General features: G+C 39.9%; 39 protein-coding genes, 1 tRNA gene, 1 riboswitch and 2 other annotated features. Of the genes, 3 read left to right on the forward strand and 37 right to left on the reverse strand.

Annotated features, from left to right (window positions below; genetic code table 11):
• Positions 1–3: 3 nt before the first annotated feature.
• Positions 4–239: a binding site (T-box leader), on the reverse strand.
• 210 nt (positions 240–449) lie between these two features.
• Positions 450–641: a hypothetical protein gene (locus BGM26_RS21530; RefSeq protein WP_254119231.1), complete on the forward strand. Its 192-nt coding sequence runs from the start codon at positions 450–452 to the stop codon at positions 639–641.
• A gap of 16 nt (positions 642–657) precedes the next feature.
• On the opposite strand, the gene ysxE is transcribed toward BGM26_RS21530, so the two are convergent.
• The 8 genes from ysxE to hemA all read right to left on the reverse strand — a co-directional run bounded on the left by ysxE (position 658) and on the right by hemA (position 10142).
• The gene (gene ysxE, locus BGM26_RS11345; protein WP_217039921.1) at positions 658–1716 is read right to left on the reverse strand and encodes a spore coat protein YsxE; all 1059 of its coding nucleotides are present in this window, start codon (positions 1714–1716) and stop codon (positions 658–660) included.
• Positions 1717–1951: 235 nt separating this feature from the next.
• A complete protein-coding gene (gene spoVID, locus BGM26_RS11350) occupies positions 1952–3292 on the reverse strand; it encodes a stage VI sporulation protein D (protein ID WP_217039922.1) in 1341 nt (446 codons plus the stop codon).
• 414 nt (positions 3293–3706) lie between these two features.
• Entirely contained in the window at positions 3707–4996 is a 1290-nt protein-coding gene (gene hemL, locus BGM26_RS11355) for a glutamate-1-semialdehyde 2,1-aminomutase (protein ID WP_217039923.1), read from the reverse strand.
• Positions 4997–5042: 46 nt separating this feature from the next.
• On the reverse strand, positions 5043–6020 hold the full coding sequence (gene hemB / locus BGM26_RS11360) for a porphobilinogen synthase (RefSeq protein ID WP_217039924.1): 978 nt from the start codon (positions 6018–6020) through the stop codon (positions 5043–5045).
• Positions 6021–6177: 157 nt separating this feature from the next.
• On the reverse strand, positions 6178–6960 hold the full coding sequence (locus tag BGM26_RS11365) for a uroporphyrinogen-III synthase (RefSeq protein ID WP_217039925.1): 783 nt from the start codon (positions 6958–6960) through the stop codon (positions 6178–6180).
• Positions 6957–7892, reverse strand: coding sequence for a hydroxymethylbilane synthase (hemC, locus tag BGM26_RS11370; protein ID WP_217039926.1), 936 nt, complete (start codon positions 7890–7892; stop codon positions 6957–6959). The genes BGM26_RS11365 and hemC overlap by 4 nt, the downstream gene beginning before the upstream one ends.
• A gap of 55 nt (positions 7893–7947) precedes the next feature.
• Entirely contained in the window at positions 7948–8781 is an 834-nt protein-coding gene (locus BGM26_RS11375; RefSeq protein ID WP_217039927.1) for a cytochrome c biogenesis protein, read from the reverse strand.
• Between the two features lie 14 nt (positions 8782–8795).
• Complete coding sequence (gene hemA, locus BGM26_RS11380; RefSeq protein WP_217039928.1) at positions 8796–10142, reverse strand: glutamyl-tRNA reductase; 1347 nt, start codon at positions 10140–10142, stop codon at positions 8796–8798.
• 285 nt (positions 10143–10427) lie between these two features.
• Between hemA and BGM26_RS11385 the strand changes: the two genes are divergently transcribed.
• Positions 10428–10910 (forward strand): LiaI-LiaF-like domain-containing protein, encoded by a 483-nt coding sequence (locus tag BGM26_RS11385; protein ID WP_217039929.1) that lies wholly within the window; start codon positions 10428–10430, stop codon positions 10908–10910.
• Positions 10911–10982: 72 nt separating this feature from the next.
• Here the strand turns inward: BGM26_RS11385 and yihA are convergent, their stop codons facing one another.
• The 27 genes from yihA to BGM26_RS11520 form a co-directional block, all read right to left on the reverse strand.
• Positions 10983–11564, reverse strand: coding sequence for a ribosome biogenesis GTP-binding protein YihA/YsxC (gene yihA / locus BGM26_RS11390; RefSeq protein ID WP_217039930.1), 582 nt, complete (start codon positions 11562–11564; stop codon positions 10983–10985).
• Positions 11561–13888 carry an endopeptidase La gene (gene lon, locus BGM26_RS11395; RefSeq protein ID WP_217039931.1) on the reverse strand — a complete coding sequence of 776 codons (2328 nt, stop codon included), beginning with the start codon at positions 13886–13888 and terminating at the stop codon, positions 11561–11563. Before lon ends, yihA begins: the two co-directional genes overlap by 4 nt.
• A gap of 443 nt (positions 13889–14331) precedes the next feature.
• Entirely contained in the window at positions 14332–15999 is a 1668-nt protein-coding gene (gene lonB, locus BGM26_RS11400; protein WP_217039932.1) for an ATP-dependent protease LonB, read from the reverse strand.
• A gap of 404 nt (positions 16000–16403) precedes the next feature.
• Positions 16404–17669, reverse strand: a complete 1266-nt coding sequence (gene clpX / locus BGM26_RS11405; RefSeq protein WP_217039933.1) for an ATP-dependent protease ATP-binding subunit ClpX — start codon at positions 17667–17669, stop codon at positions 16404–16406.
• Positions 17670–18030: 361 nt separating this feature from the next.
• Positions 18031–19317 carry a trigger factor gene (gene tig / locus BGM26_RS11410; protein ID WP_217039934.1) on the reverse strand — a complete coding sequence of 429 codons (1287 nt, stop codon included), beginning with the start codon at positions 19315–19317 and terminating at the stop codon, positions 18031–18033.
• Between the two features lie 286 nt (positions 19318–19603).
• On the reverse strand, positions 19604–20632 hold the full coding sequence (locus BGM26_RS11415) for a tetratricopeptide repeat protein (protein ID WP_217039935.1): 1029 nt from the start codon (positions 20630–20632) through the stop codon (positions 19604–19606).
• 375 nt (positions 20633–21007) lie between these two features.
• The gene (leuD, locus tag BGM26_RS11420; protein WP_217039936.1) at positions 21008–21601 is read right to left on the reverse strand and encodes a 3-isopropylmalate dehydratase small subunit; all 594 of its coding nucleotides are present in this window, start codon (positions 21599–21601) and stop codon (positions 21008–21010) included.
• A gap of 53 nt (positions 21602–21654) precedes the next feature.
• Complete coding sequence (gene leuC / locus BGM26_RS11425) at positions 21655–23070, reverse strand: 3-isopropylmalate dehydratase large subunit (RefSeq protein ID WP_217039937.1); 1416 nt, start codon at positions 23068–23070, stop codon at positions 21655–21657.
• 189 nt (positions 23071–23259) lie between these two features.
• Entirely contained in the window at positions 23260–24372 is a 1113-nt protein-coding gene (leuB, locus tag BGM26_RS11430) for a 3-isopropylmalate dehydrogenase (protein ID WP_217039938.1), read from the reverse strand.
• A 120-nt stretch (positions 24373–24492) separates the two neighbouring features.
• Positions 24493–26031, reverse strand: coding sequence for a 2-isopropylmalate synthase (locus tag BGM26_RS11435; protein ID WP_217039939.1), 1539 nt, complete (start codon positions 26029–26031; stop codon positions 24493–24495).
• Positions 26018–27046, reverse strand: coding sequence for a ketol-acid reductoisomerase (gene ilvC, locus BGM26_RS11440; protein ID WP_217039940.1), 1029 nt, complete (start codon positions 27044–27046; stop codon positions 26018–26020). The genes BGM26_RS11435 and ilvC overlap by 14 nt, the downstream gene beginning before the upstream one ends.
• Positions 27047–27127: 81 nt before the next feature.
• Complete coding sequence (gene ilvN / locus BGM26_RS11445; RefSeq protein ID WP_217039941.1) at positions 27128–27646, reverse strand: acetolactate synthase small subunit; 519 nt, start codon at positions 27644–27646, stop codon at positions 27128–27130.
• Positions 27643–29358: an acetolactate synthase large subunit gene (ilvB, locus tag BGM26_RS11450; protein ID WP_217039942.1), complete on the reverse strand. Its 1716-nt coding sequence runs from the start codon at positions 29356–29358 to the stop codon at positions 27643–27645. Before ilvB ends, ilvN begins: the two co-directional genes overlap by 4 nt.
• 80 nt (positions 29359–29438) lie before the next feature.
• Positions 29439–29694, reverse strand: a binding site (T-box leader).
• Positions 29695–30242: 548 nt separating this feature from the next.
• Positions 30243–30316 (reverse strand) — tRNA-Arg (locus BGM26_RS11455).
• 101 nt (positions 30317–30417) lie between these two features.
• A complete protein-coding gene (locus tag BGM26_RS11460) occupies positions 30418–30957 on the reverse strand; it encodes a metallophosphoesterase (protein WP_217039943.1) in 540 nt (179 codons plus the stop codon).
• Positions 30954–31565 carry an XTP/dITP diphosphatase gene (locus tag BGM26_RS11465; RefSeq protein WP_217039944.1) on the reverse strand — a complete coding sequence of 204 codons (612 nt, stop codon included), beginning with the start codon at positions 31563–31565 and terminating at the stop codon, positions 30954–30956. Before BGM26_RS11465 ends, BGM26_RS11460 begins: the two co-directional genes overlap by 4 nt.
• A gap of 1 nt (position 31566) precedes the next feature.
• Positions 31567–32337, reverse strand: coding sequence for a ribonuclease PH (gene rph, locus BGM26_RS11470; RefSeq protein WP_217039945.1), 771 nt, complete (start codon positions 32335–32337; stop codon positions 31567–31569).
• 298 nt (positions 32338–32635) lie between these two features.
• A complete protein-coding gene (locus BGM26_RS11475; protein WP_217039946.1) occupies positions 32636–33706 on the reverse strand; it encodes a GerMN domain-containing protein in 1071 nt (356 codons plus the stop codon).
• 102 nt (positions 33707–33808) lie between these two features.
• Entirely contained in the window at positions 33809–35962 is a 2154-nt protein-coding gene (gene recQ, locus BGM26_RS11480) for a DNA helicase RecQ (RefSeq protein WP_254119236.1), read from the reverse strand.
• A 161-nt stretch (positions 35963–36123) separates the two neighbouring features.
• On the reverse strand, positions 36124–36918 hold the full coding sequence (gene racE / locus BGM26_RS11485; RefSeq protein WP_217039948.1) for a glutamate racemase: 795 nt from the start codon (positions 36916–36918) through the stop codon (positions 36124–36126).
• A gap of 10 nt (positions 36919–36928) precedes the next feature.
• Entirely contained in the window at positions 36929–37387 is a 459-nt protein-coding gene (locus tag BGM26_RS11490; protein WP_217039949.1) for a MarR family winged helix-turn-helix transcriptional regulator, read from the reverse strand.
• Between the two features lie 551 nt (positions 37388–37938).
• Positions 37939–38163 (reverse strand): helix-turn-helix domain-containing protein, encoded by a 225-nt coding sequence (locus tag BGM26_RS11495; protein ID WP_217039950.1) that lies wholly within the window; start codon positions 38161–38163, stop codon positions 37939–37941.
• Between the two features lie 371 nt (positions 38164–38534).
• Positions 38535–38999, reverse strand: a complete 465-nt coding sequence (locus BGM26_RS11500; RefSeq protein ID WP_217039951.1) for an acyl-CoA thioesterase — start codon at positions 38997–38999, stop codon at positions 38535–38537.
• A gap of 160 nt (positions 39000–39159) precedes the next feature.
• Positions 39160–41481 carry a DUF6359 domain-containing protein gene (locus tag BGM26_RS11505; protein ID WP_217039952.1) on the reverse strand — a complete coding sequence of 774 codons (2322 nt, stop codon included), beginning with the start codon at positions 41479–41481 and terminating at the stop codon, positions 39160–39162.
• A gap of 291 nt (positions 41482–41772) precedes the next feature.
• Entirely contained in the window at positions 41773–42534 is a 762-nt protein-coding gene (gene sdhB / locus BGM26_RS11510) for a succinate dehydrogenase iron-sulfur subunit (protein ID WP_217039953.1), read from the reverse strand.
• 3 nt (positions 42535–42537) lie between these two features.
• A complete protein-coding gene (gene sdhA / locus BGM26_RS11515) occupies positions 42538–44301 on the reverse strand; it encodes a succinate dehydrogenase flavoprotein subunit (RefSeq protein ID WP_217039954.1) in 1764 nt (587 codons plus the stop codon).
• Positions 44302–44368: 67 nt separating this feature from the next.
• Complete coding sequence (locus BGM26_RS11520; protein WP_217039955.1) at positions 44369–44977, reverse strand: succinate dehydrogenase cytochrome b558 subunit; 609 nt, start codon at positions 44975–44977, stop codon at positions 44369–44371.
• A 391-nt stretch (positions 44978–45368) separates the two neighbouring features.
• Here BGM26_RS11520 and BGM26_RS11525 point away from each other — a divergent pair, with 391 nt between their 5' ends.
• Complete coding sequence (locus BGM26_RS11525) at positions 45369–45824, forward strand: YslB family protein (RefSeq protein ID WP_254119238.1); 456 nt, start codon at positions 45369–45371, stop codon at positions 45822–45824.
• 256 nt (positions 45825–46080) lie between these two features.
• Here the strand turns inward: BGM26_RS11525 and BGM26_RS11530 are convergent, their stop codons facing one another.
• Positions 46081–47310 carry an aspartate kinase gene (locus BGM26_RS11530; protein ID WP_217039957.1) on the reverse strand — a complete coding sequence of 410 codons (1230 nt, stop codon included), beginning with the start codon at positions 47308–47310 and terminating at the stop codon, positions 46081–46083.
• Between the two features lie 418 nt (positions 47311–47728).
• A riboswitch (Lysine riboswitch) is annotated at positions 47729–47910 on the reverse strand.
• Positions 47911–47979: 69 nt separating this feature from the next.
• On the reverse strand, positions 47980–49725 hold the full coding sequence (gene uvrC / locus BGM26_RS11535; protein WP_254119526.1) for an excinuclease ABC subunit UvrC: 1746 nt from the start codon (positions 49723–49725) through the stop codon (positions 47980–47982).
• Positions 49726–49888: the final 163 nt, after the last annotated feature.

Below are 49888 nucleotides of genomic sequence, written 5' to 3' on the forward strand. Positions count from 1 at the left end.
CCATAAAAGGACGAATGGAGTATGCTTCGCGGTACCACCTTTTTTTCAATCATAATAAAAATATGATTGACTCTTAAACAGATAACGGATTTCCCGTCTTTTACTACTTGGAATCAACCTTTCGCAAAAGAAGCTCAAGGGCGACCTTCCAACAGTTTCGCATAGAAAACCTTTCAGCTAGTGGTTTTCCTCTCTAAAAAGCAAATGGCCATTGTACTTTTCCCTATCCTCGCATTTATATGTAATTATAATTATTATACTACCGAAAAAAGAGGATTCTCGTCAATCATTATAACCGATTTCATACTATTTTATACGTTTGAGTACAAGAATGTGTGCTTTTTTTGGAAAAAGGGAAGCTGAACCTAGGATATTCGAACTTATAGGCACGATAGGAGGAGATGTGACATAGAATAGTAAAAAAGATTGTATGGGAAGGGGCATGTTCATTGAGAAGAAGGTATAGTCCTCATACACTGCCGCCGTGGTTAAAAACAATTAGAGGTGCTTGCGCACAATTTGTTATTCCATTTTGCTGTTTTCAAGGAATACGGGTGATCATATTTCCAACCACATTTGATGTCCTGTTTCTTGCGATTTTAATTTTTATTGCTGTAGCCTTACGCCTGGAATTTCTTTAGGAGCCCAATTGAGCATTCAATTTTGGGCTCCTTCTTGCGCTTGGGCCTCCGCCTGCGCTTTTGCCTGTGCTTTTTGCTTTTCAATTTCATCCATTCTCATCACTACATATTCCGTATTCTTAAGAAGCCAGTATTGTCTTTGAAAATGCAGAACCGCCTTCCGTTCCCCTTTTTTATTCTGCTTTTTATAATACTTTTCAGCCGATCTGATAGCAGCTCCAGGATGAGCAAAATAACTAAAAAAAAGTAATTGTTCATCCTCACGGAAAGGGAAATATTTCAAGTAGGTATAGATCCATTCAATGCATTCTTCCGATCGTTTCGGCATAGTTTTCAACGTTCGCGATAAAAAGGGCAATAGATCATGCAGTGGCGAGCCTTGTTTGGCTTTTTCGAAATTCGTAAAATAGCCATAGCCCCTGTCATCGTATAAGAAGTGTTCAGTGGAGACTTTCCCGTGAACAATCACAGTACGTGCCTTATCGCTATCCTTTGTTTTTTCATACCACTCATTTAATTTAGTGGTCGAGAATCGTAAAGCCTCAGTGATATCGTGATAACAAAGGGAAAAGTTCAATTCAAAAGGGGACATGTATTCCTTTTGTTCACACGCTTCAATAAATCCATCTAAAAATTCCTTTTCTTTCTCCCATTCCAGTAACGTGCTTTCATAATGTTCCGTTCTTTCCTCTTTACTAATCGTTATTTCCTTTGATGACAAGGTATGAAGCCTGGCCAGCTCACGGAACAGCTGTTGATGACGTTCAAATCGATTTTCCCTTTCTTCATTGGCTAGCCATGGCATCAAATAATATAGCGCATTTTCATGCAAAATCGCATAGCGGCCATCAACAGTAGGAAAAATGGGCACAATCCGGTTATAGCCTTTTTGGAATAAAGTCTGTACATGCCGAATGAAATCCCCGCCATGGTGTGGGCTAATCCTTTTCAAAGCATAAACACCTTTATTCGTATAAATCTTTTGCACACGTCCCATTTCCTCAACAAAATGCGGTTCAAGCGAATACTGTTTTAAAATCGGAGCAACCTTTAGTAATCGATTCTTCTCATTCATAAGAATCCACTCTCTTTCTTAAGAAAGCCATTTTTACCTATTATCGAAGCTAGTATTTCAATTTATCGGCCAAGTTTGATAGTTTATCGGCCAAATTCGGTGGTTTATCAGCCAAATTTCATGCTTTATCGGCCAAATTTGGCAGTTTATCAGCCAGCACCCGATGATGTAAAAACAAAAGAAAACAGATGAGCAGGTTTTTCAACTACCTGCCCAGCCTGTTTCTTCTTTTTTCCTACCGGGCCACGGCAACCGGGATATAGAGGACTTGCCCCTCGTAAATGTCTTGATTGATTTCCAGTTGGTTAACCCGAAGCAATTGCTGAACTGCTATGTCATATCTTTCTGCAATGATATCGACGGTATCGCCATTTTGAACGATACAAACTTTTAGTTTAGCAACTTCATCTTCTGCCTTTCGGGCGAAGAATTCGGTTAAAGACATACTTTTCTTTTTCGCTTGCTTTTTCTGTTTCATCTCCTTATCTGAGCTTTCTTCTTTTTTGATTTTTTTATGTTTCTCTTCATGTTCCGAGCTTTCTTCTTCGTGATACACTTTTTCTTCGACTTTTACCTCTACTTCGACTTTCACTTCTTGAACTGGACTTTCTTCACTTTCACTCATTTCGGCCATTTTATAAATTTCTTTTGCGGAAGGCTGTTTTTTTTCATTTCTTTGTGCAGAGAATGAAATCTCGGGTTCAAAATGAACATCGAATTTATCAGGCTGTTTTTCCTGATTCTCTACTTCTGCTTCAGGCCGTTTTCTCGCCACCGCTTCAAACGGAACATAAATCTCTTCTCGATCCTCCACATCGTCTTGCGCTTCCAAAGTTGGCGATTCTATTTTGGCTTCTTCGACGATCGACTCAAAGAATGGTGATTCCGTTCTTGTTTCTGCGAAAACCGATTCAATGGATGGTGATTCCGTTCTTGCTTCTGCGAAAACAGGTTCAATGGATGGTGATTCCGTTCTACTTTCTCTAACAGGCGCTTCAAACGAAGCAGATTCCGTATTGTTTTCAAATTCACCTGACTCTTCATCGTCATATAGCTGTTCATCTTGCTCATATTCAAAATCGACAGCTTGTGTAGCCTGTTCTAATTCCCGATCATCATATACTTCAAATGATGGAATATGCTGCTGTTCTCCGTATAACCCAGAGATCGTTAAATGGGCTGTTAATCTCATACAGCTTTTTTCGGGAAAAACATAATCAAATGATTCCACTGCCACATCAATGTCATGGATACTCTGGATTCGATTATTCGGAATCGTTATATCCACTGGGAAATAGTGCGTAAATTCACAGGTTCCTTCTTCTCTTTCTTCAATTACTTGAATAAATTTTGGCGCGGTAAATGTTCTCTCATCATCCGATGTTCCTATCTCAGTTCGCTTATATTCGCCCGTGAGCTCAAGTGAGCCTTGAATCGTTACATATTGATCATTTTCCTGAATCATTATATCGGGATCAAGCGAGATTGAAATCAGTTCAGATACTTCCTGTCCTTTTTGAAACCAAACCGATTCTTCTAAAGAAAATCGTAAGCACGATGGACTTTCCTGGGACAAAGCGACTCCTCCTTTCATAACTTTCACGTTTAATCACCATGTCATTATCACTCTATGAGTAAATTAAATTTTTTATGATTAGAAAAATAAAGCTAAGGGCAAAATCAGTTTTTTTCTAAAATTTAAGTCAAAAAAAAGCTCTTTTCTCATAGTTTGTTGGTTTTGGCTTTAAAAGTTTGCCCATTGATTTCCGCTGCGGGCACTTGCTTTCCGCGAGGAGGGACGGAAGCCTCCTCGGCGTACCGCCTGCGGGGTCTCTCGCTTCCCTCTATTCCCCGCTGGAGTCAAGTGCCCTCCGCTCCAATCAACTCAGATTTATATATATAAAATCACACTAATAAAGCAACAAAGTTTACGAAAACAGCAAAAAAAACACCCATCTAATTAGAAATAGATGAGTGTTTTTGAAAGTTATTATCCTTTAAGCTTCGAGAAGGCATTTTCTGTAGCTTGGATTGTTTTTTCGATATCTTCATCACTATGGGCTGTCGATAGGAATAATCCTTCAAATTGGGAAGGTGGAAGGAATACGCCCTGGTTCGCCATCTCACGGTAATAAGAAGCAAAATAGTCTAAATTTGAAGTTTTTGCTTTTTCATAATTAATCACGTGTTCATTTGTAAAAAAGAACCCAATCATTGAACCGGCACGATTAAAGGTATTCGGAATCTCATACTTTTCAGCAGCTGCTTTAATCCCCGCCTCAAGCATGTCGCCTTTTCGTTGGAATTCCTTATATGTCTCCGGAGTTAGCTGGCTCAATGTTTCATATCCTGCCGTCATGGCTAACGGATTTCCTGATAGTGTTCCAGCTTGATAAATTGGTCCACTCGGTGCAATTTGTTCCATTATTTCAGCTTTGCCGCCATACGCGCCAACAGGAAGTCCGCCGCCGATTACTTTTCCGAGGCATGTAATATCAGGCGTAACATTGAAATGCCCTTGTGCACAATGATATGCAACACGGAAGCCAGTCATGACTTCATCAAAAATCAATAATGATCCGTATTGAGTCGTAATGTCTCTCAAGCCTTCTAAAAATCCTGGCAGCGGAGGGACAACGCCCATATTACCGGCAACCGGTTCAACGATGATGCCTGCAATATCTTCACCGAATTGTTCAAAGGCATATTTAACACTTTCAAGGTCATTGTATGGGACAGTGATTGTATTTTTTGCTACACCTTCTGGCACTCCGGGACTATCTGGTAAACCAAGTGTTGCGACACCGGAGCCAGCTTTAATAAGGAGGGAATCACCATGCCCATGATAACAGCCTTCAAACTTCATAATTTTATTCCGGCCAGTATAGCCGCGCGCAAGTCTCAGTGCACTCATCGTCGCTTCTGTACCAGAAGAAACCATGCGAACAATCTCGATTGATGGGACTCTTTCTTTTACTAGCTTTGCCAGTTCATTTTCGGTTACAGTTGGTGCACCGAAGCTTGTACCCATTTCAGCAACCTTTTTAATTGCTTCAACAACACGGTCATTGGAATGCCCCAAAATTAGGGGACCCCAAGACAAAACATAATCAATATATTCATTGCCATCTATATCATAAATTTTCGATCCTTTTCCTCTTTCCATAAAAATAGGATCCATTTTAACGGATTTAAATGCACGAACAGGGGAGTTTACCCCTCCAGGCATTAATGTGCTAGCTTCTTTAAAAGCCTCAATGGATTTATCGTAAGAGCGCATATGATCCTCCCTCTAGGGTGAAAGAAAACACCCTAATTTTATCGAATTATTGTTCTTTCAACCATCTAGCTGCATCTTTCGCATGATACGTAATAATTAAGTCACAGCCAGCACGCTTCATGCCGGTCAGCATTTCCATAACAATTCTTTCCTCATCGATCCAGCCATTTTGAGCCGCAGCCTTTACCATCGAATATTCGCCGCTTACATTATAAATAACGAGCGGAAGATTGATATTATTTTTCACGTCGCGAACGATATCAAGGTATGGCATGCCCGGTTTGACAATTAAGAAATCTGCACCTTCCATCAAATCGGATTCTGCTTCACGAATTGCTTCCATCCGGTTAGCAGGGTCCATTTGATAGGCTTTTCGATCGCCAAATTGCGGTGTGCTGTCAGCAGCCTCTCGGAATGGACCGTAAAAAGCGGACGCATACTTCACCGCATAGGACATGATCGGAATATTTTCAAAACCGGCTTCATCTAAACCAGCACGAATCGCAGCTACGAACCCATCCATCATATTAGAAGGAGCAATAATATCCGCCCCTGCTTTAGCTTGACTGACAGCCGTTTGCACTAATAATTCAAGCGAAGGATCGTTTGATACATCGCCATTTTCAATCACACCGCAGTGCCCATGGCTTGTAAATTCACAAAGGCAAGTATCAGCAATGACAATGACATCGGGATATTTCGATTTGATTAAGCGCGTTGCTTCCTGGACAATTCCATGGTCATGATAGGCTTGTTTGCCGCATTCATCTTTTTCAATCGGAATTCCGAATAACAGCACAGATTTAATGCCTAATGAAACGACTTCATTCATTTCTTCCTCAAGATGATCTAACGATAAATTATAAATTCCAGGCATTGATGAAATTTCTCTTTTAATATCATTTCCTTCTGCAACAAAAATCGGGTAAATGAAATCATCTGTACGCAAATGATTCTCACGGACTAATGCCCTCATGTTTGCGCTTTGACGAAGCCGTCTATGGCGTGTGAATTGTAAATCCATATTAAGATTCCCTCCACTAATTAGTTTCTATATGGCGCTATTAAACAATATTGCTGCTATAACCGCGGGTTCGATTTACCTTCCGAGAGGCGGGTTTTGCATTCGCAAAAAAGGCTCTCTCCAGGCAAAATCGCCCCGCTAACAAACATTTTCAACATCATTCAATAACAATGCCTTCTAAATAAGCAATAATATTTTCTAACATATGAGGGACCGTATACACATCGGGAGCGGTATGTACGGTAAGCCCGTAAGACTCGACCTTTGCTCTCGTTACTGGTCCAATGCACCCAATGACAGAGTTATCAAGCATATGAAAAAGATTATTTTTCTTAACTTCTCCCATAAAATGATCGACAGTTGATGGACTAGTAAAGGTCAGGATATCCAAAACCCCAGCCTTTTCCTTTATTAGCTGTCTGCTTTCTTCAGGAAAATAAGTTTCATACATGATTAATTCATCAACATGGGACCCTTTTTCAGACAAGGCAGTATAAATATAATTACGTGCTAAGTTTCCTTTAGGGATTAAAATCTTCATTCCCTTTTTAACGAACGGCAAAAATTCTTTCACAAATCCTTCTGCCACATATTCACTAGGCATAAAATCGACTTGAAGCCCAAAACGATGCAGGCAACTTCTTGTTTTCTCGCCAATGGCGGCAATTTTCGGAAAATCCTTTTGCTGATGAAGGTTAACATAAGATAAAAATGTCTCTACTGCAATATTGCTTGTGAAGATTATCCAGTCAAACGTATGTAATTGCGCGATTTTCGCAAGGGCTTCTTCTGTGATCTCAACGGGCCGAAAAGCAATCAGAGGGATTTCCACTGGATTTCCTCCATAGCTTGCTACTAGATCTGAAAAAGATTTCGCCTGTTTCTTTCCCCTCGGAACTAAAACATTCTTCCCGATAAAAGGAAGGGAGGAGGCGGTCATTCCGCTTCCAGCTCCTCTTTTACCTGATCGATTAATGCCTTTGCTCCTTGCTTGATTAAGCGATTTGCCGCTTCGATGCCAATTTCTTCTGGATTCGTGCCTTTTACCTGCTCTTTGTAAATGATTTTACCGTCTGGAGAACCAACAAGGCATGTCAACACAATTTCATCCTTTGCATTGATTTCTGCATAGCCGGCGATCGGTACTTGGCAGCCGCCTTCCATTTTGTGAAGGAATGCTCGCTCAGCCCTTACCGTTGCATTTGTTTCATCACAAGTGAATTTCTTTAACAAAGACAGAAGCTCTTCATCACTTCCGCGGCACTCAATCGAAAGCGCCCCCTGACCAATAGCCGGCAAGCAAACATCAGGATCCAAAAGCTCCGTAACAACATCAGAGGCCCAGCCTAATCTTGTTAATCCGGCGGCAGCTAATAGAATCGCATCATATTCTTCTGTTTCTAATTTCTCTAGTCTTGTATCAATATTCCCTCTAATCCATTTGATTTCCAAGTCTGGACGGCGGGCTAAAAGCTGCGCCCCTCTCCGTAAACTGCTTGTTCCGATAACTGAACCAGGCTTAAGCTCATTTAACGGAATATGGCCTTTCGAAATTAGCGCATCGCGATGATCTTCTCTTTCTGGGATACAACCGATAACAAGGCCTTCCGGTAGAACGGCCGGCATATCTTTCATGCTATGAACAGCCATATCAATTTCTTTATCAAGCATCGCCTGCTCGATTTCTTTCACAAACAGTCCTTTTCCGCCGACTTTCGAAAGTGTCACATCCAAAATCCGGTCCCCTTTTGTAACGATTTCCTTTACTTCAAAATCAAAAGAAGGATCAAGGGCTTTTAATTGATCAATAACCCAATTTGTTTGTGTCAATGCTAGTTTACTTCTTCTTGAACCAACAATAATTTTTCTCATGACAGCCTCCTATTTCCATGTTACGGGGAATACACTCACAACTGGAAATTTCTTTTTAAGAATACCAGAAATGGAATGATGATAATTTTCCAAACAGAAAGAAATTAATTAATACGATTAGAAAAGATGCTACATTCCAATAAGCTAATTTCTTTCCAGTCAGCCCTTTACTGACTTTTAAATAAAGATAGATGCTGTACACAGCAAGAACAATGAAAGAGCCGATTACCTTCGGATCATACCAAATCATTTGCGGAACTTTAATATAGGCCCACTGTGTGCCTAGAATTAAACTTATGATCAACATTGGAACACCGATCACATTTAAGACGTATGACATTTGCTGCAGCTTTGATAAATCAGCAAGCCGCAATAACCTCTTGCCCCACTTCTTTCTCTTTAATAGATCATACTGAATTAAGTATAATGCCGAAAAAACAAACGAAAGTGAAAAAGCCCCATACGATAAGATCGCAACTGTAATATGGATGAGCAGAAGTTCAGAAATAAGCTGTTGGGCCATCACATTTGACTCATATTGCACAGGAGCAAATGTATGTATGGCCATAATGATAAACCCTAGAACATTCGTAAAAAAGACGATAAAATCTACTCTTAGTAAGCGATTTATTCCTAATGATAGGGTAATTAATACCCAAGCATAAAAATAGAGTCCCTCAAAAATAGTTAGGACTGGGAATCTGCCCGTTTTAATCATGTATAAAAAGAGAAATACGGTTTGTAATCCCCATACAAATGCAAGTAACCAGAAGGCAGTTCGGTTTGCCTTCCGGTTAGTCGTCAGAAAATCTACAAAATATAGTAGGATACATAAGGCATATAGAACAACCGTAAATTCATGCAGCCGTGTCATATAGATGTCAAGCATAGACAGTACTCCTCTTATGATTGAAAGGAAGCCTGCGGTAAATGAGCGATAGAGTGTTTTGATTCAACTGCCTTCACGTCCTGGCGCTCAGAAACAAGTTCTTCTATATTAAAGATTTTTACAAATAATTCTAAAGAACGGTCGGCATCTTTGCTTCCTGCCAATTCCTTAGCTTGTAAAATAGGATCTTTTAATAGTTGATTAATAATGCTTTTGGTGTGCTTGTTTAACACTTTTATATCTCGATCACTCAAGTTCGGCAGCTTTCTTTCAATACTTGTCATTGTTTCAGCCTGAATAGCAAGTGCTTTTTCTCGTAGAGCGGAAATAACCGGCACAACCCCAAGCAAATTCAACCATTGTTTGAATTCAACAATTTCCTCTTCGATCATGAGCTGAATGATATTTGCTGCCTTTTTACGTTCCTGAAGGTTTGCTTCAACAATTCCCTCGAGATCATCAATATCGTATAGAAAAACGCTATCTAACTCAGCAAGCTTTGGATCTAGATCACGTGGCACAGCGATGTCTACCATGAACAAAGGTCTGCCTTTCCGCATTTTTTCTACATTAACCATATTCTCTTTCGTTACGACAAAATCCTTTGCTCCCGTAGAACTAATCAAAATATCAGCATCAATGAGAGCGCACTGCAGCTCTTTTAATTCTTTTGCAACACCTTCATAGCGGCTAGCCAAATCCTGCGCTTTTTCAAAGGTGCGATTAATAACCGTTACTTTGCTTGCGCCATTTGCATGGAGATTTTGAATGGCGAGCTCGCCCATTTTGCCGGCACCTAGAATTAGGACATGTTTATTCTCTAATGAACCAAATATTTTCTTCGCTAGTTCGACTGCAGCATAACTGACGGAAACAGCATTAGCGCCAATATCCGTTTCAGAATGAGCCCGTTTCGCAAGTGTAACCGCCTGCTTAAATAATTGATTGAACACAGTTCCAATTGTATTCTCTTCCTGTGCATCCAAAAAGCTTGAGCGAACTTGTCCAAGAATTTGTGTTTCTCCAAGAATCATGGAATTCAAACCGCATGCCACATTAAATAAATGGTCCATCGCACCATCTTGCTCATGGATAAACAAATAAGGAGAAAACTCTTCTTTTTCTATATTAAACCACTCTGACAAAAATTCTTTAATATAATAACGGCCTGTATGCAGCTGGTCTACAACCGCGTAAATTTCAGTCCGATTACATGTAGACAGAATAACGTTCTCAAGGATGCTTTTTTTATTCTTTAATCGATGCATGGCATCCTTTAGCTGAGACGGGTTAAATGTCAAACGTTCTCGAATTTCGACAGGGGCTGTTTTATAGTTTAGACCAACAACCACTATATGCATTTTAAATTGACACCCCCAACTAAATTGCACTTTTCACTATGATAATTGTATCACTTCTATTATTCCATTTGATGCGAAAATGTGAACACATCGTGAACTCATATGGTAAAATAGTTATGTTAGTTTTCGAATGTTTTGTTATTTATATGATGATTTTTACTTTTTATTTGAATTGCTGCTTTAGCAAAGTTTCTCAATCCAGCTACATTCGACAGATACCTACCTATGTACAGTAACAAAAAAACACGGCAGATTCAAGTAAGCCTTATTGGAAGCGGTGAAAACATGAAAAATCAACGAATTTTTCCAGGGATTGTTCTTATTGGCTTTGGTGCCTACTTCTTTCTTCAGCAATTTAATATAGCCATTCTCCAGCCTTATTTTGTATGGCCCACTTTATTGATGATTGTCGGAATAGCTTTTTTATTTCAAGGCTATCGTTCAAAGGACAATCAGGCCATTCTTCCCGGCGTCATTCTTACTGGGTTTGGTCTGCATTTCCATGTCGTAAATCATTTGAAAATCTGGCCAGATCACATTGGGATATTTATTTTAATCGTTGCGCTCGGTTTATTGCTTCAATATCAAAAAAACGGCACAGGCTTATTTCCAGGACTTCTATTTTTGCTGGTTGCTGCACTGCTGCTATTTTATGATAAAGTCACCGTTTCGGTTAATCTGCTCGGGAGCGGGCTTTCAGCAGCTTTGACATTTTGGCCTATTTTACTCATTCTCGCCGGTGCTTATTTCCTCTTGAAAACGAAATAGAAAAGAGAGTATTATCTACTCTCTTTTCTATTTCTCTCATATTCTAGGGTTATTTATACCTATTCTCTCTTCTTACATATAACTTTCCATTACTGCCCAAGCTTGATCCTTACCTTGTCCTGTTTCAGAAGAAAACATGATCAAATGATCTTCTGGGTCCAAATCTAATGTTTCTTTCGTAATTTTTACATGCTTTTGCCATTTTGATTTTGGAATTTTGTCGGCCTTCGTTGCAATAATGATACAAGGAATTTCATAATGTTTCAGGAAGTCATACATCATAACATCATCCTTCGTCGGGGGATGACGTAAATCAACAATTAGTAAAACAGCTTTTAGCTGCTCCCTATTCGTCAAATATGTTTCGATCATTTTCCCCCATGCTTCCCGTTCCTTTTTAGAAACCTTCGCATAACCATAGCCAGGGACATCGACAAAATGAAGGATTTCATTAATTAAATAAAAGTTCAATGTTTGTGTTTTTCCCGGCTTTGACGAGGTACGCGCTAAATTTTTCCGATTGAGCACCTTATTAATAAAGGAAGATTTCCCGACATTGGATCTGCCCGCTAATGCAAACTCAGGTAAAGCCTCACCGGGGTATTGGTCAGGCTTCACCGCACTAATAACGATGTCAGCTGTATTTACTTTCATGCTTGTGCACCACCATTCAATGCATGTTTTAATACTTCACCCACATGGGAAACGAGGACAAAGGTGAGCTCTTCACGGACACTTTCAGGGATATCATCAATATCCTTTTCATTATCCTTCGGAAGAATAATTTTTGTAAGTCCTGCCCGGTGTGCACTCAATGTTTTTTCCTTCACTCCACCGATTGGAAGAACACGGCCACGGAGTGTAATTTCACCTGTCATGCCCACTTCTCTTCGGATTGGCTTACCAGAAAGAGCTGAAACAAGTGCAGTTGCAATGGTAATGCCGGCTGATGGGCCGTCCTTTGGTACTGCCCCCTCAGGTACGTGGATGTGGATATCATGCTTTTCGTGAAAATTCTCATCAATCTCTAATTCCTTTGCTTTTGAACGAACGTAACTAAATGCAGCTTGGGCCGATTCTTTCATCACATCTCCAAGCTTCCCTGTGAGCACAAGCTTTCCTTTTCCTGGAGAGAGGGATACCTCAATTTGCAGTGTATCTCCGCCAACAGTCGTGTAAGCAAGCCCAGTCGCTACGCCAACCTGATCTTCAGTCTCCGCTTGTCCATATCGAAATTTAGGCTTTCCTAAAAACTCTTCAACATTCTTTTCAGTGATAATAATCTTTTTCTTATCACCGGAGACGATAATTTTAGCTGTCTTTCGGCAAATGGTTGCAAGCTGACGTTCTAATCCACGAACACCAGCCTCTCTTGTGTAATAACGTACGACCATTTGAATGCCGTCCTCACGGATTTGAAGCTGTGATTTTGATAAGCCATGGTCCTTAATTTGCTTAGGTAAAAGATGATCTTTCGCAATGTGAACCTTTTCTAGTTCGGTATAACCTGCAATCGTAATAATCTCCATCCGGTCACGGAGAGGCCCCGGAATCGTCGCCAAATTATTCGCTGTTGCAATAAACATGACTTTTGAAAGATCATACGTTTCTTCTATATAATGATCGCTGAAATTATGATTTTGTTCTGGATCCAATACTTCTAGCATCGCAGACGAGGGATCACCGCGGAAATCATTCGACATTTTGTCAATTTCATCAAGCAAGAATACAGGGTTAATCGTACCCGCCTTTTTCATTCCTTGAATGATGCGGCCAGGCATTGCCCCCACGTAAGTTCTTCGATGTCCGCGAATTTCAGATTCATCTCGAACACCACCAAGGGATATTCGAACAAAATTCCGGTTAAGAGAAGTGGCTATCGAACGTGCTAAACTTGTTTTCCCAACACCTGGAGGTCCCGCAAGACAAAGAATCGGTCCTTTAAGTGAATTGGTTAGCTTTTGGACGGCCAAATACTCTAGTACGCGCTCTTTTACGTTCTCAAGACCATAATGATCATTATTTAAAATACGTTCAGCTTTATGAATGTCTAAATCATCTTCTGTCGCCTTTTCCCACGGCAATGATATAAGCCACTCAATATAATTGCGGATAACGGCACTCTCTGCAGAACTGGAAGGAACCTTTTCGTATCTATCCAATTCTTTCAATGCTGTTAATTCAACATGTTCAGGCATTTGGGCCTTTTCAATTTTTTCGGTAAGATCGGCAATTTCCCCTGTCTTTCCTTCTTTGTCTCCAAGTTCCTTCTGAATCGCCTTCATTTGTTCACGCAAATAATATTCTTTTTGCGTTCGTTCCATCGACTTTTTAACCCGCTGCCCAATTTTTTTCTCTAAATTCATTACTTCTTTTTCATTATGAATGATTTCAATCACTCGGTTCATCCGGTCTTTAACATCTATTGTTTCAAGAATGTCTTGTTTTTCCTTTAACTTTAAAGGCAGGTGGGATGAAATAATATCTGCCATCCGACCAGGCTCTTCAATATCCGCAACCGCTGAGTAGGTTTCAGCTGATATTTTCTTAGACACCTTTATGTACTGTTCAAAGTATTCGAGCATTGTTCTCATTAATGCCTGATCTTCGACATCTTTTGTTGTTTGTTCTTCTTGTACTGTGATACTTACCATATAATGACTTGTTTCATCTTGGAACTCTACAATTTCAGCTCTTTTTAATCCTTCTACAAGGACACGTATCGTCCCGTTTGGCAGTTTAAGCATTTGTTTTACTCGTGTTAATGTTCCCACCTGAAATAAATCTTCTTCTCCCGGCTCATCTATTGAAATTTCTCTTTGCGTAGTTAGAAAAATTAAATGGTCATCTACCATCGCTCTTTCAAGTGCTTGTACCGATTTTTCGCGCCCAACATCTAAATGCAAGACCATTGTCGGATAAACTAGCAAACCCCGAAGCGGAAGGAGGGGGACGATGATTTCTTTCTTATTCGCCAAAACTAAAGCACCTCCAAATACATATATCTATTAGCTTAAAATTGCTAATATTTTCTTTGTACAATTCTAACGTATTTATGATGTAGTGTCTAATCAGAAAAAAGCTACTTTGCTGCTATTTAACCAAAATGAGGTCTAGTTGATTTCCCCTCCAATCAACTTTATAAATAATCTATTTAAAAACAACAATTATATAGATAATGGGCATTACATAAATAAAACTTCGGTTGTAGACAAACTGCAATCCGAAGTTTTCATCCAAGAAAAGCGGAGGCGGCTTGGTCAGCCCCGACAAGCATAAGACAATCCGGCAGAAAGGTTGTTTTTTAACCTTTTTGACGGATTGGCTTATGACCTCGAGGTCGACAAAAACGCGACGTCCTGTCGCATTGTCGACACTAGTACGTCCTATACGTCGGGGTTAGCCGCCGGAGCTAGACAGTTTAAATGCTTTCTTTTTTCGCCAATTCGATTGAAGCTGTAATCGCGTGCTCTTTATGGAAATTCTTATGGAATGCAAGATCAAAGACTTCATTCAAATGGTTTACTGGAACAATATTGATGCCAGTTATTTCATTTAATATAGACTGCATATTTTCTAATGGAATAATCACAGTTTTTGCTCCGGCTTTTTTCGCTGCTTTTACTTTCGGATAAACTCCGCCAATCGGTTTAACATAGCCATGAATGCTAATCTCGCCAGTCATCGCAATCGTATGGTCAATCGGAAGGTTATAAATGGCCGAATAAATTCCCGTTGCCATCGCTATGCCTGCCGATGGACCATCGATTGGGACCCCGCCCGGGAAGTTGACATGAATATCATAGTCATTAGCAGGGACGCCCATGGAACGCAGCACAGTAATCACATTTTCAATCGATCCTTTTGCCATGCTTTTTCTGCGAATGGATTTTCCTTGACCACCAATGCTCTCCTCTTCCACAATCCCCGTAATATTAATGCTTCCTTTTTCCTTTGCTTGGATGACTGTAACCTCAATTTCAAGCAATGCACCTGAGTTTGGGCCATAAACGGCGAGACCATTAACAAGTCCTACCGCAGGAGCTAAATTAATTTTCCTTTCCATTCTTGGTGTCAGTTGACTTGATTGAATAACCCACTCAATATCCTCATCTTTTATGTAATCCCTATCTACCGTTATCGCTAGCCCGGCAGCTATTTGAATCATATTGACAGCTTCCCGCCCATTTCTTGCATAGGAAGATAATGTCGATAACGCGTTTTCACTAATGGCTAAATTTACTTTATCAGCCGCTTTTTTTCCGACATCAGCAATTTCATCTTCTGCCAATTCTCTAAAAAAAACTTCCATACAACGGGAGCGGATCGCAGGCGGAATTTCATTTGGTGTTCGAGTCGTTGCCCCAATTAGCCTGAAATCGGCCGGCAGCCCATTTTTAAAAATATCATGGATATGATTAGGAATTTGTGTATTCTCTTCATTATAATAGGCACTTTCCAAAAATACTTTGCGATCTTCTAAAACCTTTAGTAATTTGTTCATTTGTATCGGATGAAGCTCCCCAATTTCATCAATAAACAGCACACCCCCATGAGCATTTGTCACTGCCCCCTGTTTTGGCTGTGGGATGCCTGCCTGTCCCATCGCACCTGCTCCTTGATAAATTGGATCATGGACTGAGCCAATGAGTGGATCAGCAATCCCCCGTTCATCAAACCGAGCTGTCGTTGCATCTAACTCGATGAAAACAGACGAAAGTTTAAAAGGGGATTTCGCTGTTTTCTTCGCTTCTTCTAGAACAAGCCTTGCTGCCGCTGTTTTCCCTACGCCTGGAGGACCGTAAATGATGACATGCTGGGGATTCGGACTGCAAAGTGCTGCTTTTAATGACTTGATTCCATCCTCCTGTCCAACAATATCAGCAAAACTAGAGGGACGTACTTTTTCTGCTAATGGCTCAGTTAGCGATATGGATCTCATTTTTTTCAATTGATCCATTTCTTTTTTTGATTCACGATCAATGGAAACCTTTTGTGTTCGCTGGCTTTTTAGTAAATTCCAAAAATATAGCCCGATTACGATTCCAAAAAACAACTGTATAAATAAGGCGATCCCCGTCCAACTCATACTTTTCCCTCCTGCATTATAGTTCTCGATGTATTGCTAGTATTTCCTTTACTAAGTTGGAATAAACAAGATTTTCTTGTAAAAAGATGTGCTGTTTTCGCATATATTGCTGTTTTTAGCCTACAAAGTATGCTCGTTGATTTCCGCTGCGGGCACTTGCTTTCCGCTCCAATCAACTCAGATTATAAAAGCAACAAACTTTAAGAAAACAGCCTTTCGTTTAAAAATTCGATATTCTCCATGGAAAATTAGAGTCATTTTGAATCGGAGCGGATTTATTGAGTATTACGAAAAATATTGGAGGCATTTTATCAGCGACTTTTTCGATATATTAGCGAATTCTATTGAACACGGTCATAAACGTTAAAAAGCCAAACCTCATTTAAAAGGTTTGGCTTTCATCATTAAGCTGACGTTTTACGTTCTTCTTCAACAATCGTGCCATCTTCAAGCAGAAGTTTTGGCAGCAGATTATCAATAACAGTTTCTTTCGTAATGATACATTTCTTAATATCATCGCGGGATGGAAGGTCAAACATCACATCAAGCATGATTCCTTCAATAATTGAACGAAGACCACGGGCACCTGTTTTACGCTCGATTGCTTTTTTGGCAATCTCAACTAGTGCACCATCTTCAAATTCAAGCTCAACGTCATCAAGCTCAAGCATTTTTTGATATTGTTTGACAAGTGCATTTTTTGGTTTAGTAAGAATTTCGATCAAAGCCTCTTCATCAAGCGGTGAAAGGCTGGCAATAACCGGAAGACGGCCGATAAATTCTGGAATTAATCCAAATTTTAATAAGTCTTCAGGCAGTACCTTTGAAAGCAGATCTTTTTGGTCGATTTCTTTTTGCTTCGTATCCGAACCAAAACCAATTACTTTTTGGCCTAGACGTCGTTTAATAATTTGCTCGATGCCGTCAAATGCACCGCCGCATATAAATAAAATGTTTGTTGTATCAATTTGGATAAACTCCTGATGCGGATGTTTCCGTCCGCCTTGAGGCGGAACGCTCGCAACAGTACCTTCTAAAATTTTCAATAACGCTTGCTGAACTCCTTCACCAGATACATCTCTTGTAATTGAAGGATTTTCAGACTTCCGGGCAACTTTGTCAATCTCATCGATATAAATGATGCCTTTTTCAGCTTTTTCAACATCATAATCTGCAGACTGGATCAGTTTTAACAGAATGTTTTCCACATCCTCACCAACATAACCCGCCTCTGTCAATGATGTTGCGTCAGCGATTGCAAAAGGCACATTTAAAATACGAGCTAATGTCTGAGCTAATAAAGTTTTACCGCTACCTGTTGGTCCAATCATCGCAATATTACTTTTAGACAATTCGACATCGTCGATTTTGCTATTGGAATTAATACGCTTGTAGTGGTTATAAACAGCGACAGATAAGGATTTCTTTGCCTGCTCTTGGCCAATGACATACTCATCCAGAATTGCCCTGATTTCTGTCGGCTTTGGCACATCTTTGAACTCAACTTCTTCTTCTGTACCAAGCTCTTCTTCAACAATTTCCGTGCAGAGTTCAATACATTCATCACATATATAAACACCTGGTCCGGCTACAAGCTTTCGCACTTGATCCTGTGTTTTACCACAGAAAGAACACTTTAATTGGCCCTTTTCATCATTAAATTTAAACAATTCCTTCACCCCTTGAAAAACTTCAAATCATTATATTAAGCTTGCGAATCACATGCAAATAGTTGGTTACAGTCCTTATTTTTTCAAATACGAGCAGTTATGTATTGCATTGTATCACATTTTCACAATGGACAGGAAATGATAACTCTTAGAAACAGACTAGCGTATGTATGGCTGCATGTATTAGTTGATTCGCTTTTTATAAAGGCTGTATTCTCAATAAGCTTAACCAAAAACGAATAACTTAAGTCGGAAGATTTTATCCAATTACTTCATTTGTATATTATATGTATGTAATAAAATTTATGTCCATTGTACAAAACAAGGCACGATAAGATCGCGCCTTGTTTCATTTATTATATTATGCAACAGTCTTGCTATTTTCCACAAGGAAATCAACTGCTTTTTTAATTTGAAGATCCGCTTTTAGGCCTTCCAGGCTACCTAGCGCTTTTTGAATATCTTCAACTGCCATATTATACATGCCAGCCATTTTGTTAATTTCTTCAGTTACTTCTTCATCAGTAACTTCGATATTTTCTGCTTTTGCAATTGCTTCAAGCGTTAAGTTTGTGCGGACGCGCTTCTCAGCATCTTCTTTCATTTGCTCGCGTAATGCACTCTCTTCTTGTCCAGAGAATTGGAAGTAAAGTTCAAGATTCATGCCTTGCATTTGAAGACGTTGTTCAAATTCAGTCATCATGCGGTCAATTTCCGTATCAACCATAACATTCGGCAGATCAATTTCTGTGTTTGCAGAAGCTTTTTCCACTACAGCATCTTGTACGAAATGTTCACCTTCATGCTTCTTGCTTTCTTCTAAACGAGTTTTAACTTTTTCTTTAAGAGCATCTAAAGTTTCAACTTCTTCGTCAACATCTTTTGCAAACTCGTCATCTAACTGAGGAAGTTCTTTCGTTTTAATTTCATGAACAGTTACTTTGAAAACTGCAGGTTTTCCAGCTAATTCAGCTGCATGATACTCTTCAGGGAATGATACTTCAACATCTTTAGAATCTCCAGAAGCTAAACCTACTAGTTGTTCTTCAAATCCAGGAATGAACTGTCCAGAACCAAGTTCAAGAGAATAGTTTTCAGCTTTGCCGCCTTCGAATGCTTCTCCATCTACAAAACCTTCAAAGTCCATTACGACTGTATCGCCGTTTTCAGCTTTTCCTTCTTCTTTAACAACAAGTTCTGCTTGTTTTTCCTGCATAGCTTTTAATTCATTATTGATATCTTCTTCAGTTACTTCAGTATCAAATTTCTCAACTTCAAGACCTTTGTATTCGCCAAGTTTAACTTCAGGCTTTACAGTAACTGTTGCTTTGAAAATTAAGCTTTTACCTTTTTCAATTTGTTCAACATCAATTTCAGGACGATCTACTGGTTCGATTCCAGTTTCTTCAATTGCTCCTGCATACGCATCTGGAAGCAGAATATCAATTGCATCTTGGTAAAGTGATTCAACTCCGAAACGCTTTTCAAACATTCCACGAGGCATTTTCCCTTTACGGAAACCAGGAACATTTACTTGTTTAACTACTTTGTTAAATGCAGCATTTAATCCTTCTGTAACTTTTTCTGCATCTACTTCAATTGTAAGAACCCCTTGGTTCCCTTCTAACTTTTCAAATTTTGCAGACATATGGTTATTTCCCTCCAACAATCTATTATCTCTGTTAACCTTGCCTGTTGATTTCCACTCCAGGCGCTTCGCTTTCCGCGGGGCGGGCGGTGAGCCTCCTCGGCGCATGCGCCTGCGGGGTCTCACCTGTCCCGCTACTCCCGCAGGAGTCTACGCGCCTTCCGTTCCAATCAACAAAGTGCAAAAATCAACATTAAACTTTAACATAGTCTTTTATAAAGATATACCATTTACATATACAACCATTATATTATAACATACGACGCTATTCTTTCAAGATTGAAGACTAAAAATTGGGGTAAGAAATTTCTTCTATTTTCTTCAGAAACAATCCCGCTTCTATAATATCATTTTCATTCGCATTATAACTCCTTGCTATCTCCTCAATATCATACGAAATTCCATGATAGTCATTGGCCAAGGAGTGATAGGCAGCTGCTAAAGAACTCTCCTCAAAAGTCTCGAATGTAAAAGGATAAATGATAAAGAAATGCCGCTCGATCAAACTTTTGATATTTTCAAGTAAGACAGGATCCTCATGTTCTAGCTGTCCCCCCAGCAATTCAAGCAGTATTTTCAGTTGAGGCTGCTCATGAACAGGCAATAGATTAGCTGGAATGACTGAAATTTCCCTATCTAACTTTCGAATCATGACTTCTTTGTCATAATCCTGGTCTAACAATATATTTAACAGCAATGTTTTTACAAATAGGTTCCCCTCCGCAGACTGGAGGTAAGTTTGAATCTCCTCAACATAAGGCCGAATATTTCTGTCAGCTAGTTGAGCGATAAGAAGCATCTGTTCTTTATGATCTTCGAGAGTAAATAGGTTAAGCTCTTTGTTTTCAGTTTCATAAGAAAGATCTGGGTCTAACTCTTTCTGTGGAATCGATTCCGCCATCCTCCTGCTAAATTGGAGCATGCGGGTAAAATGCTCAATTTTTTCACCAGGAATCTCGTTTTCTTCTATTAATGCTTCTATAGTTGTCACGATTTCATCATATTGATGGAGCTGGACAAGAATCATTAAGTAGATGTCAATAATTTGGATGTAATTCCCAATTCCCATTTGCAGCATATTATTTGCTCGCTCTTTCGCAAGCTGTAATGAACCAAATTCAAAATAAGCAAGAATTAGACCAATATGTACTTCACTATTTTCCGGTTCCAACGCCATTGCTTCTTCAAATAAATCAATGGCTTCTGTGAACTTTTTCCTTTGAAGGCTTTCAAGCCCTTTTTCCAGAAGCCTTTTTTCGAGGTCCGGAAATAAAATCACTTTATCATTCAATTTTTTCCGTTCCCGCTTTTTCATTATTCTCCCGCCCCAAACATTATTTACAGTAAGTTTAGCATGGGAATTAAGAAAAGCGCAAGGCGCCCGAATGTCGGCGACAAGCATAAGACGAGCCAGCTAAAAGGCTGTTCTTTAACCTTTTGGACGGATTGACCGAAATGTGGAGGCGACTGTTCAGGGACGATAGCATAAGACAAGCCCTGCAGGAATGCGTTCTTTCCCTTCTGGAAGGGATTCGCTTATGCTATCGTCCCTAGGAGCCGCAACTAGACACCTTTATGACCTCGAGCCGATGGCGCCTCGCGCTAGACAGCTATCTAACTTCAAAGAATATAATTTCATACTAATAATAAACAAAAAAGATTCACAGTTTAAACTGTGAATCTTTTTTGTTTACGATAGAACTGCCTCTGCTTTTTCAAATTCAGCTATTTTCCCCTCTAATTGAAGGGTGATTTCAATTTCATCCCAGCCATTCACCAACATCGTTTTCCAATATGCGTTGATCGGGAATGTGGTTGAAAAGCCATTATCATCTGTTACTTTCTCACTTTCAAGATCTATCTTTAACTGATATGGCTGATTTTTCGCTTGCTCCAATAAATAGGCAACCGCTTCAGGCTGAAGCTGAATTGGGAGCAATCCATTTTTCAAACAATTTTGATGGAAAATATCTGCAAAAGATGGTGCAATGACCACATTAAATCCATAGTCCATCAATGCCCACGGCGCATGTTCCCTTGAAGACCCACATCCGAAGTTTTCATTGGCAATCAGTACCGAAGCTCCTTCGTTTTCCGGGCGGTTTAATTCGAAATCTGGATTGGGTTCACCTTTTTCAGTAAAGCGCCAATCATAAAATAAATACTTTCCGAAACCGGTTTTTTCAATCCTTTTTAAAAATTGTTTCGGAATAATTTGATCTGTATCCACGTTCGCGCGATCAAGAGCGACTGCTTTTCCTGTTAATGTTTTAAATCCGCTCATGAAATTCCCTCCTTTATTGTCTAGCTAAAGCGCAGGGGCTGCCGCTTTTTTGATTATTGAACGGTTTCTGCTGCCATTAATGCTCCGACGTCAACGAATCGGCCATGCAGGGCTGCGGCTGCTGCCATAATTGGACTAACTAAATGTGTCCTTGCACCTGATCCTTGACGGCCTTCAAAGTTCCGGTTAGAAGTTGATGCGCAATGTTCTCCGCTTGGAACAATATCATTATTCATGCTTAAACACATGCTACAGCCAGAATCGCGCCATTCAAATCCTGCCTGCTTGAAAATGTCATCTAATCCTTCAGATTCAGCATTCTTCTTTACTGTCTGTGACCCTGGGACAACAAGTGCTCTAACATTTGGATGCACTTTTTTCCCTCTGACAATTTCAGCGGCTTGACGCAAATCTTCTAATCTTGAATTTGTACAAGATCCGATAAATACATGCTGAATCTCGATATCCTCGATCTTTTGACCTTCTTGCAGCCCCATATATGCTAGTGCTCTTTCTAGAGACTTTTTCTCCAGTTCAGTTTCGCATTCATTGAAGGTTGGGATACGCTCGTTTACTTTTGAAGTCATGGAAGGATTTGTTCCCCAACTGACCATAGGCGCAACATCATTTGCATCAATATTGATTACCTGGTCATATACAGCGTTCTGATCTGACGCCAGCTCCTTCCAGTTTTCAACTGCAAGTGAGAAATTCTCGCCTTTTGGCGCATGTTTTCGTCCCTCTAAGTAAGTAAAAGTAGTTTCGTCTGGGCTAATAAGACCTGCACGGGCACCGCCTTCGATAGACATATTGCAAATCGTCATTCTTTCTTCCATCGTCATCTTCTTAATGACTTCACCACAATACTCAATCACATGCCCTGTCCCAAAATCGAATCCATAGTTTGCAAGTATATATAAAATAACGTCTTTTGCTGTTACCCCTTTTTGCATCTCACCGTTTATTTCGATCTTCATTGTTTTCGGCTTTGCTCTCCAAATCGTCTGGGTTGCCATTACATGCTCAACTTCACTCGTTCCAATTCCAAATGCAATCGATCCAAAAGCTCCATGTGTAGATGTATGGCTATCACCGCAAACAATAGTCATCCCTGGCTGCGTCAAGCCAAGCTCTGGACCAATTACATGAACGATCCCTTGATCCGGGCTATCGATTCCAGCTAAATGGACCCCAAACTCCAGACAATTTTTTTCTAATGTCGTCATTTGATTTAAAGCGACAGCATCATTAATTTCATAACGATTATCAGTAGGGATATTATGGTCCACTGTAGCAAAAGTTTTATCCGGTCTTCTTAACTTTCTATTTTTCATTCTTAAACCAGAAAATGCTTGTGGGGATGTAACCTCATGGACTAAATGAAGGTCAACATATAATAAATCGGGCTTTCCTTCTTCTTGATGGACAATGTGTTTTTCCCAAATCTTTTGGATAATAGATTTTCCCATCTTCTCTCCTCCATTCCGAAAAGCGTAAGCGCCTTCGGAACAATCACAGAACAAATTGTTCCTGCGATGATTATTCCGAGAAGCATTCCTTAATGCTCAGCGCCGAAGCTAGACAATCTTTTTAAAAGAAACACGACCAGTTACAGGTCGTGTTTGAGATTTTAGTACATTTTACGGTTGAAAAAATGTTTATGCATATGCACTCATGATGTTCATAATCGCTTCATTATCTAACAAAGTCGCCTTTACTTCTTCAATCATTTCAGATGTTGTCACCTGCTTCATTCCAAATGTGACGATATCTTTTGTCCTAAAGCCGGCATCAAGCACCTGATTTACAGCATTTTCAATTGCTTCTGCCTCCTCGTTCATTCCAAAAGAAAGGCGAAGCATCATTGCTGCTGATAAAATCGTCGCTAACGGGTTGGCTGCATTCTTCCCTTCGATATCAGGAGCTGAGCCATGGATTGGTTCATATAAATATGGTCCGCTTTGAGATAGGCTTGCTGATGGGAGCATGCCCAAAGAGCCAGTTAAAACAGAAGCCTCATCACTTAAAATGTCACCAAACAAGTTTTCCGTTACAACGACATCGAATTGTTTCGGGTTTCTAATCAATTGCATCGCCGCATTGTCAACAAGCATATGTTCAAGCTCAACATCAGGATATTCGTTGGAAATCTCTTCAGCTACTTCTCTCCACATTCGACTTGATTCCAAAACATTGGCTTTGTCAACAGAAGTAACCTTTCCCTTCCGTGTTCTTGCAAGTTCAAATGCGAGCTTAATGACCCTGGACATCTCATCTCTTTCGTAATATAAAGTATCTACTACCCCATCTGCCCCGTTCTTCTGCGTCCGCTCACTAGGCTTTCCGAAATATAAGCCACCCGTTAATTCCCTGACCATGATCATATCAACGCCTTCAATCACTTCTCTTCTAAGTGGTGAAGAATCAGCAAGACTTGAATAATAATTAGTTGGCCTTAAGTTAGCGTAAAGGTTTAAATCCTTACGAATCTTTAATAAACCTCGTTCAGGACGGAGGTGAACCGGCTGCCGCTCCCATTTAGGACCGCCAACGGCTCCAAGTAATACCGCATCGCTTTGTTTACATAGCTTAACGGTTTCATCGGGCAGTGGGGTACCAACCGTGTCAATCGCTTCACCACCAATTTTTCCATATTGAAAATGAAACTGGTGACCGAAACGCTCGCCAACAGCTTGTAAAATTTCAATTGCTCCCTTTACCACTTCTTTCCCAATTCCGTCTCCTGGAAGTACCGCGATACGTTTTTCCATTGTTATCCCTCCGTCATATTTTTTGATTATTTAAAGCTTCTCTTATGATTGCTAGAACATCCTTAGTTGCTCGAACGGAGCTTACTTATTGACTTAACTAGGCTTTTTTGTCAATCCCTACTAAGATACGGTCAATTCCGGGGAATTTTCCTTCATATAAATAACTCTGTTCACTGCATTTAAGTAAGCCTTCGCAGAAGCCTCAAGTACATCTTGGGCAAGGCCGCGTCCACTCGTTTCAATATCTAAATATTTCAGTTTGACATATACTTGTGCGAGAGCATCCCTGCCTGCACCAACCGACTGAATTCGATAATCGAATAAATCGATCTGCCCATCCATGCATTTTTCAAGCGTGTTGTAGAGTGCCTCGATACTGCCTGCCCCTGTACCCGCCTCCTGGATGACTTCTTTTTTCGTTCCGGTTAATGTGACAGTTGCTGTTGGTACTTGATTCGTACCGTATTGTATTTGAATTTGAATCAATTCATAAATACGATCATCTTTTGAAAGCTTTTCTTCAAGAACAAGTGCTACTAAGTCGTCATCTGTCATTTCTTTTTTACGGTCAGCTAAATCTTTAAAGGCTGTAAATAATTGTTTAATATCTTCGTCAGGTACATTTAAACCTAGTTCATCCAGTCGGTTTTTAAATGCATGCCTTCCAGAATGCTTTCCTAAAACTAAAGAATTAGATTGGAATCCAACTAATTCTGGCGAAATAATTTCGTAAGTCGTTTTTTCCTTTAAAACACCATCCTGGTGAATACCAGATTCATGTGCATAGGCATTTCTGCCAACAACTGCTTTATTTGCTGGAACAACCATTCCAGTTAGCTTACTTACAAGGCTGCTTGTACGGCTAACCTCCTGCAGATTCAAGCGAGTTGATGTTTGATAAAAATCTTTTCTAATATGCAAGGCTACAGCAATTTCCTCAAGAGCGGCATTTCCTGCTCTTTCACCAATGCCATTGATTGTGCCTTCGATTTGAGTTGCCCCATTCTCAACTGCCGCAAGTGAATTAGCAATCGCCATTCCAAGGTCATCATGGCAATGAGTGGAAAGTGACACTTTATCAATAGAAGGAACATTCTCTTTCAAGTATTTAAAAATTGCTCCATATTCCAGTGGAGTTCCATATCCTACAGTATCGGGGATATTGATAACTTGTGCACCAGCCTGAATGACTTCCTCAATGATCTGTGCCAAGAAAGGAAGCTCCGTCCTTGAGGCATCTTCCGCTGACCATTGAATAATCGGGAATCTTTTCGCCGCATATTTCACTGTTTGAACCGCCGTTTCGACGACTTCTTCCTTCGACATCTTTAATTTATACTGCCGATGGATCGGCGATGTTGCAATAAAAGTATGAAGCCTTGGTTCTGCACCGTCTTTAAGCGCTTCCCATGCCGCATCAATATCAGATATGACTGCTCGAGCAAGACCCGTAACTGAGCAATTTTTGATCGTTTGAGCTATTTTTTGAACAGATGAAAAATCACCTTTGGAAGCTGCTGGAAAGCCAGCTTCCATAATATCAACATTTAATCTCTCAAGTTGTTTTGCAATTGCTAGTTTTTCGGAAAAATTAAGATTGACACCAGCTGATTGTTCTCCATCCCTTAAGGTCGTATCAAAAATCTTAATGGTTTGCACTTGCAACCACTTCTTTCGCTTTCTCTTTTTCGCTATTAACAAATGGCATCATTTTACGAAGCTCTCTTCCTACCTTCTCAATTAGATGCTCATTTTCTCTTTCATTCACTGCATTAAAGACAGGACGATTTGCTTGGTTTTCAAGGATCCAGCCCTTCGCAAACTGACCATCTTGAATATCTTTAAGGATCGCTTTCATTTCTTCCTTCACTCTGCCATCAACTACACGTGGTCCGCTAACAAAATCTCCCCATTGTGCTGTATCAGATACAGAGTAGCGCATTCCTTCCATTCCGCCTTCATACATTAAATCAACAATTAGCTTTAGCTCATGTAAACATTCAAAATAAGCTAATTCAGGTTGGTATCCTGCTTCTACTAAAGTTTCAAAACCAGCTTTAACTAATGCAGTTAACCCTCCGCATAGGACAGCTTGTTCTCCGAATAAATCTGTTTCTGTCTCTTCTTTAAAAGTAGTTTCCAATCCGCCTGCACGTAATGAACCAATTGCTCTAGCATAGGATAATGCCAATTCCTTCGCTTCTCCTGTTACATCTTGATAGATTGCGAATAAAGCTGGTACTCCTGCATCTTGTGTATATGTTCTTCTTACTAAATGACCAGGTCCTTTCGGAGCCACAAGAAGGACATCACAATTGCTTGGAGGAACGATTTGGTGGAAATGAACGTTAAAACCATGAGCAAACATAAGTGCTTGATTCGTTAAATTCGGTGCAATTTCTTCTTTATATACCTTCGCTTGAAGCTCATCTGGTAAAAGAATCATTACAACGTCAGCTTGTGCTGTTGCTTCTCCTACAGAGTAAACTTGGAATCCATCTTCTACAGCTTTATCCCAAGATTTCCCTTGTCTAAGCCCAATTACTACATCTACACCGCTATCTTTCATATTTAAAGCATGTGCATGCCCTTGTGATCCATAACCAATTACCGCTACTTTCTTCCCATTTAAATACGTTGCATTTGCATCCCCGTTATAGTACATTTTTGCCATTTTTTATCTCCCTTTCTTTTTAAAAGAATAATATTTTTATATAATATTAATGGCGTTTTTTTAGCGCCAATTATAACATTTTTAAACGATTGAATAAGTTTTTGCTTGGCTACTGGAGCGTTGTGTTCCCCGTGGGAAAGCTGTCGTCCCTGTTCTCGCAAGCTCTTTGATCCCATAAGGCTTGATCAGTTCAATAAATGCTTCAATTTTTTCTGATTCACCCGTAATCTGAATAACCATGCTGTCTTTACTTACATCAATAACATTTGCCCGGAATGGTTCAATCAATGAATAAAGCTCATTTCTTGTCTGTGGTGTTGCAAGCACTTTAACTAGCGCAAGCTCCCGGGAAACAACTGCTTGGTCGCTAATATCCGTGACTTTCAAGACATCAATTTGCTTGTTTAGCTGCTTCGTAATTTGTTCACTGTCCCGTTCATTCTCTACATGAATGACACATGTAATCCTGGAAATTCCCTCGTGTTCTGTCGGGCCAACAGATATACTTTCAATATTATAATTTCGTTTTGAAAATAGATTTGTAATCCTATTTAGAACCCCAGCCCGATTCATTACTGTCAGACTAATAATTCGTTTCACGGTTTCGCACCTACCATTTCATGTAATCCTTTTCCTGGTGCAATCATTGGATAGACATTTTCACCGGGATCTACTCTAAAGTCCAGTAAGACTGGTTCACGGCTATTTAGCACTTCATTTAATACTTTTTCCGCTTCTTCCTCTGATTCAATTACATACCCTTTAATGTCATAAGCTTCAGCAAGTTTTACAAAGGACGGCTGGGCAGTCATGATACTATGTGAATAACGAGATTCGTAAAAGATTTCCTGCCATTGGCGAACCATGCCTAGAGCCATATTATTGAATATTGCGATTTTTATAGGTAGATTCATTTCCTTAATAACCGCAAGCTCCTGGGTGGACATTTGAAATCCTGCATCTCCCAAAACCGCCACGACACATGCTTCCGGATCTGCGATTTGAGCGCCGATACTGGCTGGAAGACCAAATCCCATTGTTCCAAGCCCACCTGATGTGACCCATCTGTCAGCATTTTTAAATTGATAATACTGTGCAGCCCACATTTGGTGCTGGCCAACATCTGTGACGACAATTGCTTCTCCTGCTGTTTTTGTGTATAGCATTTCCATCACTTTTTGAGGCTTTAATACGGATGATTCTCCGTAGTAATATGGATATTCTTCCTGCCATTTTTGAATAAGCTCGAGCCATTCCTTATTGGCTGGCGGTTTTCCTTCTTGAAGCAATAGCTGCTTCAAAGCTTCTTTCGCATCGGCCACAACCGGGATCGATGTTGGAACGTTTTTACCAATCTCGGCTGGATCAATATCAATGTGGGCAACAGTTGCATGCGGAGCAAAATACTCTAAATTCCCTGTAAGCCGATCATCGAAGCGCGCTCCAATATTGATAAGTAAATCGCATTCACTCAGTCCCATATTCGAAGCGTAACATCCATGCATTCCTGCCAATCCGACGAACAGCTTATGATCTGCCGGAAAACCTCCAAGGCCAAGAAGTGTGTGGATAACAGGAATTTGCTGCTGTTCTGCGTAATCTTTTAATTCTTGAGACGCTTTTGCATGAAGGACTCCTGCTCCAGCTAAGATTACGGGCTTTTTCGCCCTGCTAACCGCCTCCGTTAATTTTCGAATTTGCAAGTAATTCGGCTGCAATGTTGGCTGATACCCTGGTAAATTAATTTCCTGCTCTTCCGGAGGTTCTGAAACTGCTTGTGCAATATCCTTTGGAATATCGATCAGTACCGGACCTGGTCTTCCACTTGATGCGATATAAAATGCTTCTTTAACAATCCGAGGAATATCTTCGATGTTGCGTACTTGAATGTTATACTTAGTAATCGGTGTTGTAATGCCAAGAATATCAGCTTCCTGAAAAGCATCTGAACCAATTACACTTGTCGCCACTTGGCCAGTGAAAACGACAAGCGGCAAAGAGTCCATCATAGCATCAGTAAGTCCTGTCACAATGTTAGTAGCTCCCGGACCTGATGTCGCGATGACAACGCCCGGCTTACCGGAAATCCGCGCATAACCTTCAGCTGCGTGAATCCCTCCTTGCTCATGCCTCGGTAATACATGAAGAATTTTCGAATCATATAATTTGTCATAAATCGGGAGAATAGCTCCACCTGGATATCCAAAAATCACTTCTACATTTTCCTTTTCTAAGGAATCTAATAATAGATCAGCACCAGTGAGCATTTTCGTTTCAGCCTTCGATTCTGATAAGGCAGCTTCCTGCAACATTTATGATAAACCTCCTCTTTTTTCTTTAATAACCAAAATAAAAAGCCCTTCCATCCCTCATAAACCTACTATTCCTAGGTAAAAGGGATGGAAAGGCTTTATTAACCTATTCCACGGTACCACCCTGATTCACGCAGATTGCGTGCACTTATGAACAGCTAAATGCTGTTCGTTTTGATAACGGGTGGCAAACACCCGACCAGCTCTACTTGATAATTCTTTCAAGCTGATGCTCTGAGGTGAGTTCATTTTATGTTGGAAATACCGGTTTTCAGCAATCCCGGCTCTCTGGAAATCCCGTTACATAAAACTACTTATCCTCTTCTTCGCTTTCACAATATTTAACTAACGTGGTAACGTCGTGATCCTTTAAATCATTGAATTCCTTAGTTAAAAAAAACGAATAAATTTTGTGATATTGTTTCTACCAAAGCTCGGATCCAATTTCATGTTTGAAATTTTCTGGCCGCTTGTTTTGGTTTCTTATATTGAGGACTATCTTACGCTCATTTTATTAAACCGTCAACACCCTTTTAACGAATTATCCGATAATTTCAATTTATCCAATTAGTTGTATCCGCTTTCATTGTTGATTTATTGATATTCTTCAGAGCAAAAAAAAAATAATTTATTTTTGTGAACTAAGCAATTCTTCACAAAAATCTTTTAATTAATCAGAGGAATTTTCAAACAATAAAAAAAGAGAATAAAAAAACTCACCGATTGGCAAGTCTTGGAATGTTGAATGCAGAGATCTAGTTGCACATTAATGATCTTCATTCTTATTGGGCTATTTCATATTTTTCCCTTTCTACCGTATAATATAGATTTGGGTAACATAAAAAAAACTCACCTTGAAGGTGAGTTTTTTTTAGTGTAAATGACGTCCCAGGAGAGATTCGAACTCCCGACCGACGCCTTAGAAGGGCGTTGCTCTATCCAGCTGAGCTACTGGGACATATGATATTATTCAAGGACAATATTTATTGTATTATGCTTACAACCAAAAGTCAACAACAAAACCTAAAAAACTTTTTTGAAGGGAAGCTTTTGCTTCCCTCAATTAGTATATTCTGTTCCTTCATATTTTGGAAGTGAAAATTCCTGGGTCATTTCACCTATTTCTCCTTGATTTAAATCATATACACGTAGTATTATTCCGCCGTTACCCACATCTAAAATGACATACGTTTTTTCTGTTCTTCCTCTAGGCAGCCTGATACTTCCTGGATTTACGTAGAGAATATTATCAATCATCTCTGCTCCTAGATAATGGGAATGTCCAAAACAAACAATATCGGCATTCAATTCCTTTGCACGATAAGAAAGATTCATTAAGGTTGATTTTACGGCGTATCGGTGACCATGGGTAACGAAAACATTCAGGCCCTCTTCTTTTAACACGAGATCCTCTGAAAATTCCCCTTCAAAATCACAATTCCCGCGGACAACAGAAAATCCAGCTAAAGAGTGATCAGCTGCCGGAAGCTCTGAATCCCCACAATGGATCATTAAATCTGTTTCCATGGCATGCTTTTCCTTTATTTGATGTAGCTCTGCTGTTAGTCCATGGCTGTCACTGACGACGAGGATTTTCATTCTTCCCTCACTCCATTTAGTAGGGCTGGCAGTTCATCTTCCATTTTTTGGAGAGCATGCGCCCTGTGGCTAATCTGCGCCTTTTCTTCTGGCTGTAACTCCGCCATCGCTTTTCCCTTTTCTTGCACAAAAAAAATGGGGTCATATCCGAATCCTTGCGTACCTCTTTTTTCTTGTAATATCACTCCTTCGCATGTCCCGAATACAGTGATTGTTTCCCGTCCGGGTACTGCAGCTGCCAAAGCGCAATAAAACCTTGCCTGCCGCTCATCAAAAGGCAGATCACCCAATTCCTCTAAAACCTTATCCATATTGGCTTGATCATTTTTCTCTTCCCCCGCATATCTAGCAGAAAAAATACCTGGTCTACCATTAAGTGCATCTACAGCAAGTCCGGAGTCGTCTGCAATAACCGCTTTCTTTAAAGCCTTTGAAATTGTTTCAGCTTTTAAGATCGCATTTTCCTCAAAAGTCTTTCCTGTCTCTTCGACTTCCTCTAATTCCGGAAAATCTAATAACGTCTTGACTTCATAGCCTAGCGGCTTAAACATCCGTTCAAATTCCTTTGCTTTTCCAGCATTTTTAGTTGCAATAATTACTTCCTCCATCTTATGCCTTCCTCTCGTCTTTTTCTCTTCTAGCTTGAATTTTACTTGAGATCGTCTCTCCAAGTACTTCTTTTTGCTTTTCGAATAATTCTGCAATTCCGCCTTGGGCAGCTTTTAATAATTCTTGAAGCTGGCTGTATGAAAATGTCGCTTCTTCCCCTGTACCTTGTAATTCGACAAACTCCCCATTGCCAGTCATTACGACATTCATATCTACTTGAGCCTTTGAATCCTCAAAATAATTTAGATCCATGACCACCTGGTTATTCTCCAGTATCCCTACACTTGTAGCCGCTAAAAAGTCCTTAATTGGATATTTCGCAAGCTTCTTATTCGAACTTAGTTTTTCCAAAGCCAGTGCCATTGCAACGAACGCACCAGTAATCGAAGCAGTACGCGTGCCTCCATCTGCCTGAATGACATCACAATCGAGCCAGAGCGTTCTCTCTCCAAGTGCATCAAGATCAACTACGGCGCGGAGAGCACGTCCGATCAGGCGCTGAATTTCCATCGTCCGACCTGAAATTTTCCCTTTCGCTGCTTCTCTTATATTTCGTTGATCTGTTGCTCTTGGCAGCATCGAGTACTCAGCCGTTATCCAGCCTTTTCCTTCTCCTCGCATAAAAGGAGGTACCCGTTCATCAATACTGGCCGTACATATCACTTTTGTATCTCCAATACTGATTAATACAGAGCCTTCCGGATGTTTTAAGTAATTCGTTTCAATATGTACAGGTCTTAATTGCAGCTGTTCACGACCATCAACACGCATGGGTTGATTCCTCCTATATCCCAATTGGATCAATTTTTTCTTCAATGGCTGTGTTAAATGTTGCTGTTGATTTCCGCTGCTCGCTTTCCGCGGGCGGTCGGAGAGCCTCCTCGTTGCTAACGCTCCTGCGGGGTCTCCCCTGACACGCTTCTCCCGCAAGAGTCTCGCGCCTTCCGCTACAATCAACAAGTGGAAATATCAACATTAAACTTTAACACAGCCTCTCCAATAAAGAAGAGGCGGCAATATTTGCCTACCTCTTTTTATTGTTATTATATAGTATATCAAAAACCTTTTTTTAAAAACTACCTGTGTTGACTTTTTCCGGACGAGTTACAGGTTCAGTCAATTTTTCACCCTTCTCATTTACAAGCTCTGCTTTCCCATCCACAGTAACAGCAACACTTTCAATTCCCTTTTGCTCCGTTAAGGAAAGGACAAGAGCATTTAATAAATGCTGTGAAATGATCTTTTCCTCGAAACTTCCAAATACCGATTCATTAAAGTTTAATGTTACTTTTCCATTTTCCACTTTATTATCTAATAGCTTCACATTAGGCAAGAAATCACTCTCGAGGTTAGAAGCATAACTTGGGCCTTTTATTAGTTCGCCGACAGCAGCTTCAACGTTATCCGCCACTTTGTTAGAGACACGTTTTGTTACCGGAACATAATAGTAGGAGCCTTCATTTCCTCCCATATAATAGACAGTGACAGGCTTTGTATTATTAATATCGATCACATCTGTGGTATCTAAGTTGATTCCGTTTGCCCGGCTTGCAGCCGCTCCGATTGGGGTCTGATTTACAGGCATTTCATTTAGTTCATGACCATTCAATTTCAGCTTTACTTTATCTACGGAATCAAATTGTGTCAAGGTCCATGTAATGGATTCAAGGATTCGCATTTCCTCTTCTGCCTTGTAATTTTGAAATTCTTTCGAAAAATTAACTGTAGCAACTTTATCTTTAATGTCCACGGATAATTTCGTATCTGCCGGAAGGACTGCCATGAAATTATTTGGCAGCATATCTGTAACTGGTCCTTCTTTTACTAAATGCTCAAGGGCCTGCTTGGCAACTGAGTTTGTTTTTGGCAATGCCAATGTTTGTGGCACAACGTAGCCGTTTTTATCTATCAAATAAAGCTCTGTTTGGATCGTGCCTTCAACAGCCTCCTGATTACCGGCTGTTTCCATTTCCGCTTCCATCGTTTCCTCAGAAATGGATTTACCATCATCCGTATATGTTACTGTTTTCGGCGGATCAATCTTTTCCTTTCCGCCACTCCCAAACAATCCGCATCCAGATAATAAAACCGATGAAACGAGGACTGCAGATACCAAGGTTGATTTTTTATTTATGGACATATTTAATCCCTCCAAAGACAGTTTGTACTACATGTATACGAGCCTGTTTGTAATTTATACCGTCTTGGGGGAAAAAAATTTGGTTCGAATTTCAAAAATTACTTAGACCGTCTTTTCCAAATCTTGCTTAGTTAGGACAGCCTTTATAGCAAAATAGTCAATTTCAGGAGGTAATTCATCTTTGATCGGCTTGAGCTTTTCCCTTCCAACTTTTTGGACAGCTTCCACAACGAGCAATTCTGTTTGCTCATCAAATATATCTGACCAATTCACTTGATTTCCTTCCTTAACAGAGCGAAGGATATGATCCTGAATCGTGACAGAGGAAAAATTCCGTTTTTTAGCAATCTCATTTATCGTCAAACCCTCTATATAATATTGGTACGACAATAAATAGCTTGGAATGTCATTTGCCCGATCATTATTTTCCTCTGGTTGCCTTTGAGGAGTAATCGAGTCCATCTGAATATTTTGTTCAATCATAAATTTCTTGATTTCTTCGATGAAATATTTCCCATACTTATCAAATTTCACCTGGCCTACGCCCTTAATTCTCATCATCGTTTCTTTTTCTACCGGATAATACCGACTCATTTCTTTTAATGCTGTATCTGCAAACACAACGTAAGGCGGCACTTTTTCTTGATCCGCTAATTCCTTCCGCAGTGAACGAAGGACTGCAAAAAGATCACTATTTTCTTCTGTCTCGACAGCTGGTGCTTGAATAGCTATTTTCATATAGAGCAATTCTTGTTTTTTCAACACCGGTATGGAGTTCTCAGATAGTTTAACGACAGGAAACTTACTATCTGTTAACAATAAATACCCTTCAGCAAGTAAATAATTGATGATATCAACAATTTCTTTTTCCTTGTAATGCTTAAGCAAACCATATGTGGAGAGCTTGTTAAAATGAAAGTCGCGAATTCGCTTATTTTGAGAGCCCTTCAAAACCTGGGCAGTTAAAGTTACACCAAAACGCTCACCCATCCTTTTTATACAAGAGAATATCATTAAGGCTTCTTGGGTAATGTCGACTTGTTCGCGCTTGTCCATACAATTGCTGCATTTCCCGCAGCCCTTAATTGTATGATTAGGATCAAAATACTCAATAATATAAGATTGCAGACATTTCTCCGTATGGCAGTAATGTACCATTTGCTTTAATTTATTATATTCCTGCTCCCGCTTTTGATAATCTAGGTTTGATTCTTCGATCAGAAACTTTTGCAGCTGAATGTCCTGTGGAGAATATAAGAGATAGCATACACTTTCTTCTCCATCTCTTCCGGCCCGTCCCGCCTCTTGATAATACGCCTCGATATTGCGCGGCAGATTATAGTGAATGACATAACGGACATTCGACTTATCAATTCCCATGCCAAAAGCATTTGTCGCAATCATAATGTCTGCCTCATCATAAACAAATTGGTTCTGTGCTTTGATCCGGGTTTCTTCATTTAGCCCGGCATGATACTTGGCAACAGAATGATGCTGAGCTTTTAATTGAGTATATAACTGATCAGCCTCTTTGCGGCTGGAAGTGTAAATAATTCCCGACTGGTTCGGATGATTTCTAATATATTGACTGATAAAATCTCTTTTATTCACGCCTTTCATTACATGAAAAGCAAGGTTATCGCGGGCAAATCCGGTAATAAAGGTGTCTGTTTGCCTAATATTTAATAATTTCCTGATATCATCCGCGACGTCCTTTGTCGCAGTTGCTGTCAAGGCCGCAATAATAGGCGTTTGATTTAGCCTTCCTAAATTAGTTACGATCGAACGATAACTTGGCCTGAAATCATGCCCCCACTGGGAAATACAATGGGCCTCATCAAATACAATCATGGAAATGGACATTGAATTTACTAAGTCCAAAAATCCTCCTGATTCAAACCGCTCAGGAGCCACATAAATAAGCTTGAATTCCCCATTGCGAATTCCTGTAATTCTTTCCTGATATTCTTGCTGGGAGAGTGAGCTGTTAATGAAAGTAGCGGGGATTTCTGCGGTAAGGAGCGCATCTACCTGATCTTTCATGAGAGAAATTAATGGAGAGATGACAATGGAAACTCCAGGGAGCAGCAGTGCTGGAATTTGAAAACAGAGGGATTTCCCACCGCCAGTCGGCAAGATACCGAGCGAATTCCTATGTTCTAGAAGATTGTGAATGATCTCTTTTTGACCAGTACGAAAAGACGAATAGCCAAAGTATTGCTCTAAATATTTTTCAGCTTGTGTGAACAAATTCATCACCTAATTCTATAAATTTTCTTCTATTCTATCATGATCTCAAAGGACAAGACACTGAAATGCAGGCAAATACGGTGGAAAACAAAAAACCTTCATCAAGAAGGTTTAGTAGCTGGCAGACATGCCCTGTAAGCAGAGATTACTCATATAATGGTCGTTTTTCATAGGATAATTTTTTCTATATTACTCACAGAGGTATTGAGCCATTTTGAAGCTATTTTAGTAAAAATCACTGTCGAACCTGTCGTATAAAATTGATGGTCCGGTTCCTCGTTGCTGTTATTTAGCAAGCCGTGATGATGGAGAATTGTACTTGCTTCCCTTGCCGTTTCCTCACCAGAACTGATGACTTTTACTTGATCCCCCATTACCTCTTTCACAAGTGGCTCGAGAAGCGGATAATGAGTGCAACCTAAAATAAGGGTATCCAATCCCCTATTTTTTAAAGGCTGCAATGCTTCTGCAACAATTTTTTTCGCTACTGGTCCATCGTATTCCCCGCTTTCAACAAGCGGAACAAATTTTGGACATGCAAGGCTATGGACAACCGACCGGCTATTAATTTGTTTTAGCGCTTTCTCGTATGCATTGCTTTTAATCGTACCTTCCGTTCCAATGACACCGATGCGATGATTGTCAGTCACTTTGATTGCTGTTCTGGCTCCAGGGGAAATAACTCCAATGACAGGGATCGAAAGCTCATTGCGAATTTCCTCTAAAACGACCGCTGTAGCCGTATTGCATGCAATAATAAGCATTTTAATCTTTTTTAATAGTAAAAAATCAGTCATTTGCCATGAAAAAGCTTTTACTTCATCGCCAGGCCTTGGACCATAAGGGCACCTGGCAGTATCGCCCAAATATACAATATTTTCATTCGGCAGCTGACGCATAACTTCCTTCGCTACAGTCAACCCGCCCACTCCTGAATCAATGATGCCTATTGATTCTTTCAAACATACCGCCTCATTCTCCACGCATTTCTTGGTGTAATTTATGGAAGTTCTTCTTTAAGAGCAGAACTTCATCATTCGTAAAGTTTATTAGTACTTCTTTTAGATATAACTGCCGTTTTCTTATGCACTCCTCAATAATTCTCTCCCCTTCTTCTAACAAGTGGATTCGAACGACTCGCCGGTCGTTTGGATCTTTCACCCGTTTTACAAGGCTGTTCTTCTCCATTCGGTCCACAAGATCCGTCGTCGTACTGAAGGCGAGATACATTTTATTAGAAAGTTCCCCTATCGTCATGTCACCCTCTTCAAAAAGCCATTGCAAGGCAATAAATTGCGGGGGCGTTATCTTATAAGTACTTAAAATCTCACGGCCCTTTTGTTTAATAATGCCAGATATGTAACGCAAATCTTTTTCTATAACGGCAACAAAATCAATTTCTTCGTTTATTTTCACTTCTTCAAGCTCCATAACATCCAACTCCTATAATTGCTTTTAAGCTTTTTTCTAGCCGCGTAAGAAATGCTTAATGCGTCCGGAGCTAGACAGTTATCCAACTTCAAAAAGCTTTTTCCCCTTGTTAAAAAGTGGCTGTTTTCGCATATATTGTTGTTTTTAGCCTTCCAAGTTTGCCCGTTGATTTCCGCTGCGGGCACTTGCTTTCCGCGGGAAGTGACGTGAGCCTCCTCGGCGTTACCGTCTGTGGAGTCTCACGTTCCCTCTTTTCCCGCAGGATACTGCATTTACATCCTTGAATCTGCCCACGCACGAAGGAAATGCGATAGCATTTTCGAGGAGTCAAGTGCCCTCCGCTCCAATCAACTCAGATTATTAAATAAAATCACGTTATAAAAGCAACAAACTTTACGAAAACAGCCTAAAATAAATATACATCTTCCTTTTGCCTTATTTTCACCTTTTTTCATTTAAATTTCAAGATTAAATTAGAGGTAATTTCAAACCATCGTCGATTATGTCTCAAATAATTATAACCGGCATCCAATAAAGAATGCCGGTCTTAATTAAAGTTCGAGCTCTCCCATTCGAAGGAGCTCTACAACAGCTTGTGATCGCCCCTTGACACCAAGCTTTTGCATGGCATTCGATATGTGATTCCGAACCGTTTTTTCGCTTATAAACAATTCACCAGCGATCTCTCTTGTTGTTTTGTCTTGTACTAACAATTCGAATACTTCTCTCTCTCTTTTGGTGAGTAACGGCTTATGTGAATATTCATTCTCCTTCAAGTATTGTAACCCTCCTTGCCTTCGCCAGCTATGAACTGCGGGATGGGTATATATTTAGTCACGATATCATATGTTGATTAAAGCCTTGAAGTGACTGCATTTCCTGAAAGGTGAAGGATTTATTTTGAAAATGTGTTCCTGTGCAGATAAGCATTCAACAATATACAAACACCACGTACCGATCTGATCGTCTAGGAAACGGTTATTATCAAGAAATAATTCTTTCGATGAATCTGCCTTTCACTTCTCCTGATAATCGGAGGCAAATGCAAGAACAAAATTAATTTACCTTTTTGAGGCACATCTATTAGTAATACTATCGCACTTTCCACAGCTGAGACTTTAATTCGGAACTAACTATGGAAGGCTTTTTATGAATTTTTATTCTCTTTATTTCGAAGCAGCACTTTCATTTCCTCAGTCCACGGAACCCCTTTTCCATTCTTCTTAGAAATTTGCACCATTGTTCCTCTGCCAGTAAAGCAGACGGCTCCGTTTTCATTTTTGCCCATGTAATGAATATCGACGGATGATGTTCCAATTGAATTTGCCTTTACATACACATGAATCTTTTCATCAAAATAGACTTGCTGGAGAAAATCGCATTGCAGATCAGCCACAACCGGGATCGTTTCGTTATTCGGTTTGATCCATTCCTGCATAAAGCCTTTGTTTTTAAAGTATTCAATTCGTGCTTCTTCAAAATAGGTAAAAGGGACGGTATTGTTTAAATGACCGAACATATCTGTTTCGGAAAAACGGACCTTTACAGGATGATAGAATTCAAATTCTTCTTTCCAAACCTCAAAATTTTCGATATAACTCATTTTCCTCATGCTGCTTCCTCCTATCTAAAAATATGAATGTTAATTTACTCTTTCCTATAGTATAGATTCTTTTAAATTATTCTGAAACTTCCGCGCCCCTTTTTTCTATTTCTGGGTAATTTTCTAGAGCGAGGAACAAAAAAAGAGAGGATTCCCCTCTCTTTCGTACTTAAGCAGCTCCATTATATCCGCAAGCTTTGCCATTTTTGTCATGGCCTTTATGCTTGCCGTTATCATTCTGTTCTTTCTCATGCCCTTTTTTCTTACCGTTGTTATCCGGTTTCGGACAACCGTCATCGTTTACTTCAACGCCTTCTAAACTTCTTCCTAAATCTAACTCTACCATTACCGGATCATGGTCACTTGCCCGGCCGTGCTCTTCCATATATAAGGAGTTAATATTAATAATATTTGCAAGGGCATTTTCTGCTAAATGGTTTGACACTAAAATATGATCTAGCACCTGAGAGTTTCCTTGATAAATATAAGTAAATCTTTCTTCTGCAGGCAATGTTTCGATCATATTAGTTAATTGATCACCTTTCAATGCTTGAAGAGATTGTGAGAATTCAAAATCATTTAAGTCGCCTAATACGACAACATTTGCAAGAGGGTTTTCTTTATGAACATTTGCAACAAACCCGTTAATTACCTTAGCAATCTCTACTCGCTTAGCGACACTTCCCAATTGAACAGGCTGGTTTCTTCCGAATGATGGCTCATCACCGAGCTTGGAATTAAAGTGGTTCGCAATCACAATGACATTTTCACCATTGAATTCAAACTGTGCTGCTAATGCTTTGCGCGTTGATTCAAAAATCGGATTTAGAGGATCAATTCTTCCCGGATTCACAGTCAATGAACCATTTTTATAATTAACCGACTCAGTTGCACTTCCCTTTGGTGCTTCTGATAATGAAACACGTTCAGGATTAAAGAGGAAACCTACCCGAATGTTCCCACCCGGTGCACCACCGTCTGCTTTATCTTCAGGGGCGATGTCCGTCCACTTGTATACAGGCCCACCTAGTGCGACAATTTCATTAATCAGAGCTTCATAGCTTTCTGAAGCGTCCGTTGTCCCATCGTCAGTTTGGCCGTTATTATCCTGCACCTCAACAAGACCGATAATATCAGGAGTATTTAAGTTTGTTATAACAGACTGAGCGATTTTTTGCGTTTTAGCTTTACTTGTTTTAGCAGAATAGTTTTCAATATTATAAGATGCAATTGTTAGCTTCTCTTTTTCAGAGCCTAAGGATGTCACAGCTTTTGTTATTTCTCTTTCCTTTAAAGCCGGCATCGTATCCTTATCAACTAATACTTTGTAATTACTGAAACTATAACTGAGTACACCCGTTACAAGACCGTTAAATTGATCGCCTGTTTTTGCGATAAAACTGCGATCATCAAATAATAAGTGCATTCTTTCGGGGTTCTCATTTTCTGCGGTCAGTAGGATACCGCCTTGTTTCGAATAAACCTTATTCGGCAGCATTTCTGCAATTACAGGTACTTCTCCATAATTCTGAGGTCCGACAACAAGCGGGCTATCAAGAGCTATTCTCATCCCTTCCAGGCTTTCATAAAAATCAATTGCGTCTTCCTCAGGATCAAAAATCGCAAATTGATCATTATCGATAATATCGCTTGGCGGGTAACCATCTTTACCAATTATGATTGGTTCAGGGAGAGGCTGATTTGATTTCAGCACTTTAATATTTCCATACTGAGCATTAATTTCTGTCATTGTAAGATCTGTAGTCAACTTATCTGCATACCCATCTAAAACCCACTCTTTTACGGTTCCATCTACTGCAATTAAATCACCTACTGAAACATTGTGTGCAGGCTTGTATACTAAAATACCTTCTGACGTTTTAGGGTTATCATCTGGCTGTAAATCCTGAATAAATACATTTCTAGAATCGACAACTTTTGTTACTACACCTTCTACATTTTTTACATTTTGGTTCTCGTATGGCGAGACATGGCTTTCGCCTTGAATATCATGAATACGTAATCCTTCTATTCCTTCAAAAGGATTTTCAACATCCCCTTCAGGGGTGTCATCCGCAAACTTCATTAAAGTTGGATTTTTTAAGCCAGGAACAGAAAAATAAGCTTCCAGGCTTCCGGTAATAATCACTTTCTTCCCAATAATAAGAGGATTTGTCTTTAAGCCAAATTTCCCCCTGAAATCAGTTGGAAGCTGCACCGGCAGGATTTTTGCAGGATCTTTTTCATTTGCGTGGTCTGCAATAGCCAAATTTGTATCACCAGCGAACGGGGCATCGAATCGATATGATTTTGTGGCCGCAGTATAACCTACTATGTAACCCTCTACTGTCGCATTCCCCTGATTATTATCGATTGCCTGCTGAACCGTAATATTTTCACTGGCAGCCTGTCCGACAAATGGGGCAAGATTTGATAAGATCAAAATCATAACTGTTACAAATGCAATTAGCTGTTTCTGTAAAAGCCTCATTTTTTTCCTCCTCATTTTAAATTAACCCAATTAAGATCAAATAGTCCTTTTTGATATCTAGTGCACTTAGACAATTGAACTATAACAAGCTTTCGTAAATTTTTGTTTAATTTTGGGCATAAATTCTGTAAACGCTTTAAAATGAGAGTTTGGACTTACCGAATTTTTCAAAAAAATAAGTACTATTGTATCTATACATCGAAAAATAGTGACGTTCGATCTAAATGCACTTTTTTTCTTGCACAAAAAACCTTCCCTTTCAAACTGAAAGAGAAGGTTTGGTTTTTAATATTATATTTGATCGCTTCCAAAGAAGTTTTTGAATGCTTGAATTGTTGCATCGCGGTTAACCGCAGCAATGGATGTTGTAATTGGAATCCCTTTTGGACATGATTGAACACAGTTTTGGGAGTTCCCGCAGCCTTGCATTCCACCATCATCCATGAAAGCATTTAATCGTTCTGCTTTATTCATTTCACCTGTAGGGTGGGCATTGAATAAACGAACTTGGTTAAAGACAGCAGGTCCCATAAAGTTTGTTTTGCTATTTACATTCGGACATGCTTCCAGACAAACGCCACAAGTCATACATTTTGATAATTCATATGCCCATTGGCGCTTCGGTTCAGGCATACGCGGGCCAGGACCTAAATCGTAAGTTCCATCAATCGGGATCCAAGCTTTCACTTTTTTCAATGAATCAAACATCCGGCTGCGGTCAACTTGAAGATCGCGGACAACTGGAAATGTTCTCATTGGTTCTAGGCGGATTGGCTGCTCTAATTGATCAACGAGAGCCGTACATGATTGACGGGGCTTTCCGTTAATGACCATAGAACAAGCTCCGCAAACTTCTTCTAGACAGTTCATATCCCAAGTAATCGGGGTAGAATTTTCACCCTTTGCATTTACCGGATTACGGCGGATTTCCATTAAAGCGGAAATGACGTTCATATTTGGACGGTAAGCAAGTTCGAATTCTTCCTGATAAGGGGCTGAATCAGGAGTATCTTGTCGGCTGATGATAAATTTGACTGTTTTATTTTCTGACATCTATTAGTTCTCCCCTTTCTTCTTTTTCGTATAATCGCGTTTACGCGGTGGGATTAAACCTGTGTCGACTTCTTCATAATGGAAGGCAGGCGCTGAATTCGCATCCACAAACTTCGCCATTGTAGTTTTCAAGAATTCCTCATCATTACGATCAGGGAATTCTGGCTTATAGTGAGCACCACGGCTTTCATTACGCTTATAGGCACCGATTGTAATCACGCGTGCTAATTGAAGCATATTTTGCAATTGACGGGTAAAAATTGCACCCTGATTGCTCCATTTTGCTGTATCGTTGATGTTGATATTTTTATAGCGCTCTAGTAGTTCAACGATTTTTTCATCTGTTTTTAACAATCTGTCATTATGGCGTACAACGGTTACGTTGTCAGTCATCCATTCGCCAAGCTCTTTATGAATAACATAAGCATTTTCCGTGCCATTAAGAGACATAATTTGATTCCATTTCTCTTCTTCTTGTTTCACATAGCGATCAAATAGAGAAGATGAGATATCTTCCGCACTCTTTTCAAGTCCGCTTATATATTCGATTGCTTTCGGTCCAGCGACCATTCCGCCGTAAATGGCAGATAGCAATGAGTTTGCACCTAGACGGTTTGCACCGTGCTGTGAATAATCACATTCTCCAGCGGCAAACAACCCTGGAATATTCGTCATTTGATCATAATCGACCCATAGTCCGCCCATTGAATAGTGAACGGCAGGGAAGATTTTCATCGGAACTTTACGAGGGTCATCACCCATGAACTTCTCATAAATTTCAATGATGCCGCCTAGTTTAATATCAAGTTCTTTTGGATCTTTATGGGAAAGATCTAGGTAAACCATGTTTTCTCCGTTAATTCCTAATTTTTGATTGACACATACATCAAAAATTTCCCTTGTTGCAATATCGCGTGGTACAAGGTTTCCATATGCAGGATATTTCTCTTCTAAGAAATACCAAGGCTTCCCATCTTTATACGTCCATACACGTCCGCCTTCACCGCGAGCTGATTCACTCATTAGACGAAGCTTGTCATCCCCAGGAATGGCTGTCGGGTGAATTTGAATAAACTCTCCGTTTGCATAGTAAGCACCTTGCTGATACACGATCGATGCCGCTGATCCTGTATTGATCACAGAGTTTGTCGATTTTCCGAAGATAATTCCAGGACCGCCTGTTGCCATAATCACCGCGTCACCAGCAAATGATTTGATTTCCATAGATGTTAAGTTTTGAGCAACAACTCCACGACATACACCATCATCGTCTACAACCGCTCCCAAAAACTCCCAACCTTCATATTTCGTCACTAAGCCAGCTACTTCATGACGACGAACCTGCTCGTCCAATGCATAGAGAAGCTGCTGACCAGTAGTTGCACCAGCAAATGCAGTACGGTGGTGCTGTGTACCTCCGAAACGGCGGAAGTCTAGCAATCCTTCAGGAGTACGGTTAAACATTACTCCCATACGGTCCAATAAATGGATAATTCCAGGTGCAGCTTCCGTCATTGCTTTTACCGGAGGCTGATTGGCAAGGAAGTCACCGCCATACACGGAGTCATCAAAATGCTCCCACGGAGAATCGCCTTCCCCTTTTGTATTTACCGCTCCATTAATACCACCCTGGGCACAAACAGAGTGAGAACGTTTAACCGGCACTAAAGAAAATAACTCGACCGATGTTCCCGATTCTGCCACTTTAATTGCAGCCATTAAGCCGGCCAGCCCGCCGCCGACAACAATTACCTTACCTTTACCCATCGTGACTCACTCCCTTAATCCTTACTAAGAATCCGAACTTAGTTTCATAGTTTCACAAAAAATCATATTATATAAATGCTACAAGCGCACGAATACCTACAATGGATAGCGCGATAAAAACACCGATCGTTACATATGTTGAAATTTGCTGTGAGCGCGGTGTTACAGTAATTCCCCAGCTTACACAGAAAGACCATAGGCCGTTTGCAAAGTGGAAAATCGTTGAAACGACACCAATTATGTAAAACCAGAACATAAATGGATTGGACAAGATATTCTCCATCATTTGAAAGTTAACATCAGCGCCAAATGCAGCTGCTACGCGAGTTTCCCATACATGCCATGTGATAAACACGAGTGTAACAACTCCGGATACACGTTGAAGCACGAACATCCAGTTACGGAAAAAGCCAAATTTACTCGCATTGTTTTTAGCTGTAAAAGCAATATAAAGGCCATAGATTGCGTGGAACAATAAAGGCAGGAAAATAATAAAAGTCTCCAGCACCATTCGGAATGGAAGACTTTCCATAAATTTTGCCGCTTTGTTAAATGATTCCTCTCCCCCTGTTGCAAAATGATTCACTACAAGATGCTGAACTAAAAATAATCCAACAGGAATAACACCAAGTAATGAATGCAATCTGCGATAAAAAAACTCTCGATTACCCGCCATGATTTACCCCCCTTAGTTTTTAAAAAATGATGTACAGGTTTAACTTTCCGATTATACCCCTATGTATGGAATAGTCTCACCTTGACGACATCACGAAAATGTCATTTCATTTTCTTACAATTATGTGACATGTCCATTTTACTCCCAACATCATAGAGCGTCAAGAATGCGGTTACAGAAATTGTTCGATAAAAATGAAATTTTTAAAATATATTGATATTATAATAATGATTGAGTATGTCTTTATTTTTCAAAAAGGGGACAAAAACTCACCATATATTAAAATAGCAAAATTTTCTTCCTGCAAATATTCCCCTTTTTCATGATTGAATACCTAAAATCCATCTATATTGTATATAATAGAAGAATAATAGAAAGAGGGGATCAAAGTTTGAGTGAAACAGCTTTAGATTTAAGACCAACAGAGCTTAAGACCGAATCCGTACCTGCTTTCGGTTATGAACTTATTCGGGAAGTTCTTTTACATGAAATATTAGGCAATGATGCGCCCGACATCTTGTACTGGGCTGGAAAAAGGCTAGCCCGCAAATATCCGTTGGAGTCATTTTCCCATACCGTTGAATTTTTCCAACAAGCCGGATGGGGAAACCTCTCACTAAAAAAAGAATCGGACAAAGAAATGGAATTGGAATTATACAGCCCATTGATAGAGGAACGCTGCCAACAAAACAAGATTTGTACCTTTCAGCTAGAAGCCGGATTTATCGCCCAGCAAGTCGAGCTTCAAAAAGGAGTCATTTGCGAATCATTCGAACATCCCCGTAAAAAAGGGGGAAAAGTGCAGTTTACAGTTAAGTGGGATAAAAAAGACACAACAGCATCTTAAAAAACAAGGCAAAAAGCTTTCAAAGCACTTCCCTTTTTGAAAGCTTTTTGTCATTTTTACCTTTATTCAGCAGAAGTCTCCCATTTCCATAAGTGGCGAGATGAATGCAATAAGTATCCAATTCAGTGGGGGTTCAACCCCCGGCTGAATAAAGGTAAGCCTCCGGCGGATGCCTCAGATTATTTAAAGGAATTTATCGAGCAAGCTAAGGTAAAAATCCTGGCGCAAATACGCCAAGGCGAATTTGATTTTACAATTAGGAATTAATCGGTATTCCCGATAGGTTGAAAGCCTTATGCAAGGCTTCAACAGCTTGTAGCATCTTTTCTTGCTCTACCACTGTTGAAACTTTGATTTCAGACGTACTAACCATTTTTACTGAAATATCGCCTGCGGCTAACACTTCAAACATCTCAGCGGCAACACCTGGGTTTGAGACCATTCCTGAGCCAACAATCGATACTTTCGCAAGACCCGATTCTGTTTCAATGCGGTCGTAATTTAATTTGTGCTTTCGATCTTCTAGAACCTTAACTGTATCTTCCATGTCTTTATTCTTTATTGAAAATGATAGATTTGTTGTGTCTTCAGCTGTCGTGCTTTGAATAATAATATCGACATTTATTTGGCTTTTTGCCAATTCTGAAAATATCACGGAAAGGCCTGTCAAAGAATTTGGCAAGCCAAGAACCGTCACTCTTGTTATATCATCTTCAAAAGCCACACCACGTACAACTAAATTTTGTTCCATTTTTACTTCCTCCTCAATAATTGTTCCTGAAACTCTTTCGATACTGGAACGGACTTCTAAGGGAATGTTGAAGTTTTTTGCAAACTCCACTGCTCTTGGATGTAAAACCCCCGCACCTAAATGAGCAAGCTCAAGCATTTCATCATACGACACCGCCATAAGTTTCCTCGCATCTTTTATATAACGCGGATCAGTCGTAAATACGCCTGTCACATCCGTATAGATATCACATTTATCTGCCTTAAGGGCCGCAGCCAATGCAACAGCTGTTGTATCAGAACCTCCACGGCCTAAAGTAGATATTGCACCTTCCTCTGTTACTCCTTGGAACCCGGCAACAACAATGATATTGCCTTGACGTAATTCGGTTTCCATCTTTTCCGTATCTATGTCAAGAATTCTTGCGTTTCCATGAACCGATTCTGTCTTAATTCCTGCCTGCCATCCTGTGAAAGAAACAGCTGGATAGCCCTTTTCAATTAAAGCCATCGCTAATAATGAAATGGTAACCTGTTCTCCTGTCGTTAAAAGCATGTCCATTTCACGCTTGCTTGGCTGAGCCGAAATTTCCTTTGCTAATCCGACTAGTTGATCTGTTGATTTTCCCATTGCTGAGACAACTACAACGACGTCATTACCTCTACCCTTTTCTTCAATTATTCGCTCGGCTACATTTTGTATCCTCGCAACATCGCCAACCGACGTACCACCGAATTTCTGTACAATTAATCCCACTGTTTTTCCTTCTTTCCTCATATTCGTTTTGTTTAGTTTTTCTCACCTTAATGCAGATTACCCTTAAAAAGATTGCTTCCAACTTGTATTTGCTTTTTTTAAACTAGGCTTTGTTAAACTTGCCTGTTGATTTCCGCTCCAGGATGCTCGTTTTCCGCGGGCCGGGCGGTGAGCCTCATCAAGCACTCAGCCTATGGGGTCTCACCTGTCCCGCTACTCCCGCATGACATTGAATAAACATCCGTGAATTTACACCCACGAAAAAATATGCATTTTGAGGATCTCGCACCTTCTACTCCAATCAACTTCATACAAACCTATTTTAAAAACAACAATCATTTAGAAAACAGCCAATAAAAAAAGCAATGAGATCGTATCTCATTGCTGTGCTGTCAAACGTATAACAAAAATACGCACACATTGAGATAGCTCTCCAAGACAAAAACATGTCTTGACAATCCTACATTTATTAAATGCAAGACCAGCAAAGAAAGTGATGAGACTTTCTCCACTTCGGCAAACATTCCCTTTCAAAGCTTTTCCTTGAAGCTCATTCTTCTCCAAGCTTTTACTATTGAAGTTCGCACCTCTACCTTCACTTTAACGCTATAAAGTGATGTTGATATAAAGTTTCAGTTAGTATAGCATATTGACTCTTTTCTGACAACGTCATTCCTGTAACTTTCGTTTTAATTCTTCCGCAACATTTGCCGGGATCCCGATTTCCTTAAACTGTTCGATCGAAGCTTCTTTCATTTTCTTTACTGACCCAAAGGTTTTTAGCAGCTGCTTTTTCCGTTTCTCCCCGATTCCCGGAATATCATCAAGCATTGATTGAAACGCATTTTTCCCGCGTAATTGCCTATGAAACGTAATGGCGAAACGGTGTACCTCGTCCTGGATTCTCTGCAGCAAATAAAACTCTTGGCTGTTCCGGGCAAGCGGAATAATTTCCAAGGGGTTCCCATACAGCAGCTGTGAAGTTCGATGTTTTTCGTCCTTAACAAGTCCAGAAATAGGGATGTCAAGGCCTAGTTCATTTTCAAGAATATCCCTTACTGTATCCACATGCCCCTTGCCTCCATCAATTAAGATCAAATCCGGGAGCGGCAAGCCTTCATTAAGTACTCTGACATATCTCCTGCGGACAACCTCTCGCATAGATTCATAATCATCAGGGCCTTGAACCGATTTAATTTTATATTTGCGGTATTCCCTTTTCTCCGGTTTGCCATCAATGAATACGATCATCGCTGAAACCGGGTCTGTTCCTTGGATATTCGAATTATCGAAAGCTTCGATTCGATGCGGAGTGTAGATTCCGAGTTGTTTCCCTAAATTTTCAACAGCCTTAATCGTTCTTTCCTCATCCTTTTCAATGAGAGAGAATTTTTCCTGAAGGGCAAGCTTTGCATTTTTACATGCAAGCTCAACCAGTTCCTTTTTTTGGCCGCGCTGTGGCTTTAGTACTTTCACCTGTAAAAGCTGTTCGGCCATTTCAGTGTTAATCGAATGAGGAGTCAATATCTCGCGAGGCTTAAAGTGGTTCGTTTTTGAGTAGAATTGGCCAAGATAGGTTAATATTTCTTCCTCGGGCTCATTGTAAATTGGAAATGTGGAGACATCCCGCTCGATTAACTTTCCTTGTCTAATAAAAAATACTTGCACACACATCCAGCCTTTATCAACTGCAAATCCGAACACATCACGATCCGTAAAGTCTGTCGTTGTTATCTTTTGCTTTTCCATTGTTGCTTCAATATGAGCAATTTTATCACGCAGATCTTTTGCTCTTTCAAAGTCCAGCTCTTCGGCAGCTGCCATCATTTTTTCCGTTAAATCCTTCTTAATTTCTTTGTAGCCGCCATTAAGAAAACGGGTTATCTCGTCGAGTATTTTTTTATATTCCTGTTCACTAACTTCTTTTACACATGGTGCGAGACATTGCCCCATGTGATAGTAAAGGCATACGCGATCAGGCAAGGTTGTGCATTTTCTTAACGGATAGATTCGATCAAGCAGCTTTTTTGTTTCATTGGCAGCTTGCACGTTTGGATAGGGTCCGAAATATTTACCTTTATCTTTTTTTACTTTCCGGACGGTTATGAGACGAGGATGCCTCTCTGCTGTTAATTTAATAAATGGATAGCTTTTGTCATCTTTAAGCATGACATTATATTTCGGATCATATTTTTTGATCAAATTCAGTTCAAGGATTAAAGCTTCTATATCGGAAGATGTAACAATATATTCAAAGTCTTCGATTTCATTGACAAGCCTTAAAGTTTTTCCGTCATGTGAGCCTGTAAAATACGATCTAACCCGATTTTTTAATATTTTTGCCTTGCCAACATATATGATCGTCCCTTGCCGGTCTTTCATTAAATAACAGCCTGGCTGATCTGGCAAAAGCATAAGTTTGTTTTTTATTGTATCATTCACTGTTCTCACATCCCGGTGTTATAAGAAAAGCTTAATGCGCCTTTGGAACAATCTATTTTTAAGGCTGTATTCGTATATACTGTTGTTTTTAGCCTTGAAAGTTTGCCCGTTGATTTCCGCTGCGGGCACTTGCTTT

The organism is Bacillus sp. FJAT-29790, assembly GCF_019039215.1.
Taxonomy (GTDB): domain Bacteria; phylum Bacillota; class Bacilli; order Bacillales; family Cytobacillaceae; genus Cytobacillus.

Bases quoted from the DNA above. Each gene is read 5' to 3' on its own strand.
- BGM26_RS11375 (WP_217039927.1), bottom strand. From the start codon at position 8,781: ATGCTTGACATCTATATGACACGGCTGCATGAATTTACGGTTGTTCTA.
- uvrC (WP_254119526.1), bottom strand. From the start codon at position 49,725: ATGCTTTTGCCAGATCAGCCAGGCTGTTATTTAATGAAAGACCGGCAA.
- BGM26_RS11490 (WP_217039949.1), bottom strand. From the start codon at position 37,387: ATGGAGCTTGAAGAAGTGAAAATAAACGAAGAAATTGATTTTGTTGCC.
- rph (WP_217039945.1), bottom strand. From the start codon at position 32,337: ATGCGTGTTGATGGTCGTGAACAGCTGCAATTAAGACCTGTACATATT.
- ysxE (WP_217039921.1), bottom strand. From the start codon at position 1,716: ATGAATGAGAAGAATCGATTACTAAAGGTTGCTCCGATTTTAAAACAG.
- BGM26_RS11475 (WP_217039946.1), bottom strand. From the start codon at position 33,706: ATGTCCATAAATAAAAAATCAACCTTGGTATCTGCAGTCCTCGTTTCA.
- lonB (WP_217039932.1), bottom strand. From the start codon at position 15,999: ATGAGTTGGACGGGGATCGCCTTATTTATACAGTTGTTTTTTGGAATC.
- BGM26_RS11500 (WP_217039951.1), bottom strand. From the start codon at position 38,999: ATGAGGAAAATGAGTTATATCGAAAATTTTGAGGTTTGGAAAGAAGAA.
- BGM26_RS11505 (WP_217039952.1), bottom strand. From the start codon at position 41,481: ATGAGGCTTTTACAGAAACAGCTAATTGCATTTGTAACAGTTATGATT.
- hemL (WP_217039923.1), bottom strand. From the start codon at position 4,996: ATGCGCTCTTACGATAAATCCATTGAGGCTTTTAAAGAAGCTAGCACA.
- tig (WP_217039934.1), bottom strand. From the start codon at position 19,317: ATGTCTGCAAAATTTGAAAAGTTAGAAGGGAACCAAGGGGTTCTTACA.
- yihA (WP_217039930.1), bottom strand. From the start codon at position 11,564: ATGAAAGTAAATACAGCTGACATCGTTATTAGTGCGGTGAAGCCTGAC.
- hemC (WP_217039926.1), bottom strand. From the start codon at position 7,892: ATGAGAAAAATTATTGTTGGTTCAAGAAGAAGTAAACTAGCATTGACA.
- leuD (WP_217039936.1), bottom strand. From the start codon at position 21,601: ATGAGCGGATTTAAAACATTAACAGGAAAAGCAGTCGCTCTTGATCGC.
- BGM26_RS11465 (WP_217039944.1), bottom strand. From the start codon at position 31,565: ATGGAGGAAGTAATTATTGCAACTAAAAATGCTGGAAAAGCAAAGGAA.
- leuB (WP_217039938.1), bottom strand. From the start codon at position 24,372: ATGGAAAAACGTATCGCGGTACTTCCAGGAGACGGAATTGGGAAAGAA.
- BGM26_RS11385 (WP_217039929.1), top strand. From the start codon at position 10,428: ATGAAAAATCAACGAATTTTTCCAGGGATTGTTCTTATTGGCTTTGGT.
- hemB (WP_217039924.1), bottom strand. From the start codon at position 6,020: ATGGATTTACAATTCACACGCCATAGACGGCTTCGTCAAAGCGCAAAC.
- ilvB (WP_217039942.1), bottom strand. From the start codon at position 29,358: ATGTTGCAGGAAGCTGCCTTATCAGAATCGAAGGCTGAAACGAAAATG.
- BGM26_RS11520 (WP_217039955.1), bottom strand. From the start codon at position 44,977: ATGGCGGGTAATCGAGAGTTTTTTTATCGCAGATTGCATTCATTACTT.
- sdhA (WP_217039954.1), bottom strand. From the start codon at position 44,301: ATGGGTAAAGGTAAGGTAATTGTTGTCGGCGGCGGGCTGGCCGGCTTA.
- BGM26_RS11365 (WP_217039925.1), bottom strand. From the start codon at position 6,960: ATGACCGCCTCCTCCCTTCCTTTTATCGGGAAGAATGTTTTAGTTCCG.
- sdhB (WP_217039953.1), bottom strand. From the start codon at position 42,534: ATGTCAGAAAATAAAACAGTCAAATTTATCATCAGCCGACAAGATACT.
- leuC (WP_217039937.1), bottom strand. From the start codon at position 23,070: ATGGGAAAATCTATTATCCAAAAGATTTGGGAAAAACACATTGTCCAT.
- recQ (WP_254119236.1), bottom strand. From the start codon at position 35,962: ATGAATTTGTTCACACAAGCTGAAAAATATTTAGAGCAATACTTTGGC.
- BGM26_RS11415 (WP_217039935.1), bottom strand. From the start codon at position 20,632: ATGAAAAAGCGGGAACGGAAAAAATTGAATGATAAAGTGATTTTATTT.
- BGM26_RS11460 (WP_217039943.1), bottom strand. From the start codon at position 30,957: ATGAAAATCCTCGTCGTCAGTGACAGCCATGGACTAACAGCAGAGCTA.
- ilvC (WP_217039940.1), bottom strand. From the start codon at position 27,046: ATGGCAAAAATGTACTATAACGGGGATGCAAATGCAACGTATTTAAAT.
- hemA (WP_217039928.1), bottom strand. From the start codon at position 10,142: ATGCATATAGTGGTTGTTGGTCTAAACTATAAAACAGCCCCTGTCGAA.